This is a genomic window from Paenibacillus sp. P4_A7, assembly GCF_056402455.1.
The window spans coordinates 1-55,595 of the sequence record NZ_JBFUHJ010000012.1; the positions used below are offsets into that span (position 1 = coordinate 1).

General features: G+C 42.1%; 48 protein-coding genes, 3 pseudogenes and 1 other annotated feature. Of the genes and pseudogenes, 7 read left to right on the top strand and 44 right to left on the bottom strand.

What is annotated here, in order from left to right; translation table 11 throughout:
- The first annotated feature begins 104 nt into the window (after positions 1 to 104).
- Entirely contained in the window at positions 105 to 356 is a 252-nt protein-coding gene (locus AC1DWN_RS03410; protein ID WP_477557537.1) for a hypothetical protein, read from the top strand.
- A gap of 572 nt (positions 357 to 928) precedes the next feature.
- On the opposite strand, the gene AC1DWN_RS03415 is transcribed toward AC1DWN_RS03410, so the two are convergent.
- The 16 genes from AC1DWN_RS03415 to lepB all read right to left on the bottom strand — a co-directional run bounded on the left by AC1DWN_RS03415 (position 929) and on the right by lepB (position 16,744).
- A complete protein-coding gene (locus tag AC1DWN_RS03415) occupies positions 929 to 1,180 on the bottom strand; it encodes a YolD-like family protein (RefSeq protein ID WP_477557538.1) in 252 nt (83 codons plus the stop codon).
- Positions 1,181 to 1,226: 46 nt separating this feature from the next.
- Positions 1,227 to 1,805 carry an RNA 2',3'-cyclic phosphodiesterase gene (gene thpR, locus AC1DWN_RS03420; protein WP_477557539.1) on the bottom strand — a complete coding sequence of 193 codons (579 nt, stop codon included), beginning with the start codon at positions 1,803 to 1,805 and terminating at the stop codon, positions 1,227 to 1,229.
- A gap of 207 nt (positions 1,806 to 2,012) precedes the next feature.
- The gene (locus tag AC1DWN_RS03425) at positions 2,013 to 2,240 is read right to left on the bottom strand and encodes a hypothetical protein (RefSeq protein ID WP_477557540.1); all 228 of its coding nucleotides are present in this window, start codon (positions 2,238 to 2,240) and stop codon (positions 2,013 to 2,015) included.
- 353 nt (positions 2,241 to 2,593) lie between these two features.
- Positions 2,594 to 2,803, bottom strand: a complete 210-nt coding sequence (locus AC1DWN_RS03430) for a small, acid-soluble spore protein, alpha/beta type (RefSeq protein WP_477557541.1) — start codon at positions 2,801 to 2,803, stop codon at positions 2,594 to 2,596.
- Between the two features lie 248 nt (positions 2,804 to 3,051).
- A complete protein-coding gene (locus AC1DWN_RS03435) occupies positions 3,052 to 4,926 on the bottom strand; it encodes an arginine--tRNA ligase (protein WP_477557542.1) in 1,875 nt (624 codons plus the stop codon).
- 48 nt (positions 4,927 to 4,974) lie between these two features.
- Positions 4,975 to 5,204 (bottom strand) — a binding site (T-box leader).
- 95 nt (positions 5,205 to 5,299) lie between these two features.
- Entirely contained in the window at positions 5,300 to 5,611 is a 312-nt protein-coding gene (locus AC1DWN_RS03440; RefSeq protein ID WP_477557543.1) for a rhodanese-like domain-containing protein, read from the bottom strand.
- A 177-nt stretch (positions 5,612 to 5,788) separates the two neighbouring features.
- Complete coding sequence (locus tag AC1DWN_RS03445) at positions 5,789 to 6,100, bottom strand: YbjQ family protein (protein WP_477557544.1); 312 nt, start codon at positions 6,098 to 6,100, stop codon at positions 5,789 to 5,791.
- Between the two features lie 84 nt (positions 6,101 to 6,184).
- Positions 6,185 to 6,529: a DUF3889 domain-containing protein gene (locus AC1DWN_RS03450; protein WP_477557545.1), complete on the bottom strand. Its 345-nt coding sequence runs from the start codon at positions 6,527 to 6,529 to the stop codon at positions 6,185 to 6,187.
- A gap of 59 nt (positions 6,530 to 6,588) precedes the next feature.
- Positions 6,589 to 7,032 carry a MarR family winged helix-turn-helix transcriptional regulator gene (locus AC1DWN_RS03455; protein ID WP_477557546.1) on the bottom strand — a complete coding sequence of 148 codons (444 nt, stop codon included), beginning with the start codon at positions 7,030 to 7,032 and terminating at the stop codon, positions 6,589 to 6,591.
- A 34-nt stretch (positions 7,033 to 7,066) separates the two neighbouring features.
- Positions 7,067 to 8,554 carry a DHA2 family efflux MFS transporter permease subunit gene (locus AC1DWN_RS03460; protein ID WP_477557581.1) on the bottom strand — a complete coding sequence of 496 codons (1,488 nt, stop codon included), beginning with the start codon at positions 8,552 to 8,554 and terminating at the stop codon, positions 7,067 to 7,069.
- 300 nt (positions 8,555 to 8,854) lie between these two features.
- Positions 8,855 to 9,748 carry a hypothetical protein gene (locus AC1DWN_RS03465; protein ID WP_477557547.1) on the bottom strand — a complete coding sequence of 298 codons (894 nt, stop codon included), beginning with the start codon at positions 9,746 to 9,748 and terminating at the stop codon, positions 8,855 to 8,857.
- Between the two features lie 204 nt (positions 9,749 to 9,952).
- Positions 9,953 to 12,982: an efflux RND transporter permease subunit gene (locus AC1DWN_RS03470; RefSeq protein WP_477557548.1), complete on the bottom strand. Its 3,030-nt coding sequence runs from the start codon at positions 12,980 to 12,982 to the stop codon at positions 9,953 to 9,955.
- 28 nt (positions 12,983 to 13,010) lie between these two features.
- Positions 13,011 to 13,700 carry a response regulator transcription factor gene (locus tag AC1DWN_RS03475; protein ID WP_477557549.1) on the bottom strand — a complete coding sequence of 230 codons (690 nt, stop codon included), beginning with the start codon at positions 13,698 to 13,700 and terminating at the stop codon, positions 13,011 to 13,013.
- Entirely contained in the window at positions 13,678 to 15,156 is a 1,479-nt protein-coding gene (locus tag AC1DWN_RS03480; protein ID WP_477557550.1) for a sensor histidine kinase, read from the bottom strand. Before AC1DWN_RS03480 ends, AC1DWN_RS03475 begins: the two co-directional genes overlap by 23 nt.
- Positions 15,157 to 15,258: 102 nt before the next feature.
- A complete protein-coding gene (locus AC1DWN_RS03485) occupies positions 15,259 to 16,182 on the bottom strand; it encodes a DUF4184 family protein (RefSeq protein WP_477557551.1) in 924 nt (307 codons plus the stop codon).
- 19 nt (positions 16,183 to 16,201) lie between these two features.
- Positions 16,202 to 16,744, bottom strand: a complete 543-nt coding sequence (gene lepB / locus AC1DWN_RS03490) for a signal peptidase I (RefSeq protein WP_477557552.1) — start codon at positions 16,742 to 16,744, stop codon at positions 16,202 to 16,204.
- 167 nt (positions 16,745 to 16,911) lie between these two features.
- Between lepB and AC1DWN_RS03495 the strand changes: the two genes are divergently transcribed.
- Positions 16,912 to 18,120, top strand: a complete 1,209-nt coding sequence (locus AC1DWN_RS03495) for an MFS transporter (RefSeq protein WP_477557553.1) — start codon at positions 16,912 to 16,914, stop codon at positions 18,118 to 18,120.
- The gene (locus AC1DWN_RS03500; protein ID WP_477557554.1) at positions 18,117 to 18,710 is read left to right on the top strand and encodes an HAD family hydrolase; all 594 of its coding nucleotides are present in this window, start codon (positions 18,117 to 18,119) and stop codon (positions 18,708 to 18,710) included. Before AC1DWN_RS03495 ends, AC1DWN_RS03500 begins: the two co-directional genes overlap by 4 nt.
- Positions 18,711 to 19,437: 727 nt before the next feature.
- Here AC1DWN_RS03500 and AC1DWN_RS03505 read toward each other — a convergent pair.
- The 8 genes from AC1DWN_RS03505 to AC1DWN_RS03540 form a co-directional block, all read right to left on the bottom strand.
- Positions 19,438 to 19,617 carry a hypothetical protein gene (locus AC1DWN_RS03505; RefSeq protein WP_477557555.1) on the bottom strand — a complete coding sequence of 60 codons (180 nt, stop codon included), beginning with the start codon at positions 19,615 to 19,617 and terminating at the stop codon, positions 19,438 to 19,440.
- 191 nt (positions 19,618 to 19,808) lie between these two features.
- Positions 19,809 to 22,046 carry an ABC transporter ATP-binding protein gene (locus AC1DWN_RS03510; protein ID WP_477557556.1) on the bottom strand — a complete coding sequence of 746 codons (2,238 nt, stop codon included), beginning with the start codon at positions 22,044 to 22,046 and terminating at the stop codon, positions 19,809 to 19,811.
- A gap of 52 nt (positions 22,047 to 22,098) precedes the next feature.
- A complete protein-coding gene (locus tag AC1DWN_RS03515) occupies positions 22,099 to 22,653 on the bottom strand; it encodes a DUF1854 domain-containing protein (RefSeq protein ID WP_477557557.1) in 555 nt (184 codons plus the stop codon).
- 1 nt (position 22,654) lies between these two features.
- Complete coding sequence (locus AC1DWN_RS03520; protein WP_477557558.1) at positions 22,655 to 24,955, bottom strand: ABC transporter ATP-binding protein; 2,301 nt, start codon at positions 24,953 to 24,955, stop codon at positions 22,655 to 22,657.
- A gap of 182 nt (positions 24,956 to 25,137) precedes the next feature.
- Positions 25,138 to 25,416 carry a hypothetical protein gene (locus AC1DWN_RS03525; RefSeq protein WP_477557559.1) on the bottom strand — a complete coding sequence of 93 codons (279 nt, stop codon included), beginning with the start codon at positions 25,414 to 25,416 and terminating at the stop codon, positions 25,138 to 25,140.
- A 27-nt stretch (positions 25,417 to 25,443) separates the two neighbouring features.
- On the bottom strand, positions 25,444 to 25,599 hold the full coding sequence (locus AC1DWN_RS03530) for an ATP-binding cassette domain-containing protein (protein ID WP_477557560.1): 156 nt from the start codon (positions 25,597 to 25,599) through the stop codon (positions 25,444 to 25,446).
- 936 nt (positions 25,600 to 26,535) lie between these two features.
- The gene (locus AC1DWN_RS03535) at positions 26,536 to 28,437 is read right to left on the bottom strand and encodes an ATP-binding cassette domain-containing protein (protein ID WP_477557561.1); all 1,902 of its coding nucleotides are present in this window, start codon (positions 28,435 to 28,437) and stop codon (positions 26,536 to 26,538) included.
- Entirely contained in the window at positions 28,424 to 29,275 is an 852-nt protein-coding gene (locus tag AC1DWN_RS03540) for an energy-coupling factor ABC transporter ATP-binding protein (protein ID WP_477557562.1), read from the bottom strand. The genes AC1DWN_RS03535 and AC1DWN_RS03540 overlap by 14 nt, the downstream gene beginning before the upstream one ends.
- Before the next feature lie 123 nt (positions 29,276 to 29,398).
- Between AC1DWN_RS03540 and AC1DWN_RS03545 the strand changes: the two genes are divergently transcribed.
- A complete protein-coding gene (locus AC1DWN_RS03545; RefSeq protein ID WP_477557563.1) occupies positions 29,399 to 30,013 on the top strand; it encodes a biotin transporter BioY in 615 nt (204 codons plus the stop codon).
- Between the two features lie 491 nt (positions 30,014 to 30,504).
- On the opposite strand, the pseudogene AC1DWN_RS03550 reads toward AC1DWN_RS03545, so the two are convergent.
- From AC1DWN_RS03550 to miaB, 13 genes and pseudogenes are all read right to left on the bottom strand, one after another.
- Positions 30,505 to 30,612 (bottom strand): annotated as a pseudogene (locus AC1DWN_RS03550) (EamA/RhaT family transporter); the annotation flags it as partial.
- A 177-nt stretch (positions 30,613 to 30,789) separates the two neighbouring features.
- On the bottom strand, positions 30,790 to 33,936 hold the full coding sequence (locus AC1DWN_RS03555) for a hybrid sensor histidine kinase/response regulator (protein ID WP_477557564.1): 3,147 nt from the start codon (positions 33,934 to 33,936) through the stop codon (positions 30,790 to 30,792).
- A 37-nt stretch (positions 33,937 to 33,973) separates the two neighbouring features.
- Positions 33,974 to 34,489, bottom strand: a complete 516-nt coding sequence (locus AC1DWN_RS03560; RefSeq protein ID WP_477557565.1) for a DUF6886 family protein — start codon at positions 34,487 to 34,489, stop codon at positions 33,974 to 33,976.
- A 57-nt stretch (positions 34,490 to 34,546) separates the two neighbouring features.
- Entirely contained in the window at positions 34,547 to 35,059 is a 513-nt protein-coding gene (locus AC1DWN_RS03565) for an NUDIX domain-containing protein (protein ID WP_477557566.1), read from the bottom strand.
- 797 nt (positions 35,060 to 35,856) lie between these two features.
- The gene (locus AC1DWN_RS03570) at positions 35,857 to 38,085 is read right to left on the bottom strand and encodes an ATP-dependent helicase (RefSeq protein ID WP_477557567.1); all 2,229 of its coding nucleotides are present in this window, start codon (positions 38,083 to 38,085) and stop codon (positions 35,857 to 35,859) included.
- A 98-nt stretch (positions 38,086 to 38,183) separates the two neighbouring features.
- Positions 38,184 to 39,497, bottom strand: coding sequence for a D-arabinono-1,4-lactone oxidase (locus AC1DWN_RS03575; RefSeq protein WP_477557568.1), 1,314 nt, complete (start codon positions 39,495 to 39,497; stop codon positions 38,184 to 38,186).
- Entirely contained in the window at positions 39,485 to 40,729 is a 1,245-nt protein-coding gene (locus AC1DWN_RS03580) for an amino acid deaminase/aldolase (RefSeq protein ID WP_477557582.1), read from the bottom strand. The genes AC1DWN_RS03575 and AC1DWN_RS03580 overlap by 13 nt, the downstream gene beginning before the upstream one ends.
- 93 nt (positions 40,730 to 40,822) lie before the next feature.
- Positions 40,823 to 41,272 (bottom strand): hypothetical protein, encoded by a 450-nt coding sequence (locus AC1DWN_RS03585; protein WP_477557569.1) that lies wholly within the window; start codon positions 41,270 to 41,272, stop codon positions 40,823 to 40,825.
- Positions 41,273 to 41,340: 68 nt separating this feature from the next.
- Positions 41,341 to 41,553 carry a MerR family transcriptional regulator gene (locus AC1DWN_RS03590; RefSeq protein WP_477557570.1) on the bottom strand — a complete coding sequence of 71 codons (213 nt, stop codon included), beginning with the start codon at positions 41,551 to 41,553 and terminating at the stop codon, positions 41,341 to 41,343.
- Between the two features lie 268 nt (positions 41,554 to 41,821).
- Positions 41,822 to 43,000 (bottom strand): anti-sigma factor C-terminal domain-containing protein, encoded by a 1,179-nt coding sequence (locus tag AC1DWN_RS03595; RefSeq protein WP_477557571.1) that lies wholly within the window; start codon positions 42,998 to 43,000, stop codon positions 41,822 to 41,824.
- Complete coding sequence (locus AC1DWN_RS03600) at positions 42,997 to 43,623, bottom strand: sigma-70 family RNA polymerase sigma factor (protein WP_477557572.1); 627 nt, start codon at positions 43,621 to 43,623, stop codon at positions 42,997 to 42,999. Before AC1DWN_RS03600 ends, AC1DWN_RS03595 begins: the two co-directional genes overlap by 4 nt.
- Before the next feature lie 85 nt (positions 43,624 to 43,708).
- Entirely contained in the window at positions 43,709 to 44,209 is a 501-nt protein-coding gene (locus tag AC1DWN_RS03605; protein WP_477557573.1) for a YlbF/YmcA family competence regulator, read from the bottom strand.
- 23 nt (positions 44,210 to 44,232) lie between these two features.
- On the bottom strand, positions 44,233 to 45,840 hold the full coding sequence (gene miaB / locus AC1DWN_RS03610) for a tRNA (N6-isopentenyl adenosine(37)-C2)-methylthiotransferase MiaB (RefSeq protein ID WP_477557574.1): 1,608 nt from the start codon (positions 45,838 to 45,840) through the stop codon (positions 44,233 to 44,235).
- Between the two features lie 386 nt (positions 45,841 to 46,226).
- Between miaB and AC1DWN_RS03615 the strand changes: the two are divergent.
- Together AC1DWN_RS03615 and AC1DWN_RS03620 are read left to right on the top strand one after the other, a co-directional pair.
- A pseudogene (locus AC1DWN_RS03615) lies at positions 46,227 to 46,466 on the top strand (Ger(x)C family spore germination C-terminal domain-containing protein); the annotation flags it as partial.
- A 41-nt stretch (positions 46,467 to 46,507) separates the two neighbouring features.
- A pseudogene (locus AC1DWN_RS03620) lies at positions 46,508 to 47,231 on the top strand (GerAB/ArcD/ProY family transporter).
- A 250-nt stretch (positions 47,232 to 47,481) separates the two neighbouring features.
- Here AC1DWN_RS03620 and AC1DWN_RS03625 read toward each other — a convergent pair.
- Positions 47,482 to 48,084 (bottom strand): TetR/AcrR family transcriptional regulator, encoded by a 603-nt coding sequence (locus tag AC1DWN_RS03625; RefSeq protein WP_477557575.1) that lies wholly within the window; start codon positions 48,082 to 48,084, stop codon positions 47,482 to 47,484.
- 197 nt (positions 48,085 to 48,281) lie between these two features.
- Between AC1DWN_RS03625 and AC1DWN_RS03630 the strand changes: the two genes are divergently transcribed.
- Positions 48,282 to 49,775, top strand: coding sequence for an MDR family MFS transporter (locus AC1DWN_RS03630; RefSeq protein WP_477557576.1), 1,494 nt, complete (start codon positions 48,282 to 48,284; stop codon positions 49,773 to 49,775).
- Between the two features lie 89 nt (positions 49,776 to 49,864).
- Here AC1DWN_RS03630 and AC1DWN_RS03635 read toward each other — a convergent pair whose 3' ends face one another.
- The 6 genes from AC1DWN_RS03635 to AC1DWN_RS03660 all read right to left on the bottom strand — a co-directional run bounded on the left by AC1DWN_RS03635 (position 49,865) and on the right by AC1DWN_RS03660 (position 55,574).
- Complete coding sequence (locus AC1DWN_RS03635) at positions 49,865 to 50,437, bottom strand: phosphate propanoyltransferase (RefSeq protein ID WP_477557583.1); 573 nt, start codon at positions 50,435 to 50,437, stop codon at positions 49,865 to 49,867.
- A gap of 100 nt (positions 50,438 to 50,537) precedes the next feature.
- Positions 50,538 to 51,404 (bottom strand): 2-oxoacid:ferredoxin oxidoreductase subunit beta, encoded by an 867-nt coding sequence (locus tag AC1DWN_RS03640; RefSeq protein ID WP_477557577.1) that lies wholly within the window; start codon positions 51,402 to 51,404, stop codon positions 50,538 to 50,540.
- Positions 51,382 to 53,139 carry a 2-oxoacid:acceptor oxidoreductase subunit alpha gene (locus AC1DWN_RS03645; protein WP_477557578.1) on the bottom strand — a complete coding sequence of 586 codons (1,758 nt, stop codon included), beginning with the start codon at positions 53,137 to 53,139 and terminating at the stop codon, positions 51,382 to 51,384. The genes AC1DWN_RS03640 and AC1DWN_RS03645 overlap by 23 nt, the downstream gene beginning before the upstream one ends.
- A 186-nt stretch (positions 53,140 to 53,325) precedes the next feature.
- Complete coding sequence (locus AC1DWN_RS03650; protein ID WP_477557579.1) at positions 53,326 to 54,264, bottom strand: dipeptidase; 939 nt, start codon at positions 54,262 to 54,264, stop codon at positions 53,326 to 53,328.
- A 117-nt stretch (positions 54,265 to 54,381) separates the two neighbouring features.
- Entirely contained in the window at positions 54,382 to 54,642 is a 261-nt protein-coding gene (locus AC1DWN_RS03655; RefSeq protein ID WP_006036664.1) for a stage V sporulation protein S, read from the bottom strand.
- 137 nt (positions 54,643 to 54,779) lie between these two features.
- Complete coding sequence (locus AC1DWN_RS03660) at positions 54,780 to 55,574, bottom strand: TIGR00282 family metallophosphoesterase (protein ID WP_477557580.1); 795 nt, start codon at positions 55,572 to 55,574, stop codon at positions 54,780 to 54,782.
- Positions 55,575 to 55,595: the final 21 nt, after the last annotated feature.

The following is a 55,595-nucleotide window of genomic DNA, read 5'->3' on the forward strand; positions in this document are numbered from 1 at the left end:
TCGCTAGACTGTTGGGTTATTCTATTAACTTAAATGCCACCCCATCCAAAGCTGCTATCAAGAGTTTCACTGTTTTACTTCACAAAATATAAGGAGGTTGCTAAATGAGTGAGAAACCTCAATTTTCAGCTGGACAAGAGTTAAAAACTGATAGCGATATTCGTGATGCTATGTTAGTAAAAGAGCCTATTATGGTATATCAAGATCTTATGCGATTAAGACCTCCACTACCGATTATGGCATACAATGATGATATTATTAAAATTGCAGATGGAACTACCTTTCTTCGGAGGGTAACAAAATTCTACACTTTAAGTGATGAAGAAGCAGCAGTCTATAATTCAAGTTTAAAATAGAAGGAGGTGCGTTTTGCCTCTTTCTTTTTTTGTGAAAGACGGTTTTATCTACTATAGCCCCAATACTACCCTCATTTCATCTTTCATGACCGACTTATCCTTTTTGTACCCATCATCAAGTTGTTCAGCTATTTTATGTACATTAACTCGATGCTGCTTTTGAGATTTAAAGTTCAATTAATAAACTTGAGCTGGAATATAAAATAAAAAAGCCAATGTCTCGTGAACATTGACTTTTAGGGAAAGAATGATATGACTATACCCTATATAGGTTATGTTCCTTCACTGGATCTGGTGAAGGTTTTTTGTTATACAAAACGATACTCAAAAGCCTTTCTTGTATTGCAATTATGATCATTTTCTATATCTTTTTATTTGTTCATTATATTTATAGTCAARCATCTCTAATTTTTCATCTGTCGAATGATTCAAAGTTATGTCTTTAATTTTATGAAGCATGTCATCATGTCTTTGTTTCATTGTGAGATATAGAGTAGTAATCAATTCTTTATAAACCCATTCCACAATTCAAGAATCGCAAGTTTCTTAATTCCTAGTATATTTTGTAGCGATTAATCTCTTGGATAATCAATTTTCATGATATCCATAAATGAGATTTTTTCTGTCTCATCATTTTTTTGAACATGAACCTTTCCTGTTCTGGAATCTAAGAGCACAATCTGTCCACGAAGTGGCTCTTCCCTTCCCCAAACAGTCAAAAGTATAACCGACTTCTCCTGGAATGCTTCAGTTATTTGGTTGCCTATTTCCTCTAACACAAATTCATCTCGTGTTGGTCTTTTAGGTATTTTTGCTTTTGCCATCTTTATGCCTCCTGCTGTGTAATATAAAAATATGTAGATAGACTAATCATAAGTTTATACCAAATTTATATGAGATGATAGGTTCGTACATTGGTATTTTTTGAAGATGACTTTGATAAAGTTTAATCTCATTAACTGAACAATTAATATTTGGCTCTGAAGCAGCTGGTAAATATTCCTCGATTGAGGTTTTCAATGGTTCTTGCCCATTGTAACGACGAGCTACAGTTAAATGAGGATTAAATTCACGATTTTCTTTTGGAAATAACTTAGCTAAACTATCTTCTATTCTTTGGTGTAAGTTTCTAAGTGAATTTAGATCTCCACCCACACCAGCCCAAAGAATACTTGGTGAAGCTTGTGAACCAAATGTTCCCCACCCTTTTCCCTTTATTTCAAACGGATTTGAATTTTCTGCAACTTTTACTAATAATTTTTCTATCTTTTGCAATTGACCTATTGAGGTGTCACCTAAAAATTTCATTGTTATATGATAATCCTCTGGGTGTGTCCATTTTTGAAAAGGAAGGTTTGATTTGAGTAAAGTAGAATGTTCTGTCAATTGTTCACGCCATCTTTGATCGATAGGAATTGCAACGAACAAACGCATTGATTTAGTATTCATTTTATTAACACCCCTAAAAATAGTATCAATTCTAGTTTCCCCTAGAAATGAAGGGATTATTTATTTTCAAGGGTGGATTCTAACATGGGAGATCTGTACGGAGTATTTTCTCATACCTCTTTCTTTCGATAAAAGATCCGTAGTTATAGTATAGTTGTATATATAATATTTTAAACTAAATTTAATTTTTCACTTAATTGGAAAACTCTATTCCATCACCCCAGAAGACAACTTAAAGATCATCTCCATAACCTCCGTGTCCTCTTGAGTCTTAGCATAAAAACAATGTCTTCTCCAATTAAGTAATTCAATTGCACCGCTAATATCACCATTCAATGCCTTCTCATGAGCTTCATATACTTGCTCTACTGATGGAACTCGTTGATTCCTTCGATGAAATTGAACGTTTTTTGACACCTCTACTATCTTAAACATATAATCCACCTCTAACACCATAATACCAGTTAGAAAATGGATTTGAAACCTAAAAAAAATAAAATTGTAACTGCTCTTGATCAACTAAGGGAAAAGCTCTAAGGTTATCTCCCCATAGCTGTTTTGAAACTATAATCCCATGTCCTGAACACGTTCTCAAGGCTGCGTTTCTTCTTAATTAAAAATTCAAACTCGACACATCTAATATTTTATTTATTAATTTCATTGATTAGACATTATTATTTGTACCCCCATTTCGGTTACCAGTTCGCAGAGTCTGTTTATCTCCTAACGAAAAATAGCCCCTATTCCATCCTTATTATTGGATGATTTAGGGACTATTTGTTTCTCATTTATCTTCTTGATCCTAATGACTGTTCAGCAATTTGAATCAAACGTTTAGTGATATTGCCACCAATTGTACCTGCTTCACGAGTTGTCAGATTGCCATTATAACCTTCTGATAATTGAATCCCATGCTCTTGTGCAATCTCATATTTAAGTTGGTCTAGAGCCATTTGTGCTTGCGGAACAACCAATTGATTCGAACGACTTCTTCCCATTATACAATCACTCCTAAGCAAGATATGATTGTATTTTGTGGAGTTTATTGAATATTTATACATACATTTCCGACAATTTTTAGATCGATTTTTATCCGACTCAATAATAGTCACAATACTGGTCACAGACATCACAATCGAAGTCACAAAAACCAGTCACTTTAGAGTTTCACCGTATAATACAGTAGAACAAAGGACTATGAAAAATTGTAGAGTGCTTGAAACAACCTTGATAATGGTACATGCGGCTACATTTTTTTTGGCGTTGGCAGACCTAGTAATTCTAGCGCTTCATGCATCGTTTGCTTATACCGCTCAGTGATCCACAAGCGCAAGCTTCTCTTCGCACCGACCGATTTAAGTATAGGACAAGTCGCATAAAAGTGATTAAAAGTTGTCGATAGCTCATGCACATAAGTACATAGCTGATTCGGCGCCAATTCATTGACTGCTGCTTGAAGCGTCTCCGGCCAGTATGCGAGCTGTCTAATCAGGCTCTGCTCCTGGGCTTCAAGTTCATTAAAATCGATATCCTGTACAGGCAAAGATACTTCCTGCGCCTTCTCCAAAATACTGTGCGAACGAGCGTAGGAATAAAGTAAGTACACTCCCGTATTGCCTGACACTTCTGTTGCTTGCTCGAGATCAAATACGACTTCTGTCTGCAAATGGAAACGCAATAGATAGTACCGAATTGACGCTGCTGCTATTGCACGGCTTGAAATCCCTGCTTTGCGAGAACGCTTGGTATCGATGATAAGCGCCATTTTCTCTAAAAAATCTGCAATCTTTATTCCGATTCCCTGTCTCCCCGACATTGCGTATGCATGCTTCCCATCGGACGTATCGATGTTTAGCCCTTTCGCTGTTTGTGGACTGAGTGAGACGACACCATAACTAACATGTCTAAGCTGATTCGCTTGCTGCTCAAAGCCTAATGCTTGCAGAGCTTGCTTCACCATCGCTTGAGGATATTCCTGTCTTTGATCGATAACGTTTATGACTATATCAGCATGACCTATTGGTTTCTTTACGCCTTCCGCATGCGTCGACCAAAGACGATCAGCAAACTTTTTGTAACGAAAATCTTGCTCCAATAGCCCGAATTTCCAAAGATGATACGCAATATCTTTAGCCGTGTACGTTAAAATGCCATTCGAACGCACCAGTACCTTATCCGCGTGAAACTCCGATTGCTCCAAAGTGTCATTGTCAGCCTCACCTTCTGATTGCTTGAGTACCCAGCAGCCCTGAAGCTTTCMTTCCGTCTCTTGACGAAATATATCGGTTTTCTTCAGCAGCTCAAAGGCGCGTGACCAAAATCCTTCACGAACGATGCTGCTTTCCCATACCAAAACATCATAGCTGATGCCGAATTGCTGCATCTCCTCCACATGTTCACGTACGATTCTTTCTGCAATTAGCAGCCCCATCCATGAAAGATTTGAAAGCCCCTCCTCTAACTCAGCGAGTACGTTTGAACGCTCTTTAAGCAGTTGTGGCTGCTCCTTATACGCTTTGTTTATTTTCGAATAAGTCTCCCAGCAGAAATCGCCGAAACGTGAGTATGCTTGTTCAGTCGACGTGTGAAGAATACCGACTACCGTGTCCGCAAGCTGATTCCCTAGATCATCAATATAATTATGAACTTCGACCTGATGACCACTCTTTCTCAGCATTCTAGCCAAAGTATCGCCGATACAGGAATTACGTAAATGGCCAATATGAGCAGACTTATTTGGGTTAATTGACGTGTGCTCAATGAGCACCTTTTGTTTGACTTGCTTAGAAGCATACCTATTATTCTCTGAATATACAGCCCACTTTTGCCAATCGATATAAAGGTTAATAAACCCTGGCGGAGCTACTTCAATTTTGTAAAATAAAGCAACAATTTGTGAATGTACTTGCAGCTTCTCTTTGAACACATTAGCAAAAACAATTGGCGGTCTCTTTAAAATTTTCGCGAGCTGCATGGCGATGTTGCTGCTATAATCACCATGATCAGCATTAGCAGGATGCTCGACAGTAATCTTTAAATTATCAGGTCTTTGAACCCCCATTTCTTTCAGCAAGCTTTGTGTAATCTCTTCAATTACTTTTGTAATTTGTTCGTTAATCATAGAATGTCCCTCCTGTTTAGTGAAATAAAAAAAGGYCCTCGTCTCTAAATAAGAGACGAGAGCCGTGAAGATCCCGTGGTACCACTCTAAGTGTCAAGCCAATAAAATAAGCCTAACCCCTCGTTTTCGTAACGGTCATTGACCGGATTTGTCTACCTCTACCACTTCGACAAACCATTTCCTGGACCCGCTTCATTCCTGACATCCGTACCGGCTTACACTGACCCGGCTCGCTGTAACTATTCGTCATGAACTACTGTTCCATTCCTTAATGTTGTTGTATGAATATTCTGATATTTACCTTAAAAATATTTATACAGCAATTTGTGTTGGGTGTCAAGATTTGTAGGATAAAAGAAAAAATTCATATGACCTATTCCCCGTATGCTACCTCACCGGGCCATGCAAGCATACCGCCAGCTACATTAATTACTTTATAGCCATGGGAATGTAGAAAATCACATGCTTTTGTGCTGCGACCGCCGCTGCGGCAAATGACCACAATTTCTTGATCTCCCTGCTTAAGCTCATCTATCCGTTCCTGTAATTCTGATAATGGAATGTTACGAGCCTCGTTGATATGACCGGCTTGCCATTCATCTACTTCACGAACATCTACAAGATTAAGCTTTTGACCTTCTTTAAGCTGGTTTTCCAATTCATCTGTTGTTATTTCTGGATACATGTTATCATCCCTTCAAGCTTAGCGCGTTAATTTTATTGTTCGAATGCATTGTATCGCGTTGCCAAAGCATTGTCCATCTCGAGCATTTAACTTATAAGCAACAAAAAAATGAGTTAGCCTCACCCGCATGAAATCTTACTCATGGCGAGCGAAGCTTCCTCACTTTTCAAATATGAGTTAGAACCGAACAGCAGTGCCGCTCACAGCAACCATTAGCATACCTTCACGAACAACCTCATAATCAATATCAATCGCGACAATAGCATTTGCCCCTAGTTTCGCAGCTTGGTTTTTCATCTCATCAATCGCAACATCTCTTGCTTCCTTAAGCTTACTTTCGTATGCACCGGAACGTCCGCCGACGATATCTGTAATGGATGCAAAAAAGTCTCGAACAACGTTTGCACCCATGATCGCTTCACCTGTAACGACTCCAATATAGTCCTGAATAGGACGACCTTCAATTGTTGGTGTTGTAGTAATAAGCATAATTAAACTCCTCCCGCTTCAATAAAAGAAGCATCTAATTTCGTATTTCTTCTATATACGAGGGCGCAAACATAGATGTTTCAATTATTTTCTATCCAATTCATTGAGCTTTACGTTGATCAGTGTATCTGAATCGTCTTTGATTCGAATACTAACACGCACCCCAAATTCATGGGAATCCTGGCGCAATCTTAATTTAAACCTTTCCTCTGCTTGCCCGTCGCCTAACTTCTGTCTGCCTTCGTATTTATAATCGACAATGGAAGCATTTTGATATGCCTTTACTGTTTCCTCCATCGCAACCYTCCCCCACTTTGCATAGTTGGGTTCAGCGTGCTGGGCTACAGCTACAGCTTCCGATGCAACTACACCGGAATTGGTTAGGCTAAGGATGACAAAAGCAGCTTTTACGAAAAGATGACCTAGCATGTGATCACTCCTATTTACCTTCTAGATATAGCAAATAGGGTCACCCAATATGATCATTCCTATGCGTCTACGACGGGAGAGAACGATTCATTGATTTTTTTATAGATCGCAAGTAACTGATTCTGTTCTTCAAGCGACAACACTTTCATAATTTCCAACTGCATTTTAATTCCTTTTTCTTTCGCTTCTTTCAAAACCTCTTGTCCAGCGGGCACTATGGAATAGAGTATGGAACGACGGCTGTTTGGATCTATATCTCTTGAAATGTAATTGTTCGCGGTTAATTTATTTGTAATATTGGTAATGGCACCGGGAGTTAGTTCTAGTTTCTTTGCCAAATCTACGCCTCGCAGAGGTCCACACTTACTTAATTGGGACAGAACAATGATGGGCGTTATTCCCAAATCTATGCTAAAAGTACTATTCCATCGTTTCATTGAATGCCCATTAAATACTTCCATTGTGTGCACAAAATCAAACAAATCGATATCTTTTCCGCTCATTTTAAACCCCTTTTACAGGCTGCGTCATCTGATATTAAAAAACACCTTCATGTGACAATGCTGTTTTCAATTTCTTCTTCTCTTTCTTATCCAGCGCTAATGCTAACACGATCACACTAACAAGTCCAATTACAGCGAATATAGTAGCTGCGATAAATGAACTATTTATTCCGTGTAATAAACCATCTGATGCTATTTCACTTATCTGATTCGATGTCAGGTTTTCTTGACCCGTTTGCGCTATCTCCTTCGTAACAAATAGATCCGTTTGAGTTGTCATTATTGTAGTCATAATCACCGTTCCTATTGCGCCAGCAATGGCTTGAAGTGTGTTTTGCATCGCTGTACCATGCCCGTGCAATTCAGGCTGTAATGCATTCAATCCAGTTGTCATGAGTGGCATCGTTAGAAATGTAACACCAAATGAGCGCACCATATATATGATAACCATCAGTAAAATCCCTGTACCAAAAGTCAAATTCGTATAGAATACTGTCGATACTGTGAGGATGATTGCGCCCATAACGCCAATCCATTTCATGCCGTACCGATCATACATTCTACCAGCAATCGGCGACATAATAGCCATTACTATGCTGCCTGGTAAAAGGAATAGTCCTGATTCTAGTGCTGACATTCCTCTAATGTTTTGCAAATAGATAGGCAACAAAATCATTGAGGCATAAATAACTMCATTCACGAAGAAGCTAATAATAATAGATAATGTGTATTCGAATGATTTAAATATTTTCAAGTCGATCAAAGGCTTGTCGGTCGTAAGTTGGCGTATAACAAACCATACTAGTGAAATTACACCAATTATTAAAGATGCTAATACGGGCACACTCCCCCAGCCTTGTTTACCGGCTATGCTGAAGCCATATAAAACACCACCAAAACCTAATGAGGAGGAAATAACGCCGATAACATCGAGCTTCACTTTTTTTGGTTCAGAGACATTTTTTAATAAAAAGAAAGATGCAATCAATGCAATAATTGAAAATGGAAGAATAGCGTAAAAAATATAACGCCACGATAATTGAGTAACCAATAATCCAGAAAGAGTCGGGCCTACTGCAGGTGCAAACATAATCGCCACACCAACAATCCCCATCGCTGCCCCCCGCTTCTCCATTGGGAACAAGCGAAATACGACACTAATCAACAGCGGCATTACAATTCCCGCTCCAATTGCCTGCACTACACGACCTGCTAGCAGAATAGCAAAGGTAGGTGCTACACCACATAACAGGGTTCCTATTGTAAAAATAATCATTGCTGCAAAAAAGAGCTGACGTGTGGAGAACCGCGCCATTAGAAAGGCAGTCACCGGAATGAAGACACCATTAACGAGCATATAAAGCGTTATTAACCATTGCGCAGTAGACGTTTCCACACCAAATTCCTTGGATAAAATCGGCAACGCCACATTTAGTACCGTTTGATTTAAGATAGCAGCAATTGCCCCTATTAAAAGTACGGTTAAAATCGGACCAGTCCTTACATTTTCTTGTTTGTTCATCGACACTTGCTTCAAATCCCCTAACATCCATTTATTACGATTGTTTAGCGTTCAACCGTTTAGTGTTGAACAGTCTAACGTTGTACGTTTGGCTTGTCTACAACCTTTCTCTTTTTTTATTACTCTTGGAAAAGGTGCAGACCTCTACATCGCATTTTTACATGAGATTTGATTATTGAAAATGAAAAAAGAGCATCGTAAATAGGCGCGATGCTCTTTTTTTGAATTTTAGTGATCGAGTGTGTGGTGGCAATTCTATTACAGTATAGTGAAGTCTTGATTTGTCTTTATACGTCTTGATCACTTAACCTTCTGCAACAAATCAGTTAATATTTTTATACGATTACTATATAGAAGTTTTTTATTTATATCCCTTAATTCCTCTATATAAAGTTCTGTCTTAAGTATTATTTCAGTTTTCAATTCTTCTAAAGATATAACTACACCTTTCCAATCAGAATAAGTCATCTGATTAAATGTTGTTGTCACAATGTCACTTAACCACGATTTATTTTCATTGTCTATAAGGCTCACTTCTACATCAGCAGGTTCAACCTTAACGAATTGCAGCCATTTTATATAAGAATTAGTGTCACTAATTGCTACATAGTTATTGGTTCTTAACAATATGTATAGGTTTAGTAATCGTTCAAACCAATTTGTTATTGAATCAAATCCACGTTCATCATCTCCTAATGGTCTGGAATGATAGTATCCATAGGAGTGGCCTTTAAATACCATTTCAAAAAATCCCTGTAAATCACCTTCATCATCAAACTTTTTCACACTCCAAGAAGCTATTTCATCCATATTCATCACTATTCTATAATTTATATTAAACAATCTATATCCTCCATTTACATCCCGATCACCTTCATTTCCGATAAATTCCTCGAGCTCCTCTTCAATTTGTTTGTTTAGCAATTTAGATAGCTCAGATTCATCTTCGGGTTCGATATAACCCTCAAGCTCTTCTTCAATTTCTTCATCCGTACTCATATGATCTTCCTTTTCTTCAACGCCCAACTTTTCTTTTATTAAACTCAGGTCTTTGACAAATTGCTTATTCTTCTGATAAATACTAAATATCATCCCGAACATGATGGCCAATACAACAGGGATACCCAATGGGCCTAATACTAGGCTTAAAATAATGATTAATACTATTCCAATCAACGCACCGACAAGTGTCATTTTCACAACCCCTTTCATCTTTAGTTAATCTATATGCTTCATATACGTCATCATCCTCAACTTCCAATACGTATATCAAAATTAGAAGATACTGGTAAACCCAAAAAAAACTGCCCCTTCGGCCAATGACCGTTGGGACAGCTTCTGCTTCACATGATTTCTGCAGTATCTTGCTTAATCTTAGCTATATCGCTACAGCATCAATTATTTTGCAGTAACCACTTTATTTTTCTTCTTGCGATTAAGAAATTCGTAGACAACCGGTACGATAATCAGCGTGAGCAAGGTTGAGCTCGTCAAGCCGCCGATTACAGTAATCGCCATACCTTTGGAAATCAATCCGCCTGATTCAAATCCGAATGCTAGTGGAAGCAAAGCTCCTACCGTAGCAATTGCAGTCATCAAAATCGGACGAAGACGAGTACCCGCTGCTTCAAGTAGTGCTTCTCGTACGGATAACCCTTCATTTTCCTTATGAATAACTCGGTCTACGAGTACGATTGCATTTGTAACCACTATACCTATAAGCATGAGCGCACCAATCATTGCGGTAACACTAAGCGTTTCTCCAGCAATGAGTAGGCCTAACAGTGCTCCAATAACGGTGAACGGTAAGGAGAACAAGATCGCGAACGGTGTCAGTGCTCCGCCGAACGTAATAACAAGTACAAGATATACAACTGCAATGGCAGCCAGCATTGCAAGTCCTAGCTGTGTGAACGATTCTTGAATATCCTCTGTCACACCGCCCATTTCAACATCTACACCTGCTGGAAGAGTCATTTCGTCAACCATCTTTTGCAGCTCGGTAGATACTTTACCTACATCGGATGTGATAACATCAGCAGACACTTCTGCATAAACGCGATCATCACGTCTCGTAATGGTATTCGGTGATTCGCCTTCTTCAATCGTGACTACATCTTTAAGTGCCACTTCAACACCAGCAGGTGACATAAGCTTCACATTTTCCAGATCTGCTTTTTCCTTGTACGTCTTCGCTTCAACCTTCACGTAAACGTTGAATTGTTCGCCATCCTTCTCAATTGTTGTGATGAGAGGACGGTCACGTACTGGACTAAGCGCCATTGCAACTCGACCCGCTGTCAGACCAGTCATACTAAGCTTCTCTTGATCAACTACAATTCGATATTGATCATAGGTTTCAGCCAAGCTGGAATCAATATTTTTCAGGTTTTTGTTATCCGTAAGATTAGCTGTCAATTCATCCACTACGGGCTGAAGTGACTTCATATCTGAACCGTAAACGAGCATCGAGATGCCAGAACCGCCCATACCTCCGCCACTGAAATCCTGCTGCTTCCATTCCCCTTTGCCACCTAGCTCCTGCAGCAACGGTACGATTTTCTCTTTTTCAGCTGCGAAATCAGGAGAATCCTCCTCGTAGCTTAAATTGAATAACGCTTGTTTCGATGCGCCTGGGCTAAATGGATTACTTCCGCCAACTACATATTGAACAACGCTGATACCTTCACGCTCAAGCAGTTGTTTTTCAGCATCAAGAGCCATTTTCTGAACCTGCTCAAGCGTCTCGCCTGGAGCTGGATTATATGAAACGACCATCATTTTCTGTTCATCAGCAGGCATGAAACTAACACCAATTACAGGTATAAGGAACAAGCTTCCGACTAACATTACAACAGCTAAGCCAAATGCGATAAATTTATGATTTAATGACCAACGTAATACTCCTTTGTACCATTCAGCCATTTTTCCTGGTTTATCGTTATGTGCTTTACCAGGCTTCAAGCCTTTGCGGAACATCATATGCGCCAGCATAGGAACAATTGTAATCGCAACAACTAAAGAGGCTAATAGTGCAAATACAATCGTCAATGCGAACGGTAGGAATATTTCTCCAATCATGCCGGACACGAGACCAAGCGGTAAAAATACTGCTATGGTTACAATAGTTGATGCCAAGATTGGCATAAACATTTCACGTGTTGCATCAAGGATAAGTTCCTTGCCAGTGAGCTTCTCTGTCGAGAGCGCCATCCGCCTATACACGTTCTCAATTACGACAATGGAGTCATCAATTACGCGTCCAATAGCGACCGTCATCGCGCCGAGAGTCATAATATTCAACGTAATATCCATCTGACTTAAAATGAGTAGTGCGATTAAGATAGATAGCGGTATGGATACAACTGCAATAATCGTTGAACGAATATCACGTAAGAAGACCATAATAATCAGGATGGCGAACAATGCGCCAATTACCGCTTTACTTAACATCGTGTGAACGGAATCTTCGATCGGTTTACCTTGATCGAGTGTTGCTATGATAGACAAGCCTTCATTTTTTTGTTCCAGTTCCTTAATTTCATCCTTAGCGAGATTAACGACGTCTACTGTATTCGAATCGGCTGCTTTAACAATGTTCAAGCCAATTGCGTCTTTACCGTTCGTACGGGATATCGATTCTGCTTTACCAACGATGCTAAGATCAGCTACGTCACTTAGTTTAACCGTAGGTATGAGGATGAGGTTCTTCAGATCTTCCTCTGATGAAATATTACCATCTACAACGATCGCTTTCTCCGCTTCACCGAATTCGAAAATGCCAAGCGGCGCGTTGATCGCAGAAGCTTGAATCATTCCCTTCACCATGTCCTGCGTTAAACCGTATTGCTTCAGCTTATCTTCTTTGAAAACAAGCTCGCCTTCTCTCACATTTTGACCTGACATTTGAACGCTGGCTACACCCTCAAGCCCTTTCAAACGAGGTAAAACGCTTGATTCAACTAATTTTGTCAACTGCTCCAAATCCATATTATCGTTCGAAACGCTTAACGATAATACTGGAAAAGCATTCAGACTAATACGTGAAACGGCAGGGTCCTGAACTCCAACTGGAAACTTAAGCTCCGACAGAGCCTCTTTCACTTCAGTTGTAGCTTTTTCCATGTCCGTCTCGTAGTCATACTCAATTACAACCGATGATGCATTTTCATAAGATGTCGAGCTAACTACTTTAACTCCCATCAAGTTACGTGTACGCTGCTCAATGGGTTTAGTGATTTTTTCCATTATTTCTTCAGGAGCTGCTCCTGGATAGACGGTAGTTACACTAACAATTGGTATTGTAACATCCGGCAAGGTTTCCATCTTCATATTCATTCCTGAATAAAGTCCGGCAAATAATACGATCAAGGTTAAAATCCATAAAGCAAACTTATTATTTAGCGAAAACCGTATAATGCTTTTCAAAAATATCCACTCCCACTCATTTTTCTATCTATACTTTAAAACGATATCCCACGCCCCAAATCGTCTCAATATATTGAGGATTCGATGGGTCATGTTCAACCTTTTCACGCAGTCTACGAATGTGCACCGTTACCGTAGCTGCGTCGCCATTAGATTCAACCCCCCATATACGTTCAAATAATTCTTCCTTCTCGAACACACGGTTCGGATTAGAAGCAAGCAGCAAAAGTAGCTCGTATTCTTTCGCGGTAAGCATAGCTTCCTCTTCATGTATCATCACTCTGCGCGATGGCTTATCAATAAACAATCCGCGAATGCGAATTTGCTCACGCTGTTCTGTCTTGTCCCCCRTCAAACGTTCGTATCTTGCTAAATGTGCTTTCACTCTAGCTACTAGCTCACTCGGACTAAATGGCTTAGTCATATAATCATCTGCTCCAAGGCCGAGCCCCCTAATTTTATCGATGTCTTCCTTCTTAGCTGTTACCATAAGTACTGGAACGTTCATTTTCTGTCTAATCTGCCGGCAAATCTCAAAACCATCTACCTTAGGCAGCATCACATCTAAAATAATAAGATCAAACTGCCCTTCCAATGCTTTCTGTAAGCCGATGTCTCCTCGTCCTTCAATTTGAACCATAAAGCCGTAACTTTCCAAATAGTCACGCTCAAGCTCGGCAATTGATTTCTCATCTTCAATGATTAGAATGTTCTTCATGCTGATCCACCGTCTTGACTGGAGTCGATTTTGGTAGCTTCAAACAGAACCTTGCTCCGCCCTGCTCTCTATTTTCCGCCCAAACGACACCGCCGTGCCCTTCTATAATTTGTTTGACTATAGCTAGACCAAGACCGCTTCCACCTGTTTCCGAATTACGTGATTGCTCTGCGCGATAAAAACGCTCAAAAATATATGGCAGATCCTCTTCTTCAATACCAGGCCCTGTATCTTCAATTTCGATTCGTACATGTCCCTCTAGGTCAACTACTTTTACTAAAATCTCCTTAGTGCTCCTATCTGACTCCTGCCCCATATACTTCAAGCAATTGTTCAAAATATTCGATAGTACACGGCTGAGCTTATCCGGATCAGCAGCAATCATAAGGGATTTACCTTCTAAGTCGTTATAATACAGCTTTATATTAGACTTCTCTAAATCAAACCGCTGCTCGTCCAAGAAATGCTCCATGTATCGACTGATATCAATCACTTTAAAATCGAAAGCGACTGTCTGGAGATCCAGCTTGGAAAATAAAAACAATTCGTCAATTAACTGATCCATATCTGTTGCTTTACGATAGATCGTTTGCATATAGCGGTCTCGCTTCTCATCGGTATTAGCAATACCGTCCATAATTCCTTCAACATAGCCTTTAATAGCTGAAATTGGTGTTTTCAAATCATGTGAAATATGCGACAGCAGCATTTTTCGATTTTCTTCATACTGCAAGCTTTGATCGATTGAATACTTCAGCCTCACTCTCATTTCCTCGAAAGCCGTACTCAATTGACCGATTTCACCTTTGGACATTGTCACCACTTTATGGGATAGATTGCCGTCTTTAATTTGCAGCGCAGCAGCCTTCAACGTCTCAATGGGTCGAATGATACTGCGAGATACAAAGTAAGTCAGTAATAAGCTTGTTAGTCCGATAAATGCCAGACTAAAGGTTGCACTGATCGGTCTCCAATAAATGGGTACGACATCATTTCTTCTAAGTAATACAGCTCTACCCTCTCCACCATCAGGGTAGGTAAAGTCAATGGTATTCGTCTCGAATTGATACTGATTAAAATTTACTTTAAGTGGCGGCTCATTAAGCAGCTTCTGCCAGTTTTCACTTGGTGAGGTTTGCTGCAAAAATGGGGAAACTGACGTGATTACCCCTTCTCGTGCGATGACTAATCCTGCCCATACATCATCAAGTCTATCCTGCAATTCATTTACATACTCGGGCTTCTCAAGCTCGCCCGAATCGTTGCGAAGCACGTAGGATAGTTCACCGTATACTAATGCTTGAACGAAAGGCTCATTTTTTTCCTCATCAAAATAATGTCGAACATCTTGCTTCCCACCTGCGTAAAAAATGAACATCATAAAGACAGACATCAAAATTAAAGGGACAAAAACCATGGCCAAATAAGACATATACAGCTTCACTCGTATGGACAATTTACATTCACGCCTCACTGAAACATTCTATATAAGTCTAGGTTTTATAATAAAGGCTAATTCTAAACGAAAAGGTATCCAATTCTTACAGAATTATTAAGTTTACTGAAATTGTTGTTTCGGGCTGCAAATTACCGTACTTAAGAGTACAACAGCTGATAAGACCCATGTATAGATTACCCATAGAAGCAGTTCATTTACCATAAAATGCTGCGAAATTTTGTATAATGCTATAACTAGATACAAAACGAAGACAAATAAAATGCCTACCGCTAACCGATTTGATCGATAAGCCATTGTCAGCATAGCTGTTAAAAATATACCGAGGAAAAATGAGGTGATTGGAGCGACAACCCATATGCTGATTGAAAAATAATTCCCGCTTAATATTAGCTTGCTAAGAAGAAGAATCGAAGTGAAGCAAAGGATGAGCCAGCTCTGCCATTGATTATGACGAATAGACGAGGCAGCCCTTGACTTAACGTCAATTGTGCTTCGCCATTTTTTCCAATGGTACATAAAATATAGCCCAGGGATGAGTGCTCCAAGCACGGATAAGGATAACTGCAGGATATGATATACTTGGTCGCCCGCAATGTAGCTTTGCAGAATTGGCAGCCTTTGTACGAACCATCCACTGCCATGCGTCCAATTATCCATAAACAAATGAGATAAAAAACCAATCCATATCGATAAAACAAAAAAAGTCCACTCCAAGCCCGTAGACAACCGCCATGGTTGAATACGATGAGCAGTGAATTGATCAATATTTAGAACTGAAGGCAAAATACTTGGGAGTAATGGCTTTATGATCCGATGAAAAGCAAAGGCAAACGCGATACATGTTGGTAGACCAAGTAAAAAAAAGCCTGTTATATCATGACCAATCGAGCGATATGGCTGCATGGCAAAAAAATACTCAATATCTGGCGCCATGCTTCCGAGGACAAGTCCGGTTACACTCAAAGATGGAATTATTTTTTTGAGCGGTGCAGCAAATAAAGGATGTGAAAGTGTAAAGGGCATACGTTTATTACAGCTCCTTCTAGTTGTTCAAATCCCCGAATTTGGGGAGCGGCCATATCCGATATACGGCTTTTCCTTCAATACTCGATCTAGCGATCGGACCAAGTGCTCTGCTGTCCATGCTATGCTCACGATTGTCTCCCATAACAAATAGCTGGTCAGCTTGAACAGTAAACGGAATTTCGATATTGCCCGATAATGTTTGGCCTTTGACATATTGTTCATCTATCGCCTTACCATTTAAGTAAACAGCGCCATTTCTAATGTCGACTACATCACCAGGCAAAGCAATAACACGTTTAACGAGGCGTAAATCACTCTCCGGACCATTAATAATTACAATATCCCCATGCTTTGGCTCATGAAAACGATAGGACCACTTATCCTCAATTAAGCGTTGACCTTCGACAAGCGTATTTTGCATCGAAACATTATGTACCTCTGACTGCGCATAGACATACGTTTGAAATAACATCGCCACAATTACGGCAATTCCGAGTGAAACAACCCATTCCCGCACTTCACGAATCCACTTTTTCCCTGGCGGTCTCTCTGTTTTCAACGCAGTCACCTCTTCAACTATTTTTTAGAAGCTTTGTTAGACATTTAAAGGTCCATAACTTTATACGCGATTTAGTCGATAAAAGTTGCCACGAGGCTGCTAAATTTACAAGTGACAACTAACGCTGCTATACGATAAAGTGAGGATGAGAGGAGTTTTTGACAGTCATGAATCAAATATCGTCTTCACAACGGTTGTTATTTACCGTTGTCACTCTTTTATATTGGACTTCTATGTATGTGTATGTCCCTACTCTTTCCCCTTTTCTAAGCTCCAAAGGACTATCTTTGCAATTAATTGGTATCATTTTAGGTAGTTATGGCTTTATGCAAATGTTTGTCCGATTCCCGCTCGGTATACTATCGGATCGATGGGGTAAGCGTAAACCGTTTATTTTATTCGGTATGCTAACTGCCGCCATTAGCTGCTTATTATTTCTTATTCCAGGTTTGTGGGTTTGGCCGCTCGCAGGTAGACTGATGGCAGGTGTGTGTGCTTCAACCTGGGTCGCTTTTACTGTCATGTATGCAAGCTATTTTGGAGCAGACCAGACTGGCCGCGCCATGGGTAACATAAGCATGATGACGGTCTCAGGCCAAATGATTGGCATGCTGCTCAGCGGATGGCTTACGGATGGTTTTGGAGATACGGCTCCTTTCGCAACCGGTGCACTGATTGCAGGTATTGGACTGCTGCTCGCCATATTTTTGAAGGAGCCACGTTCCGAACAGCGGGCCCAGCCCGGCATGTCATTTGCTATGATTAAAAATGTCGTAAGAACAAAAACGCTGCTGCGAGTTTCTTTGCTCTCTATACTTGCACATGGTGTGCTATTTATTACGATGTTCGGCTTCACACCTCTTAAAGCTGAGGAAATGGGTTTTGGAGGAATCGGTTTGACGGTCCTTGTTTTTGCATTTATGCTGCCTCATGCTTTTGCATCTCTCGTCACCGCTAGGTGGTTCACGCCGCGCTACGGCAACTGGGGAACGATCGGGACTGGATTTGTACTTAGCGCTCTATGTACTATTTCGATGATCTATACACAATCGTTCAGTATGCTTATCGTAACGCAAGCGATTAACGGATTCGCTCAAGGTCTTCACTTGCCGCTGCTGCTCGGACTAGCTATTCGTGATGTAGAATTGCCTGGTCGTGCTACGGGTATGGGCTTGTATCAAGCGCTATATGCCATTGGCATGTTCTCTGGGCCTTTCCTCGCTGGATGGTTAAACGAGAGCTGGGGGTTAAATGGAGGGTTTTTATTCGGTTCCCTATTAGGTGCTGCTGCAGCTCTGTTGGTTTGGTACTTTGCTAGGCAAGATCATGCAACAACTAAAATTCGTTCGATGACCAGCAAGGAGGTTGGCAGATGAATCGACCTCAACTTATTCTTGATATTGGCGGCGTGCTCGCAACCAATTTATCGCCACACTTCTGGCAGCAACTTGCGTTTGAAGCAAGTGTATGTGAAGAAGAGATATATGCGGCTTACAAATCACAAAAAAGTCAGTTTCTATGGACTGGCGAGCTTTCAGAGGATCAGTTCTGGAGCTGGCTCAATGAACAAACGCCTTCCGTTTCTATAGAGCGTGTAAAAGTTATTCTTTCGTCGTGCTTGCAGCCGCTGCCTGCGCTCTCGAAGATTGCTGACTGGGGTTTAATTGCGGATACTCATTTATTAAGCAATCATCTTCCAACTTGGGTTGAACCTATAATTAACCCTATTAAAGATGTAGTAAAGAGTATAACTATTTCTAGTTCAGTTGGGTTACGCAAGCCGAATCCTGCGATTTATGAGCTCGTATCGCAACATTTACCAGAAGACGGATTTGTATTATTCATAGACGATCAAGATAAAAACTTACGGCAAGCAGCATTACACGGTTGGCGAACACTGCTTGCCGATGAGGATGGCCATTGGATTTCGAAAGTCGAGACTCTTTTACAACAGTATCTTGATTGAAAATAATAAGAAAAAGCTTACTAGAGCAATTCCGATCATTATGGCATCCGAAGCGCTGAAGTGAAGACGAAAGCCGTAAATAGGCTTTCGCTTCGCATTACCAAAGCCTCGCGGTGGTGTTTGTTTAACATTGCGGATTGCGGAGACATCAGAGTTTAAGCGGACTGAGAATACCTTATTTGCTCTAAAAGTCACAAGATGACTCGATTATTTGGAAATAACGTCCGTACAGTCCGCTCAACTACACAAATCGTCAAATTCGTAAAAATAAGGGCTCTACAGTCCGCTTAATTCGACCAACCCATAGAATTAGCGGAACCAAAGCATTTTGGGGGCCGGATAATGGTATGAGGTAAGCTGTAACGGTTGCCACAGCGGTTAATCGTAAAGAATAGTGTGTTGAAAACTCTAACGATTGCCATCGTCGCTATTTAAGTAAAATCACCAGAAGTTACGTCACAATAGCGAAATAGGCTCTACTGCAACCGTTAAAAATGAAAACTACACAAAATTAATGATATAAGCTCCATAGCAACCGTTAGAATTCTAGGGGCAGCCCACTAAGCAGACCGCTGAGATAGACTCCGACGCCGATAGCATGGATGGGGGTTGAGTATTGGTTCCAGTCGCTGTTTAAATCGTGTTATTGGATTAGATTTTGCGGTAATAACACGATTTAAAATGCTCCACATAAACTCTCCGCTCAATACTCACTCCCACTTCTATTCTACTTCGTTGTTGCCTGCCACAGATTTCTTTCATAACCGATCTTCAATACGGTATTCATTTCCATGAACATCATCCAACTAACCGTTTCTTGCTGAGCGAACGGTGATATCGACAAATAGCCCGTTAGACATTCCAAATTATCGAATATTACTTTATCTTTATCGCATCGATATGCCATATCTTGCTCAATGATCTATCTACATTTGGGTCATTTTATGGAATTTTGTGCTGTTGTTATGGCATAAAAATGTCATAACAACAGCAACGAGTCCTCCAATAGGGTAACCCCACAAAATCTATACTTTCTGATTAGTAAAAATAAAGCCACTGGCGAACGCCAGTGGCTCCTTCAATTCACTATTCATCTCACTATGTGGCGGTTGTGACCGCTTCCGGCTCAACTTCTTCTCCGGTTTTGGGCTTCGCCATATTGCGCTGGGCCATTATTAATTTATAATAAATACCTTGCTTATCCATCAATTCAGTATGTGTGCCTGTCTCAGCAACACAGCCTTTTTCCAGCACGAACAATCGATCAGCATTCCTGAGTGTAGATAGACGGTGTGCGATCGCGATCGTCGTACGGTTCTTCGTAACCCGCTGCAGTGCTTCTTGAATCGCCGTTTCGGTATCGATATCGAGCGACGCTGTTGCTTCATCCAGAATGAGTATGCGCGGATTGTTCAGCACGGCTCTCGCGATGGCAAGTCTTTGACGCTCACCACCAGATAGATTGTTGCCGTTTTCCTCCAGCTTCGTATCGTAGCCGTCCGGTAAATTGATGATAAAGTTATGACAGTTGGCAACTTTCGAGGACATAATGATTTCCTCCAACGTTGCTTCTGGCTTGGAATAACGAATGTTCTCCATAATTGTTCCACTGAATAGGAACGTCTCTTGCAAAACGACCCCGATCTGTGAACGCAATTCCTCCTGCTTTATCGTGCGGATATCGACGCCGTCAATCAGAATGGAGCCTTCGTTCACATCATAGAAACGAGAAACAAGATTGATCAATGTGGATTTACCTGAGCCTGAGTGACCTACCAAACCAATCATTTCCCCTTGCTTGATTTCAAAATTGATTTCCTTCAAGACGGGTTCATAGGATTTGTATCCAAAGGTGACATTCTCAAACTCAATCTTTCCAACAATTTGATGCTTCACTGAAACGTTGGTGTCCATAATCTCTGGCTGTTCATCGATGATCGAGAACACACGGTCAATGGAGATAACAGCGTTAGCGATCGTTCTTGGTAAATACATAAGCCACATGATCGGGCCATATATCATCGTCGCATAGCCGGTAAATTGGATGAGATCGCCCAACGTCATCATGTTCCCCATGATCATATTGCAGCCGACGAGCAATACTATATACTGTCCGATCTGAATCAAGTAGTTGGATATCGGCCAAAGAATACTGAACACTTTCTCGCTCTGATACGTTGCCGTTGCAAACTGGCTATTGTAATCATTGAACCTTGCAATTTCACGTGGTTCCTTACCGAACGATTTAACGACTCGAATGCCGCTCAATACGTCATGGAGAAAGGAACTGGCTTTATCATGAATACGCCACTGCCGGTGGAACACCTTCCTCAATACAAATCTCCATATGAATACTTGCAAATAGGCAACCAGTGGTGCGGGTACAATCACGATCAATGCGAGCTTCCAATCTGCACTAAACAACAAGATGCCGACCGAAATGAGCAAGACGAACTGGTAAATAGCGGTAGTCGTCAACTCTTGAATGAGCCCCCGGATGCGATCCGTATCCGAAGTGACTCGATTCATAACATCCCCCGCACGCTGAGAGTTCAGGAATCCGAGCGAAAGATTCTGGATTTTATCATATACCATCTTGCGCAAATCTGCGGCAATTCTAGAACTGGCACTTGCCATCAAACGTCCCCTGAATATACTGAGCACTTCGCCGACAATGAGACTGACCAACAAACCAATAATTGCAATTATGAAAATGTTTACATCAGCACTTTGCCCCTCCGGCGGTTGTAACGCAGAGTCCACAATCAATTTATGCAAGTAGGGCCCTATTAAGGATAAACCTGTTCCAATAAATAGTAGGATGACACCGGTGAGAAGGATTTTCCAGTGAGACTGCGACACAACAAACAGTCTTTTGATCGCAGCTGCCTTGTTCATACATTTCGGGCATAACCTTGTACCAGGAACAAGATGTCCCCCGCACTTGGCGCAGACGGGTTCAACTTCATCATTGTAAATACGTACTTGACTGTTCGTTGTCATGTAATTTAATATTTGCGCAATATATGCAAATCGAGCCACATGCTGCATCGAGATTCGCACAATAATTCGCTTACCACTGTCGGTCGAAGCTTCTAGTACAGCATTACCGATTAGAGGAACAATCTTATACTCTGTACCTTCATCGATCGAGCAGCTTTCTTTCACTTCACCTTGTTCAACGTAAGCCCATTTCTTCTCTCCGATGACGAAATATCCAGGAGTTCTTCGCCCAACCAGCGAAACATCGGCAGGCACACTATATAGGATATTTTCTCCGACAGCAAGCTGCGCTGCTCTTAGATCCTGCTCTGTAAGTTCAAAATTTAAATTCATAAAGCCCTTCCCTCCTCGTTATTCGAGGAATCCCATGTCTACATGCACATTTCTACATGCACATTTCGACCATGCGATATTCTTTATCCGTTAACCGGTCCATGCTGGGGATAATAAACCTATTTCCATCCACATCGTTTATGAGCAGTCTTTTCTCCGACACCAGCTTCACATTCCCGCCGCCGCCTCGTACTGTAAAGCGACAAACGCCAGCGGTTGTTTCCGCATCCCAATACGAATAACCAAACTCTTCGTGAATTTTCACAACCTTCGTAATCTCCGGTGAAAAATACCTTATTTGAATTTGCTCCTCAAGCAATGAGACAATATCCTTTGGAAAATCATCTAGGTTCTGAATGATTCCGATTTCCTTATTCTCAATGTTTCGAACGGATACATAGATACGTTTACTCGTGTGCGGGAATGAGCAATGCAGATACACTACCGGATGCTCCTCATCCTCTACCTTCACCGAGAGCATATTCCCTGCTGTTTTGGTAAACACAGTCGTATCCTGCGTTAAATATCGAATCTTTGCAGCATCGGAGAGGTCGGTTGCATCCTTAACTTCCTGCTCACTGTTCACTTGTTCAGCTGTTAATTCCACTCTACACCACCTCTTTCATCTTCAGCGCCTCATCATGCTTCTTTACTAAGCCGTTGTAGACGCCTTCTTTGGCCATCAGTTCCTCATGTGTTCCGTCTTCGACCACTTTACCGGCATCCATCACAATCAAATAATCGGCATTGCGCAATGTTGACAAACGGTGAGCAATCGCAATGGTCGTTCTGCCTTTAATCAGTGATTCCAGCGCCTCTTGGATTTGCAGTTCTGTTTCCGTATCGAGTGAAGCTGTCGCTTCATCCAATATCAAAATGCGTGGATTATGCAGAATTGCTCGTGCAATCGACAATCTTTGTTTCTCGCCGCCGGATAAATTGTGCCCGCCCGTACCGACGATCGTATCGTAGCCATCAGGCAGCATCTCAATAAAGTCGTGAGCTTTCGCAATTTTGGCAGCATGGATGATGTCACTCACTGTACAATCCGGATTTGCATAAGCAATGTTCTCGGCTATCGTTCCAATGAACACATAGATCTCCTGCGAAACGATCCCGATATTCTTGCGTAACGAATCTGTCGATAAATCCTTGATATTGATGCCGTCAATCTTGATTTCCCCTTCTCCCACATCGTGCAAACGTGAAATGAGGTTAACGAGTGTTGACTTGCCAGCCCCTGAATGTCCGACAACCCCAATCATTTGACCCGGTTTCGCGTGCATGGAGACGTTCTTCAGAACGGCCTTATTTGGCTCATATCCGTAGGTGATGTTTTCTACGTCAATTTGGCCTTGAATCGTAGCTAGCTTGATCGCATCCTGCTTCTCTACGATATCGGGTACAGCATCTTGAATTTCAAAAATCCGTTGCGCCGCTGACATACAATTGGACCACCAATGAATAATGTTGCTCATGAATTGTATAGGTCCGTATAGAAGATACATATAATTGACGAAGGTCATAATTTGACCAAACGTCAAATCGCCATCCATTACCTTCCAGCCACCATAAAGCCAGATCAAGACGCCGCCAATCTGCGTCAGGATTGATAAAATTGGAAATACGGTGCTACTCATTTTGTTAAATTTCTGTTCAGCATCGGAGAAAGCCGAATTGGATTTCTGGAACCGTGCTATCTCTACCTTTTCTTTACCAAAGGCTTTCACCACACGTGTTCCACGTATCGTATCGCTAAGAATGTTGTTCATTGCGCTTGATCTGCGATGTCTTCTCCAGGATAACCGCCATAACCTAGGAAATACGACGCGGACAATGTAGAAAACAATAGGCAGTGGAAGAAAACATATTAATGTAAGCTTCCAATCCATGAACAGCATTATCGTTGTGATCCCAACAATATTCATTGCATTGACAACGAAGAATGATATGCCATCCGTGAAAAAAAACTGTAGATCCATTGCATCATTATTTACACGGGTCATAAGTTGACCGGTTTGCTTCTTCTGGAAAAATTGCAACGATAACCGCTGCATCGATGAAAAAACACTCGATTTCAAGTCGAAAGCAACCTTCGCAGCCAGCTTCGCATTGATTAGTCCATAAAAAATACCAAACAGTAGCGTCACTGTTCTGAATATAACAATAAGCAGAATTACTAGACCAATTTTCCCAGCAAAGTTCCCGGTATTGTTCAATGCCTGGTCAAATAACACAGTTCCTTGTAAATAAGGAATGACCAGTCCTGTTGCCGAGTTCAACAACATGAACAATACGATAAAAAACAATGACCATTTGTATTTCATTGCAAAGCCTAAGAGTCGTGTGAATATCGCATGCTTCTTCATGCACTTCGGGCAAATTGACCTGCCTTCCTCGGGGTAAATCATCCCACATTTCGGGCAAGATGCCTTTTCCTGATGATCCTCCAATTCTTGTTGCTCAATTTCTTCATTCTTCTTCAGCTTGTTAAAAATCATTACAAACTTCGCCGCTCTACTCATATGCCCGTTGGTGAATGCTGCAACGATTCTTTCTTCCTTCTCCTTGATGACCATCATCCCGGAAGCAACCAGATTTACGATGGAAGCGGATTCAATGCTCTCGATGGACAATACTTCAATATTCATCCTGTCCGTGTAAATTCGACTCGGAAGCACATTCACTTTCACTTTCTCAGGCAAAATGAAGCCTTTGAACGTTTTTTCCTTGACATGCTGCTGATCGTCGGTGAGGATGAGAAGCTGATCCCGACTCAGGATCAAATACGAATCCTGGTACGCACCGCTTGGGCTTCGATCGCAGACTACGCTAAAAACCACGTCTTCCTTGCTCATTCCGTGCTTCTCTTGAAGCAACATGAATATTTCATTCGGCAATTTGTTCATCGTCTCTCCAAACATTTTTTTCGTATTTTTGTCTTTCAACGGGTACTATTATATAACAATATTTACCACTGGAGATAGTACTTTCTGAATATATTTCCCAAGTCAAAATTCCTCCTTAAGATTGATACTATTGTGCCTGCATCGCGTACATCTCTGCGTATCGCCCACCGTGTTCCATCAACTCAGCGTGATTTCCTTCCTCGACGATATGTCCTACTTCTAATAGAAGAATGCGATCTGCTAATCGAGCTGACCGATAAATCAATCCCCTTCATATCGATAAATTTGCCGACTATCATGCTGTACTGCTCTTGCAATTCCTGTATGAATGCATGCGCTCCACTATGCTCAGCGGCTTGTTGTATAGCCCCATCATCATTCAAGCTGCTCAACTGACCGAATCCAATATTCTCGCGAATCGTGAACTCATACCTCATGAATTGTTGAAATATAGCGGTCACCTGGGAATGCCACCAACTGAGATGAAGCTACTGAAGATCAATTCCGTTTATCGTTATGCGTCCTTCATTAGGCTTGTATAAACCTAACAACAGTTTGACGAGCGTGCTTTTGCCTGCACCATTTTCACCGACAATGGCAATGCACTCACCTGGTTGAATATGGACATCGATATGGGATAACACTTGTCGGCTCGTTTCTGAATCGCCAGGGTACGCAAAAGAAACATCATCCTATAACTAAAGAAACTACCGTTGCAATTGAGAAAACTGATTGGAAACGAGGTTGCTTTTCATCGCTTTGTGGCATCGTTACAGTAGATTGTAAAAATGAGGATCTTCGAACCGTTCCCAGCTTAAAGATAGTGCCTTCTTATAAAATAGAGCATTAAACCGTTGCTGAATCCGTTCATTTAATTGCGCAGCAACATATCGTTGAAACGTATCCATGAACACAAACCAATGGAGTAGCATAAGTCCCAGAAGGCCAAGTTACATGGGAACATACGGAGTGATTACAACGTAAAACGGCTCTTGTGATGGAGATGCCGTGCTCGTACTGTGCGCAACGAAAGCATCAATCAATGCTGTCGTAACTCGAACCAACATTTGTCGGGCTTCCCTTCCTGACGACTGCCTTTTCTTCTTTACTGGTTTTCTCTTTTTTCGACACCGGTGAGATCTCGAATCATCCTCTCTAATGTGGTTTGAGAGGTTTAACAGGCCGCGTATTTAACCTTTAGCTTTCCTTCTTCCAAGCAGAATTCTTCCTTGGTGTGAAACTTATAATTCCTCATTAAAAAATCCCCCTATGAAAGTAGGAGGAAAGCTGTTTGGTTGATTCAAGGAAACCCTTGTACCATCTGCCTCAGTGAATGCCGAGAGTCTATTAACCCAAAAGGCGCAGACAAATGATTTGACCTCAACTTATTCTTGATATTGGCGTCGTGCTTGCAGCCGAATCCTGCAATTTATGAGCTCGTATCGCAACATTTACCAGAAGATGGAATTGTATTATTCATAGACGATCAAGATAAAAACTTACGGCAAGCAGCATTACACGGTTGGCGAACACTGCTTGCCGATGAGGATGGCCATTGGATTTCGAAAGTCGAGCCTCTGTTACAACAGTATCTTGATTGAAAATAATAAGAAAAAGCTTACAAGAGCGATTCCGATCATTATGGCATCCGAAGCGCTGAAGTGAAGACGAAAGCCGTATGTAGGCTTTCGCTTCACATTGCCAAAGCCTCGCACTTCAAGCGCATCAGCCATTTGCTCTGCTAAACGAAGGATAGAGCGAATATATGGAATAAGGACAGAACGCAACATAGAAAATGGTACCGATCTCAGTGAAGTAACCGCCTTCCCCCTTGCATGAGCTAGCTTCGCAAACCTCTCCCACTCAGCAGTAAGTAATGGAATAAACCTAAAAATAAGCGTAACGAGCAGTGCAAAAGAATGAATCGGTATATGAATTCGGCTCAACCACCCAAACGCTTGCTCTATTGCACGCTGCAGCCTAAAAGGAGTCATCAGCTTTAACATTGGCATGCTTAGCAGCATGACCAATAGCAGCTTACTCAGCCTAAGAGCAGTCGGCAATGCCTTCTCCCATTCAAAAAAAATCGGATTAAACGATATTCCTCCGATCACACAAAGAAGTACAATCAGCATGCCATATGCACGAATGACCCGCAGCCACGGCTTTATCAGAGAAAGGAAAGGCATTAGAAAAACTCCAATGATGAGAGCTGCTAGAGCTAATTGTAGGAAGCTCTGCAAAGCCAGCACCCCTGTTGCTAGCAGCATATAGGCAACTATTAGAGCACGCGGATCGAAGAGATCCGCACGCAGCCATTTTGAGCTAACCGACCCTACAGCGTTCGGCTGCTCTTCAGCTTCGGTGCGCTCCAACCGCTGCGCTGCAGCTTCGGCGCGTTGCAATCGCTGCGCTCGCGCTTGAAGTTCGTCGCCGCTAGGCTTCTTCGCATGCGGCGACAGCTCTGCGAGCGCAGGCATAGCCTCCGCGCTCGCCAAAGCTCCAGCGCCAGCAAGCTGCTCGCGCGCTGGTCGCTCCAGCACTAGCTCCGCTGCCAGCGCCGCCGCGACTTCATGCGGCGCTGGCCACGGCGCCCCGCCGCTTCGCGCGGGTGCCTGCGGCGGCAAAGCCGCCTCCGCGTGCAGCTTCGCAAGCACGCGTAGCGCCTGCGGCGCTGCTGCAGCATGCGTTAGCGCTGCTGCAGGAGCCGCTTCGCGGACAGCGCCGCCGCTGATCACGGCGAGCGCGTCCGCTAGCGGCAGAAGCGCATCGAGGTCGTGCGTGGCAACGACCGCTCCGCGCCCTGCCGCCCTGTGCGCTTGAAGCACCGCGCACAAGCGGCGAATACCCTCGGCGTCCAACCCCGCCGTCGGTTCATCCAGCAGCAGCCAATCCGGCTCGCACGCCAGCAAGCAGGCGAGCGACAGCCGTCGCTGCTGACCACCGCTGAGCGTCCAAGGGTCACGCTCAAGCAGCTCCTTATCGAGCCCCGCTTCATCCAGCGCGCTCTCCATTCGTCGCTGTGCGTCCGAAGCCGATACCTTGTACGGCTTCAACGAGTAAAGAAACTCCTCACGAACAGTCGCAGCAAACCATTGCGACTCCGAATTCTGCATTGCAATACCAAGCTTAAGCGTCACAGAAAGATTAAGCCTATCTCTTTTTACTTTTCTTTTATCTTTTCTATTTTCTTCTCTAATATCTTTTGTCGTTTCATTTGTCCTTTCTTTTCTATTTTCGTTTTTATTATCGTTTCTATTTACCCAAAGCGACTTCTCTCCAAGCTCAATCGTCCCAGCCTGCAGCTTCCTTATACCTGCCATCGATTCCAACAACGTTGACTTTCCCGCTCCATTGCTTCCAAGCAGCAGCGTGATCTGGCCTGCTTTAAACTGCACATTGACCTCTCGAAGCAGCTCCCGCTTCTCTGCACCGTCTGTTATAATCGTAACTCCGTTTAACTTCCAATCAGCGTTTGACATGCTGCACCGCCTTTGCAAGCATGTCAGCCGTATAAGGAAATGGCGTCAAATTCACACCCAACTCTTCAAGCCCCCATGCAACCTGTACCGCATAAGGAGCCTCAAAACCGAGCTGTTCGCATATACTTTGATTATGACCGTTATCAGAACGAACAAACCAATTCTCCGCTTCCCCATCAAATGCAATTGCTCCATCATTCATTGCAACAATCCGGTCGCCTTCTCTTATCTCATCCATCTTTTGTGTAATCCAAATTACTGTTATTCCACTCTTATTCAGTTCTCTAACCTGTTCCATTACAAAAATAGCTGCTTCAGGATCAAGCATTGCAGTCACCTCATCAAGGACGAGTATTGGCGAGTAAATCGCTAAACAGCCTGCTATTGCCACAAGCTGCTTTTGCCCGCCCGATAACGTCTCGATCGATTGGAACATCCTTGATCCCATACCAACCTTGCACAGTGCTTCTTCTGCCCATTCCACTATACGCTCTGCTTCCATCTCATTCTGCTCTAATAACAGAACAACATCCTCCCAGGGCGTTGCTCCAATCATAGCCGCTTCAGGCTGCTGCATGACGATTGGAATCGGCTTGCCAGCAGCGGAAGTACCAATGCTTCTGCTTATTTTCCCTGACACTCCCGCTATTCTAAAGCCCGCTGCTACCTTAGCAAATGTACTTTTCCCGCTGCCATTTCGACCAAGTAAGGTAATAAATTCACCTTTATTTATTTTAAGGCTAATATCTTTTAATATAGTACTAGTCTTCTGCCCCTCCGTCATTATTGGCGGCGTTACAGTTATATGCTTTAATTCAATCAGACAAATTTGATTCAAAAAATTTTCACCCAACCTCTTCCCCAAAACGTTTGGCTATGCTACAATTTCATTTGTTAACCCGTTTTTAATATATAAGGTTAACAATAAAAATGCAACTACATAAAGGAGTCGTAACTATTTATGCAAACTAGCAACATTCGCTCACTCGTATTTACTGCCTTATTTGCTGCACTTTTCATCTACATGAGTTCCTTAAGTATTCGACTAACAGCCACTCTTGTACCCATTACATTACAAACATTAGCCGTTCTATTAGCAGGATTATTCTTAACACCCCGCAACGCCTTTCTAAGTATCGCCGTTGTAATCGTGCTTGCTGCGTTCGGCTTGCCGCTCTTTAACGGAGTTGGCGGCATCGCACATTTGATCGGATACACAGGAGGATTTATTTTCGCTTTCCCATTCTGCGCTCTATTTGTCAGCCTAGCAGTAGGACGCCTGCTCAAAAGTAAGCTATCCAAAGGAAATAAAGTATTATCTTTTATCGCATTTTTCATTATTTTCGAGCTTTTCAGCTCTCTGTTAGCCTATGTATCGGGAATTCCTTGGATGATGCACGTTCTTCATTTCAGCTTCCCCAAAGCAATGGCTGCCGGCTTCTATCCTTTTATTATCGGCGATGCACTTAAATCCTTAGTGGGCACATTATTGGCAGTTTCCTTAACACCTTACATTGTCTATATTCGTACATCAACAGCAGCTAAACAAGTAGACGAAACAACGATTATCGCTTAAATTATATTATTTTCATCTTTCCTTTTAGTGATCTACAAAATTTGTAAATTCACTTCAAAGTCGCATAAGATCAAAACCCACCTTCGGATATTAATCTTTGGGTGGGTTTTTGCTTTTTCTTCTTGTTCGCACCTAAGATTCTATTGTATGTATTCTACCTTTTCCACCACGCCGTATTAGCGCTTTGAAACCCTATGCAAACAGCACAATGCATCCTTTATAATCATTTTATTTCGGTAAGTAAGGGCTCGATAAGTGATTAGAATGGATATTGTACATTCAAACTGCTTATATTTCCATGTTTCTTTGTTTTGAATGGAAAAGATACAATCAAATACGTCATTAGATGTTCTTTATCAGCGTAACAGTCAATTAGCCTGTATGAAATACAGTCTGGGACAAATATAACGTTTTTGAACTGTATTTGATTGTATCAAATACACTCAACTCCGTGAGCAGAAGCGTTCTGTTTGGCACTGAATTGTATGTGTACTTAGACCACGATACCAGATCACAAAGCCGATGAGCATGTTGAACAGGGAAACATAAACAAGGCTCAAGAGTGCTGAACTATTAATACCCTCCCACGAAACCGGTGTAGCCATTCTTTCGATTATGAGTAGAAAAAAACGATTATAAACCAACAACTGTTCAACATACGGGGAATGATAGTTAAACAAAAAGGATTCTACATATTAAGCATGACTAATATGCAGAACCCTTTATGTGATTTGAATTTCTTACGTTTAGGTCTTGATAATTTTCAGACTAACCCTTTATTTTCTTTTGTCACTGACCCGATCTGGAATGACAAACGAAACCGTCGTTCCCACGTCCAGCTCGCTGTGAATCGCCAACCCTTTCCCATACCTTTGCGTCAAGCGCCGATTCGTATTCCACACCCCAATTCCGCCTTCGACCCTTCTTGTGTTATCAAGCAGCAGCTGAACCTTCTCTTCTTCCATCCCTTTTCCGTCATCTATAATTTCAAACAATGTACGCTGTTCCTCACGACTTATCCGGATATGTACCGAACCGCCTTGGATCCTGCTAAGCAGTCCGTGCCTAACTGCATTTTCCACAAGTGGCTGAAGCGTGAGTGGTGGTAGAATTAAATCTAGATTCGGTTCAACCTCCCACACAACTGTTAGTCTCTCCCCAAACCGCGCCGTCTCAATATAGAGATAAGCTTGGACGAGCTCCATCTCATGAGTGAGCGCAACTAGCTGCTCTGAATTCATAAAGTCAAAGCTGATCCGTAAATACGAGGAAAAGGCATCTCCAAGCATTCGCATTTTGTCCGTGTCAACCTCACTTAACGCCATAATAGAATTCAGAGTGTTGAATAAGAAATGAGGGTGAATTTGTGCCTGCAAATAGGCAGCTTCCATACGTAGGCTCTCACTGATTGATTGCTTTAATTTCGTTAACGACCAGACTCTGTATTTTAGCTCCATAGCATCAACCGGCTTGGCGACGTAATCATTTGCTCCTGCCAAAAAACCAGCATAAATATCTTCAGACTGATTGCGGGCAGTCAACAGCAGAATTGGCAGCTCCGAATTCGTGAAGCGCTCCCGTACGATTCGCGTTAATTCATAACCAGACATGTGCGGCATCATAACGTCAGCGATAAGTAAATCCCATTGATTGGTACTTAGGAAACCTAACGCTTCTTGTGCTGACGTCACTGTCCTAATGTTATAAGGCTCCCTAGAAAATATGCTATTCATTACCTTCAGATTAACCGGATCATCATCCACTATGAGTACATTCAATCGCCCTGCGGCGAACGGCTGTAGCACTTCCGCGGGGAGTTCACTTATGACCGTTCTCGCAATTTCGGCAACATCTGGGACAAGAATTCTGCTTTCCGTTGCCTCCTGCTCTTCCTTAGCAACGGCTGCGTAATTCAGAGCTGAAATGCCGCTGCTTGAATAATCAGCTAGAGTGAGCGTAAAACTGAACACAGACCCTTTGCCAAGGTTAGACTCAACAACCAGTTGGCCGCCATGCAGCTCCACAAGCTGCTTGCAAATACTTAGTCCCAATCCAATGCCGCCTCCACTTACGCCTTGTTTTCCTTGTTCATAAGGAAAAAATACGCGCTTCTGCGTCGCTTCATCCATGCCTTGCCCGGTATCGGTCACATGGATGACAGCTTGACTGCCTCTGACTTCAGAAGTAACGGAAACCGTTCCTGAATCGGTGAAATTAATGGCATTATGAAGAAGTATGATTAAGATTTGTATAAGTCTTTTTTCATCAGCCATAATTAAAGGCATAGAATCAGCAATTTCCATCTTCAGACGAATGGGTGTACCTTCTGTCATGAATTCGAGCATGTCAATGACACCAGAAGCGACCGATTGAAAGTGCAGCGGCTCCTCCTTAAGTACAATTCTTTTGTCTTGAAGTCGAACGACATCGAGCAGATCGTTAAGCATATTCGACATTCCGCGGCTAATGGTTATTAGCAGCTCCAAATCCTTAAAGCTTTTTTCACTCATCGCATGTTTTTCGTGAGACACGACGGTCTGAGCGATACTAATAATGCCATGCAAAGGTGTTCTCAGTTCATGCGAAGTATTCGCAAGAAACTCGTCTTTTAGTTTGTCCGCCTCTTTTAACTGTTTATTTAGCTTGGCATTCTCCGCAGCATTCCAAAAATACTGCTTAAACCAGTAAGCAGAGAATCCGACGATAGCAGCGATTTCATCGAACGGATAATACACAATATTACCCATTCCGTTATTATTAATTTCGGTCCAAACGACACTAGATAGTACACTAGTGGCAGTGAACAAGAGAAAAATGACATCTTTATGATTTTTGACAACCATGTTTCCAATCATGTAAAAAAACCATAGGATTGGGAAAATGTAAAGTACAGAAAAAAATTGTGCTGCGGTTGTATAATGAATATAGGTTGCCGAGGCTAGTAGCAGAAATGCCACATAACAGCCTAACACAAATACATACCCATAAAACATCTTGCTTTTTTGGTTACTCCCGTTAAGACTTCTGCCGAGCAACAGCATGAAAAAGGATATCCCTAAGTAAGAGAGCAATTTGATTTTCAAAGCCCAAGTATAATTAATAGGCAGCCAAAGCAGTAGCAAAGAATCCAGGTCAGATACAATTGAAAGGCCTACAGCCATAAGCAGCAGGAAAAAATAGAGGAACTCCTTCTGCCGCCTACTTAACACATGCAGTATGAGAGCATATAAACCATGCAATAATAAAACGAGAAATGTTGCAAGCTGAAATCCAATAGAATACCAACGCTGGGTATCAATGGCCGCCTGTGAGCCAAACCGTATGGATTTAACGATTCCACCATTCAGTGGATGATCGAAGTTGGCTGACCTTATGAGTAATTCGATAACCTTCTGATCACCTGCCGAGTAACTCGCGGTATAAGAAACCACATCCGGCTTGTATGCATTCGCCTGTGTCGCAAGTTGACCTATAAATGAGATGGTTTCCCCGTTTATTTCCACTAGTGATGCGGCTTGAATTTCCTGAATCCAGAATCCGTAAGGCTCATCAAGAGGCTGGTCAATAAGAATACGCAGTCTGTACGTCCCGTAACCAAACGACGGCGAACGTCCACCACTGGAAAAAGCGCCACTCCAATCGCCAGGCACCTGAGTATAACGAATCGTGTCAGTGTTATCGAGCAGCGCGTCATCCTTTGAAATGAACGATTCAGGATAGAATTCCCACTCTCCGTCCAACGGGATAGATTGAGCATTCTCAAAGTTCCATCCACGCATATCAAGTACACCCCGAACTGCCTGCGGGTGTTCCGGTGTACTAAATGTCATGAACCAGACCCAGCGCAGACCAAGAAGGACTGCCAGAAATAAAAAAACGAACATTGCATATTTCAGATTGATATAGACTCGTTTTCGCATCATAATAGTTTCAATCCTAGATGAATCCCCTTTCTACTTCCTATTTGATTTTAGCGTTCACAAATTGATGAATTCCGAAGTCATTTATTGACGATTCAAGTATGGCTTCTCTGAGAAGGTTTAAATTGGGAGTAAGTCTTATCTCAATATTTAACGCCGTCAGTCGATCCACTAAATGATCCATTACTGTTATTCCTGTTGGTTCTACTACCTCTTCAGATATATAATAACCTGCGAATTCATCAAACAATGTAAAGGTTTCTCCCGGCATCTCATATCGAAAAGTAATCGTATTATTGATCCTCTTATACCAATCTGTTTCAACTGTAATGACAATATTGGAATCCGTTAGTCCAAAAAAAGTATCATAGTCTCTTTCACTAATTCCTTCTGATTTTGTATAGACAATTCTCGGACATTTCCTTGGAAAATAAAAAGTAAATTCATGCTGCTCATCTATTGCCCAGACAACTGGGGGCATATTTTGTCTATTAGGTTTGACTCTTGGTTTAAAAATTTTAATATCCGATTCCTCACTAAAATGATATAGCTTCACCGATTTACCTCCCTTACTTCTTGGTATTAAGTCGCTGCCAACTTCAATTGTGCTAGTCTATCTGTTGATATTAACTTCTTTGGCTTTCCATACTTCGTATTGCCTGATTGTTTGCTCTATCGTTTTATTGTCTTTCTCCGACCATACAAAGCTCAACTCAAATGTCCCCGGTTCGAAAAACAAAGGAAATCTCCGCTTAAACCAATCTTGCATCGGCAGCACCATCGCTTTTTCCTTCTCAATCCAGATTAACTCCCCCTCAGGAGGGTTCTCTAATAAATCACCTTCAAATGACGTCGCCAAATAATTAAAAACCATATATCTTAGCCCCTTCTCGGGATCACAAAACTCATCTAAGCCTTTATATATAATCTCTTTAACAATCAAACCTGTCTCTTCCATTACTTCTCGAATCGCACCACTCACTATACTTTCTGGAAAATCAACCTTACCACCAGGTGCTATATAGCCAGGAAAACCCATTTGATCCGGTCTATTGATAAGCAGTACTTTATTTTCTTTCTCAACCATGCACATGGTGTAAATCTTATATGTGATATCCTTTGACATGTTGATCTCAACCCCATGTTCGTCTGAATTATTTACTAATTAATGCTAACTTCTCGCTTATATAATACTAGTGTTGTAAATATCTATCTTGCTCGAATCCTAGGCCTTACAGATTGTCTACATATGTACTGCCATATTCACTTTGCCGCAATAGTTTCAAAATTTGAAATAAAAAGAAGCTGTTAAAGACTTACAGGCGATTTAGTGTCAGGATATGAACTTAATTGCTTGGTTATCTCGATCCCAGGTCTGTTTCTTGTGTTTAGATGCAGATTCTGAAACTAAACCCGCTCCATTTCCCAAATAACTCTCATTAGTTTCAGAATGTGAAACTAATGTAACATTGCCTCCACGAAGCCATACGAATATGTACTTCTAATCTCTTTATTACCTAACATAGAATTTCCGACGTTTCTGCAAGAGCGTCCAATAAAAGAAGCAGGCTACATCAACCTGCTCCTAATTATTATTTTTCTTCTCGTGATTTATTTTTTGTCATTTCAGTATAGCGGTTACATGTAAAATTTGTCTATGGCCTTGTCATCTACACGCTTGCTCAGAATGAACCCTTTCAGGACTACTCCTTACATGAATCCGTGCTCCTTATCTTCTATATGTAATGTTCCGATAACATGACAGGAAACTGTAGCAAGCAGTTTTAACTATATCTTCACTATCTAAAAAAAACCCGACAGCTGTCGGGTTTTCAATCATCTGCCTAAATCAGCTTGACAGACGAATTGTAGTTTGCAATTTTATTAGACTTATCGAGTACGATACTTGATCTGATTTTAATATTACACCTGACCTACCGGCTCCAAAAGCCCTATCTCCAAGCATGCTTTCAGCGACAGCTTCTTTACTCCTTGGCCGAACTCAATCTCGACAAATTCCTTGTCGATGTTTATTACTTCACCCTGCCCAAAAGCTCCATGCTTTACAATCGAGTTCAAACCAAGCTGCCCAGATGATGTAATCGCATTCGGATTAGGAGGCACTGCTGTCCTGCGTTCTTGCATGATGACGCTGACGTTTCGCGAACCCACATTGCTCTTTACCGGCTTCGCGATAATTGCAGTTGGATTCACGATATTCCGCACAGCTGCTAGAAAAGGTGACTCAGCTGCCTTCTCCCCATCCCGCTCCTGATAAGAAATCAGCTCCAAATGTTTCCTTGCGCGCGTCATCCCTACATAGAACAAACGGACAGCCTCTTCGCCAATTACATCCATATTTTTACTGTCCTCACGCGAAGGAATAATGCCATCAATCAAATCGATCATATACACACTGTCAAACTCTAAGCCTTTCGCGCTGTGAAAGGTGGAGAAAGTTACCGCGTTTTGCCCTCTCCTCGCCTTAGAGGATTTCAAAGCAGCTTCCAGCACCTTAAGTCGATTAGCATAGCTCTCCATCGTCGGCAGCCCTTCTGCTATATCCTCAAGCGTGTTCATGATGCCGATCAAATATTCTTTTCGAAAACCCAGCCGCTCACACATTCGCTCAATCGATTTCTCATAGCCTAATCTGCTTCTAATGACCCGAATCGCTTGCAGCGGCGGCATTCCCTTCATTTCCTGAAACGTTTCTTTTGCTTCGACTATAAGCTTCGTCTGATAATCCTTCAGCGGAACGTGCTGAATCAAATTGTCAAAGACTGACTCATTGTTCTCAATCTCCTTAAGTGTGGCCATCTGCCCCTTGCTAATATAGCCATTCAGCTTCAGATGAATTTTTTCCAAAATATCGGAACGCTTATCGGTGAAGGTCATCCTCATAAAGTTCAATATATCCTCAACTACCCAATGCGAGAAAAATCGATTGTCTACATCCTTCATATAGAAAGGGATTCCCGCTCGATCAAATGCATTCATTAAAGCAATGGATGATGAATTGTTTCGATAGAGCACCGCCACCTCGGATAGGTTGTCCAGCTTCTGAATTTCCTTTACCAAATAGGTTGACTGTTCCTTGTAATTAACTAGTGTTTTGAACTGAACGGGATGATCCGATAAATTGTTTGTAAACATATTTTTGTCATAACGATTTTTGTTCCGTTTAATAAATTTATTCGCTGCAAGAACAATATCTTTGGATGAACGATAGTTCTGTTCCATGTAGAGGACGGCTGCGCCCTTGTAGTTGTCCTTGAAATTCAATAAATATGACGGTTCCGCACCGCGCCAGCTATAGATAGATTGATCATCGTCTGCAACAACGCATAAATTGCGATGCCCCTTTACCAACTTTTCAATAATGGCATGCTGAACAAGTGACGTATCCTGACTCTCGTCCGTTAGTACATAATCATATCTCTGGCCGTATTTGCGCAGCAGCTTCGGGTCCTGTTCAAGCACCTCGTTACTAATTGTCAGCATATCGTCAAAGTCGAGCAACAGTTTGCTGTGGCCTGTTCTTTTAAACGACTCATACTCCTGAACTATGCGTACTGTTTCCTTTACACCGACTTTAACCAAATGCCATTCCTGTTCGGGAATCATTTTATTTTTAATGAAGCTGATGTAGGAGGTTAACTCGTCCAATTGATCATCAGTTATATTTTCTCCGATAACCGACCTGTAAATCTTCCGCAAAATAATTCTCTTGTGCATCGGCAATTGGTCCGCATCAAGATCCTCTTGCTCTTCCGTATCCACATCACCTTCAATAATTTGGTATGGCGTGCCCATCTTCCAAAAATGTTCTCTCACAATCTCAAAAGCCAGGCTGTGAATCGTAGAGAAATCTACAGGCGGCAGCTCAGGGAAAAAGCGCTTGAAGCGCCCCTTCATATCGTTAGCAGATGCGCGACTGAACGTAACCGCCTTAATACGGTGAGGTTCTATCGCCTTCTCCTCTATTAAATAGCCAATTCGCATAATCATTGTCGTCGTTTTTCCCGATCCGGGTGACGCCAGCAGGAGGAGCGGTCCTTCCGTATGCAGTACGGCCTTCTGCTGAATCTCATTTAAAGAGACGTTTAATTCATTCTTTTTTCGATTGAAAAATTCGGTATGTCTGCTCATATCTATGATGCCTTTCTTTCTCTCTATTAATGTCTCATCTATCTTATCACATAACCTATCCTCCGTTCTCTATCGTTCCTCAAACTGAATTCTTCTAATCAGACACCTAACAGCTCTCGCAGATAGGGATTTAGAAGCAATCCTTGCGGGTCCATCTGCTCACGAATTTCTGCGAACCTATGCCACATCGGATAACGATCCTTGAGATCCGCGGCTTTGAGCGTATGCATCTTCCCCCAGTGAGGCCGGCCGCCATTGCTAAGAAATATATCCTCCATCACTTTAAAATATCGTTCGTGCGGCATTCCCCGATACATATGGACAGCAATATAAGCTGAATCACGACCATAGGCCGGACTGAGCCATATATCATCTGCTGCTACATATCGGCATTCTACTGGAAAGTGAACATGAAATTTCTCACGTTCCATCGCATCGCGCATTTCATGGATAACTGAAGCCATTGCCTCAGCAGGCAGGTTGTATTCCATTTCATAAAAGCGTACGCTCCTTTCAGTTGAGAACAGGCGATGGCTATAATTGGCTTTTTTTGTAACCGGCACACTTGATGCACTTATACGGCTTACGGCTGTACTCACGGAGGGAAAGGCCCTACAGATCTCTGACATTGCACCGAAAAACGTATTTTCAAGCAGTCGATCATTCACATAATCACGTATAGGGGTTGCCCGAGAAGGAGTAACCGCTTCATTCATCAGCTTTACCTGACAGGTTTCTGCATAAGGAAACCAAAAAAACTCAAAATGCCGATTGTGCTCGGCTAGCTCAGGCAACTGAGTCAAGCAGTCACTCAAAGCCATACGTTTGCTCTCATAAGCCAGCACATAAGCCTTTTTCAATCGCAGCTTCACTTTAACAATAATTCCGAGCGTTCCAAGTGAGACTCCCATAGCATGAAACATTTCCGGATGTGATTCTTTCGTGCACTCCAGCACCTCGCCCAAACCGTTAACCAGAGTAAGTCCTATAACCTGTGTCGCAATTCCACCCAATCGCTTTCCCGTTCCATGAGTTCCCGTACTTATCGCACCAGCAATGGACTGCACATCAATATCACCTAGATTTTCCTGCGCCAGCCCTTCCATATGCAGCAGCTCACCGAGCAGCTTCAGCTTTGTTCCTCCCCAGACGACAGCCGTACCTTCAGCAGCATCCAAGCTCGCGATTCCTTGCATTTCATCCAAAATTACGAGCATCTGATTAGAGGCTGCAACAGGCGTGAAGGAATGTCCCGAACCAACCACCCGCAAATACCGCCCATCTGCAGCGCACTTTCGAACAAGCTCCACAATCTCATCTATTGTTCGTGGATAGACAATATGCTCAGGCGTGGCTGTAACCGAGCCCGACCAATTTCTCCAACTCTTCAATTTCTCGGTCATAAAAAGCATTCTCCTTCTCCGCGGTAGGTTAAGTATTCACCTACTATTTCATTCTCTGCAATTGCGTATAGCTTGGAGAACCGTTCACATAGCTCGCCCGCCTTCGCATGTCGGAAGAACACAGGATCCCCCAGTTCAAGATGTAAGCCCTTTCGCAAGCGAAGAGGCGTCTGCACCTCACCTGCTCCCTCTAATGAAATCAGCTTTAGCCCTTCTGGCAAATAGGGCTGCGGTGCCTTTTCTGGAGCAGCAGCACCCGATGCGATGTAACCGCCTCCTAAACAGGTAACGATATCCGCTCGAGGCTTCCGAACTACCTCGACCGCATAACCTGCCGCGGGYGAATAACGAAAACCAGCATAATGATCGAACAGTGCTGGAGAAAAGAAACCAGAACCAGCCGTTATTTCAGTAACGCATGACTCCAATCTGGAGCTGTCCATGCTGCCGGTACCGCCAGCGTTGACGAAGCGCAGCGTTACACCCATCTTCTCGATGCCTTCCACCACCTCCGCACGCCGCTCGGCAATTTCGCGAATGGACCTCTTTTTTAGCCCTCTTATAAAGTTGTTTTTCAGCCACTGCCCAGATACTTGATCACCTACACCTGCAATCTGCGCCTCATAACCCATAATACCTTCTAATACCAGCGAATTCGACGCCATGATCCTCTCCACAACTGGCTGAGCCTGCGCCCATGATGTTATCGGTGATCGCCATACGCCAAAATGAAGCCCTGGTAAATGAGCAGACATATCTATGTCTAGACATACGAACGCTTTTACGCCAATTTTTGAACCAAGGCGCTCAAGATGCTCCACATGTTCGATAGAATCAACCATAAAAACGACAGTACATCCTTTTTCCACTGACCGTAAGAGTACTGTAATTTCATCTTCATTCCAGACCGGATAACCGATCAGCAAGTCGTCAAATCCTTGCTTTAATAGATATGCAGCCTCGCTAGCCGCATAGCACATCACACCTTGAAACACTTTATTCGCATCAAAAATGCGACGAAGCACTTCGACGCATCTTATCGATTTACTCGCCACACGGATCTTCTTGCCCCCTGCCGCAGCTGCGATTGATTGGATATTCGAATCCAATAAATCAAGATTTACATAGGCGAAAGGCTTTGCTACTCCTGCAAATATCTTCTTGTACTGTTCATATTGAGGAAGTTGAGGGAGATCGATCGCGCATTTCTCCTTTTTCGTTAAGATGAGATAGATTAACATATTATTCAACTATTATCTGAAATATCCTTTAAGTTCTTCAGCTTTAAACCCTTCTTGTGTAATAGTGGCTCAACCCACTCACCACTAATTGTACTAGCCATTTTTTTGTGCATACAAAAATTCTTTCACCCCACTATGTGCCAGCAAAAGAACACTTGCTCCAGCAGAGTAAACCATTTGAACTACAAGAAACCACACAAGTCCCGATGGCATTTCCGATCCATAGCCACTTGCAAATATCGTAAATCCTATGAAAATACTTAACACCGCACCAACTACAAATATATATCGAACCCAAGTCACACCTGCAAACAAGGCAATTACTAATACCAATTGAATAATAAAAGAAATAAAATTAAAAGAGATAAATGCAGACACAATGGTTGAAATCATATGAATCGAAGCTATGGAATAAACAATGATATGACCTATACGATATYGCTGCTGCTGACGAACCTCGAACCGTTCAAATTCACGTTCCCTGTCTTCTTTCGTTTCACTATCAAATCTGCCGAAATTAGGGTTAATATCACGATTAGGCAATTGCAGGCTCGCGGACACATTTTTCAAACTTATAGCGAGCGAGTCTATATTTTTAAATGAAGAAACACTTAACCGTTCCAAGGTTTGAACAATTGTAGCTTTAGCCGTTGCTTCCGTAAATCAGCAATCGTTATTAGTTCAGCAATATCTTGTTCAGAGTAATCATAGTACACCCTTCCATTTTTAAAAGTTGATTTCGGATTGATCAATTTTTCTTCTACATAGAAACGTACCGTTCTCTCCGTCAAATCTGTATGCTTGCAAACTTCTTTGATTTTCATGAAATCCACTCCTTTATGTGGGTAGGATACATTGTTACGTTACGTAAGTGTCAATACATTTAGCTAAATTTACTACAGTTTCAATAAAAAAAGACCGCCAATCAAGGCGATCTCAACTATTATCATTTCTGCCCAACTACAAGCACTAAAGATATCCAGCGACCATTATCATCTAATATAAAGTCCTTTTCAAATGAATGGATCTATTGTAGCAAATATTTCTTTTTATGGATACAACTACGATTACTCTCTTACTATATAATTCGCTTTACTCCGTCCAATTCCACAAACGCACCTCACCAATTCGAATATGCTGCACAAATGACGTCTCACGCAATTTCAGCAACTCTTTTGTCGGGCCGGTGACTACCATTCCGTAAATGGTTACTCCATTCGCTTCCACATACGTTAGCGCATCTTTAATTTCAGACGAATAGATGACCGATCTAGCAACTGATTTATATTTGTTAATTAGTTTAAGCGTGTCGATAAAGTTATCATTTCGTAGCTTTCCGTCACCGTACGTCTCAACCCCAGGATATGATGTAGAGGAAGAACTACTCGATGAGAATAGACCTGTTTTTTTCTTACCATATTTTATGGTTTCGCCGTCTCCATGATGCCATATTGGGTAAGATGGAAATCCTAGCGGTCTTCTTACATACATGCCAACTCCATCATCCTTTGACTCTCCTTTATATACAGCTAACCATACTGGATTCACTTCTTTGTTCTCAAACAACTTAAGTGCTGCGTCAGTCGTATAATAGTGATCAAAGGAAATGAATGCCTCCACAACCGTCCCCTCTGGGAGCTTCTCCAAGCGAGCCCATTCCTGTTTACTCATCGACTTATCTGTTGCTTCTGGTAAATAAAACATCATATTACTGCTGCCTTGGGCCTGACTATAAGTATCTGTCGATCCGATCATTTGGTTAAATCTAACGGTCTGCGTATTTCTCCCTACTGTGACATGTTCGCTTCCAATTACTTTTGTCATATTCCCATAATATTTCATCGCTAATATACCAGTTGGACTACTGCTAAATGCTACATTGATATTCGGTTTGGTCACAGCAATTGCCGACTCCAATACATCGCCATAAATGGATTGCCGCATTGGTTCCCCAGTTGAATAGAATAGGGCCGTCACTAATGAGTTTACTAAGGACAACAGTAAAAGCAGCCCAAAAACCGTTCCAACACTCCAATAACGTGCACGCCGTTTGCCTTGGTTCATTATTTTTCGGGCTCGCTTTGGATTGAACGGAATCGATTGTTCTTGAACAGGTGGCTCCATCTGATTGCTGTCGTCAGATAGCAGCTCATCCATATGCTCCTGATAGACCTCTAGCTTAGCTATCTCCAGTTCCACCTGAGCCCGCTCCTCAGCGGAAAGCTTCCCAGCCGTATAATCCTTTAATTGCTGCTTAAACCGTTCGGTCATATTTCATCTCCCCCTTCGTTAAGCAGACGCAGCGCTTGCCTCGCTCTGAACAACAGCACTTTATAATACGACAAACTGATTTCCATGATATCGGCGGACTCATGATAGGACATGTCGTGCCAGTCATGTAATAATATCGCTTGCTTTTGCTTATCCGGCAGTGAGGAGACCGCTTTGCCTAACTCACTAAGCCACTCCTGCTGCAGCAGCAGTAGTTCCGGTGTATGACGATCCGTTAGCTGATTAAAAAAGCCAGCTTCATAAGGACTGCTTCTACTTTCTTTTCGCTTATAATCGATAAGTGTATGATGAGCAACACGAAACAACCAAGGCTTTACCTTCTCGCCGTTGTAGCTCTCCAAATATAAATAAGCCCGATAAAACGTTTCCTGCACCAAATCCTCCGCCGTGAAATGATCCTGACAGAGGAACAATAAATAACGATATACATCTTTCATATGCATCATATATAATTCGTCTAAATTATTCGGCTCTGTCACCCTCCAACCCGCTCCGGCCTTCATCCACGTTTTACTCTCGCCATATACACGTTTAATTTCCGAAAAAGTTACAATTAATCCATAATTATAAACGTAAACTCCAATATACTTGTATATTTGCATAAAAAAAGCCGTATCCGACTTATACCCCTTTACAGAGTACTAGCAGGACACGGCTTTATTGCTTCTTTAGGCACATTCGAACTTATTAGTCACTACAATCCTCTGGATCCGGCTCAGATGCATTCTCAACATTGATCTTCTCCGAAACCGTATCGCGAACGATAGATACGACTAGCTGCAACAAGTAATTAATATCGGATTGACTTTGTTGAAATTCCGATACGATCGGGATGCCATCCAGCTCATCTTGCAATACGGACATTTCACCTTCAATTTTTTTAACCATATCCGCATTTTTGAAGGTCGTTTCAAAAGCGACAACTTCTTTTTGTTTCTTCTTAACTTTCGCAATCAGATCTTGCACTCGTAAATTGGTGTTAATTTGTTGTTCAGCACGACGATAATGCTGTACTTCCTCTGAAGTGAAAATAAGAGAAGCGAGCTCTTTCGCTTTTGCTGTAATATCTTCACGTACAATTAAATCCCTTGTATTAAAGCTCGGTATGCCGCAGCCGCCACCATTTTCGTGATCATGGTCATGATCATGCTGCTCACATTGACTTGCTGCTGGTTGTTGTTCTGCCATTTGTCATCTCTCCTATTTTGCCGTTAGCTTACGGCTTCTTGTGCATTCTGTTCGACCGTTTCCGCTTTAATGTACCAGGTCTGTGCCTCTGTTACCTTTGCGGTTATAAATTGTCCAATCCACTCTTTTGGTCCTTCGATGTGAACCAATTTATTCGTACGTGTACGTCCAGACAAGACGTTCTCGTTGTTTTTACTTTCGCCTTCTATCAATACTTCAACAACCTGTCCAACCAATTGCTCATTTTTGACACGTGCATTTGCAGACAAAAGCGCATTGAGACGTTGAAGTCGTTCTTTCTTCACTTTTAGCGGCACATTATCTTCCATCCCAGCAGCAGGCGTTCCTTCGCGCGGTGAATAAAGGAACGTATAAGCGGAGTCGAAGCCAACCTCTTTAACAAGAGATATGGTATCCTCGAACTGCTCATCTGTTTCACCTGGGAAGCCTACAATAATATCCGAAGTAAGCATCGCGTCTGGAATCGCTTTTTTAATTTTAGCAACAAGCTCCAAATACATTTCCCGTGAATATTTGCGACTCATCCGTTTCAGTATTTCTGTACTTCCAGATTGCACAGGCAAGTGGATATGCTCAACTAAATTACCGCGCTGCGCCAGAACCTCAATTAAATGGTCATCGAAATCACGCGGATGGCTTGTCATAAAACGAACGCGTGGAATATCAATTTTGTTCATATCGTTCATCAAATCGCCGAAGCGATAGTTAATGTCATCGAAATCCTTACCGTATGCATTCACGTTCTGGCCAAGCAGCGTAATTTCCTTAAAGCCTTGACGAGCTAGCTCACGAACTTCGGCAATGACATCCTCCGGACGGCGACTCCGCTCTTTGCCACGTGTATAAGGCACAATACAATAGGTGCAAAACTTATCGCAACCGTACATGATGTTAACCCATGCCCGCATACCTTCACGTTTCTTAGGCATGTTCTCGATAATGTCGCCTTCCTTGGACCATACTTCAACAACCAATTCTTTGCTGAAATACGCGTTTTGAAGTAAATGAGGAAGTCTATGAATATTATGTGTTCCGAAGATCATATCGACAAAAGCATGCTTTTGCAAAATACGCCCAACAACTGACTCTTCTTGCGACATACAGCCGCAGACTCCTAACAGTAGATTAGGTTTTTCCGTCTTCAGTGTCTTCAAATGTCCAAGCTCACCAAACACTTTATCCTCTGCATTTTCACGAATGGCACATGTATTAAGTAAAATAACGTCCGCTTGATTTCGATCCTCTGTGGACATATAACCCATTTGTTCGAACATACCCTTCATCACTTCGGTATCATGCTCGTTCATTTGACAGCCATACGTTTGGATTAAATAATATAGCTGTTTTTGTTCATTCATTTCTTTAAACATATGCATGATTTGTTCCGTATTCGTATCTTCAAAGGTCAATACCTGAATCTCTTCTTTTCCGCGTTTTTTCTCATCCCGATGGTTAGGTGTCGAGTTGATTTGAACGTTGCGACCCTTGATGCGGTATGTTGTTTTTCCTTCTTCCTCGGAAATGACCTTCGCATCCGAAAAGTCGAAATACTTACTGTAATCCTTCACACTCTTGGTGGATTTTAAGTCCACTGAGTTCCCCTGAGTCATTCGGTTGTCACATCCTTATAGCCATATGTTCTAAAACAAGTATTTTTATTCATTTTAATAGCATAGCAATAATAAATTATACCACAATGCCCTCGCCTAATCCATCAATGCCCAATGTAAAACCCCAGTATTTGCATATTAGTCAGAGCGGTTGGAGAACATATCTCTGAAAGAGATGAACCCAATGCCGCAATCCAGCAACATTTTACAAGAAATTCATAGCAAGCTGGGCGAACAGCCCGATTTGAAATATCATCAATTCCGCATCGATTCAACCATCCCTACTTTATGTATATACTTCGATACGTTAATTGATAAGAATCAATTGCAGAAATATATCATTACCCCTTTGTTAAAGATGAAACTAAAAAGTATTAGACGAGCTTACTTCAAAGTACGACTATCAAATTGAACACAAAGGAAATCAGTTAGTAAAACGATGCATACAAGAGAATTTGGATATACTCGGAATACAAGAAGCCATCAGAGGAAAATCGGGCGCTCAATGGCAACAACTGAAACAGAATGATCAGGCATGGAAAGAAGTGGAGGGTCATATTACCGTAAAATCTACGATTGATAGGTTTGGTGCATCCTCTTTTAAAAAGAAAGCAGAGGATAAATAGTGGTGAAAACTTCGATTACAAACTGGCATTTTTTTCATATTGTGTATCAAGTAACGCTTGGTACAGCGTTCTTCTTATTAACAACTGGGATCATTAATGCCGCTCAGCAATATGGCTTTGTAGTGCCTTTTTTAACTGGTCTTATTGGAATATGCCTATCTCTCATCTGGTTCAATATATCAAAGAAGCATCCGGAGCTAAACTTAATCCAAATCTGTCAGTATCAATTCGGCAAATTTGTTGGAGGGGTTATATCGTTTCTATATGTCTTCTTCTTCATCTCCATTACAGCTTGGACAGGAAATAACTTAGCTGATTTTATGAAAACCACACTAGCTCCAAAATCACCAAGTTGGATGCTCGTAATTGTTTTTTTAGCAGTAGCAGCTTATGGAGTTAATAAGGGGTTTCAAAATATAGCGAGAACAGGGGAGTTCTTCATCCCTCTTGTACAGCTCGCTACTTTTATTACGTTATGGCAAACCCTTTCGAGCTGGGACTGGTCACAGTTTCTACCTCTCAATCGGTTTAATCTTCTAACCATCTTGTCAACCAGCAAAATAATGCTTGTATTTCTCTATTTTCATCGTAATCGGTGTTGTTGGGGTATCAAGGGGCTCCCGCTTAATTTATCCGATATTCACATTAGCGCAGGAGCTTGAAATCACAGAATTTCTAGAGCATATGGAAACCTTCATTGCTATAGCATGGTTGGTATCTCTTTTCTTTCAAAATGACAGTCTTCCTTTATTGTGCGGTAGTTAGTCTCGCTACCCTAATCAACACCAATAATCGAAAAATAATTTCAATGCCATTAATCTTTATAATTACAGGCCTGTCCCTAAGTATGCATACAAATATCATTGATAATATTGAATGGTCAATAACGTAAAGAGCTTGTTTTATTTGGTTGTCTGTCCACTCTCGGCGTTCTCCAATGGATCATGATAACGATAGATAAGCCATTCAGAATACCTAGACTTATTGGATGGTGTATTCAATTATTTGGTATTCATTAAAGAAACAATGGATCTATAGTCGTTTGACAGCAACGATCCTGTATTTCTTCACAAGTGTAACCAACCACATCACGAAGCTGCATATACATATGCGGTGACTGTACAGCAATAATGGAATGTGCTGTATATTCAGGATCAATTGGATGAACGAGTCCTTTATCAATAGCCTCAATCAATAAGCCGCTTAGTACGTTATGCAAAAAATGATATGGCGGCGTTTGGAAAAAGTCGAACTTCGATTGCTGTTGATGGTTGCTGGATTGCACAACGCCCAACCAACTTGATTCTTTGTCGACAAATATAACAATTTTCCTCATGATGTCTCGTAAACGTTGTTGAACGGATAAATGTTCTGCCTCTAGCAAATAAAGCTCAATTTCTTTGCTGAATTGATTGAAATTCCCCTTCATCATATCCATGCACAGATCACTTTTGTTCGAATAGCGACGGTATAATGTACCTTGTCCAATTCCAGCCGATTTTGCGATTTGATGCATACTGACCGATTCAACACCATGCTCCTTAAACAAGTGATTTGCGGTGTGCAATATCGCCTTGCTCAACTCCTGCTTGGATCTGTTGTTGTCGGGAACCGTCATATCGTGATTCTCCTCATTATGAATTTTTGATTAAATGATTGACATTTATATCGAACATATTTATGATTCAGTATGCGGACAATTGTCCGTATATAGATATGGTCTTCTTTATTGTATCCTGACCTATTCAACAGGTCAACAACGGTACGTTATGAAGAAGCCTTATAGAGCCTTACAGTAGGATAGGAGGAAATACAATGTCTTCAGCTTCAAAGAAAGCTATACCCGCTGGCGACGCTATGTCGATCAAAGCTATTCTTGCTCCTTTGATCGCTATAATCGTTGGTATGTTTATGGTTATTCTGGATGGTACAGCAATGAATGTCGCAATGCCAGGATTAATCAAAGATTTCAATAGCTCCATGTCTCTCGTTCAATGGACAATTACAGGCTATGCGCTTGCACAAGCTGCAGTTATCCCATTAGCGGGTTGGATGTCGGATCGTTTCGGCGCCAAACAAGTCTTTTTATTTTCCATCATCATGTTCACCATCGGTTCTGGTCTTTGTGCTTTTGCCACGACAGCAGAACAGCTTATTATTTTCCGTGTCATCCAAGGTCTGGGTGGCGGTATGGTTGCTCCTATTGCTATGGCTTTCACATTCCGTCTAAGCCCTCCTGGCAAGCAAGGTGCAGTAATGGGTATGATCGGCATTCCGATGCTGCTCGCTCCAGCTCTAGGCCCAGTCGTAGCCGGCTGGTTGATCGACTATGCAACTTGGCACTGGATTTTCATTATTAATCTGCCAATCGGAATTATTGCCGTTATAATCGGAATCCGTACACTGCCTAACATTGAACGCAAGCATGTGCCCGCTCTAGATTTTCTCGGGATGCTATTCGCACCGTTAGCATTCGCAATGCTCGCTTACGGCGTAAGCTCAGCTGGCGGCGGTGAAGGTGGTTCCGGTAGCGGCTGGACATCACCGGCTGCACTAATCGGTATGATTGTCGGCGGTATTGCCCTCATTATTTTCATCATCGTAGAACTGAATCGTAAAGAGCCTTTGCTTGAGCTGCGTGTATTCAAATCAAGCGACTTTACCCGTGGCGTTATATTGCAATGGGTAGTACAGATTGCACTATTCGGAACATTATTTCTTATCCCGGTTTTTATGCAACTTGCAAAAGGCTATACAGCTTTCAATACTGGTCTAATTCTGCTCCCACAAGCACTTGCGGCCGGTATTTTCATGCCAATTGGAGGAAAACTGTTTGATAGATTTGGCGCGCGTCCAATAGTCATTGTTGGACTCTCGATTGTTGCTATCGCAGGCTTCTTGCTTAGTCAGATGACGGCTGATACAGCCCTATTAACACTCATGATCCCAATTGCTATGCTTGGCGCGGGTATGGGTTTGTCCATGATGCCGCTTAATACTCACATTATGCAGTCTGCACCAAGAGAGCTAGTAACTCGTGTTACATCACTCACAGCAGCTGCACAACAAGTTATGACTTCCTTTGCAATTGCCGGCTTGTCTACTATATTAACTAGTAAAGCCAAGCACTATGGTGAAGTGAGTCCAGGTCCTAATGTTATTTACTCCGCATATGGAGATACCTTCTTCATCTTAGCTTGTATTTCAATTTTCGGCGCTATTGTTGCCTTGCTGCTCCGCAGGCCAAAGCAAGCGGCTACCAGCAGCACCGATGAGAAGCCTGAAATGACCATGATGATGGGTCATTAATCATACTTAGCTTTTCTCTTTCTAAACAAAAAGACTGCTTCACACTCGTCATGTACGAATGTAAAGCAGTCTTTTTTACCTATGCTCAATTATTCTATTATTTCCGCCAGATCTCCGTTCTTCACACCAGCAGCATTCGCTTCATCCGTATCGATATGCATGTCAAGAGCGAAATCCTTTGATACACGAGCGACTACCTGCTCGAATACGACACCACGCTGACCGCCAAAACGAACACGCAGCATCTGCTTATCTGCAATGCCAAAGCGCTCTGCATCACTAGTATGAAAATGGATATGCCGCGCTGCTACGATTACGCCCTCTTCTATCGTTACTTCACCGACAGGGCCCTTCAGCGTTACTCCTGCGGATCCAGCAATATTACCTGACTCACGCAAAGGAGCATTCACTCCAAGAGCAAAGGCGTCTGTACGAGATACTTCGAGTTGTGTTTGATTGCGAGCCGGCCCAAGAATTCTAACCTTTGCAAAAGCTCCCTTTGGACCATTAACCGCAACTGTTTCATTTGCCGCATATTGTCCTGGTTGTGATAAAGGCTTCATCTCTGTTAAAGCATAGCCTTTGCCGAATAAAACTTCTACATGCTCCTGAGACAAATGAATATGTCTTGCCGATACACCAATTGGAACTTCTTTATGTATCATGTTGTCACTCTCCTGCCATGAAATAATGGTTACGATTTTCACGTTGCACAAAAAAATAAGCAAGCGGCCAATTACGACCGCATGCTTATCATAACATTTATTTGAATTCCGCTACAAGTTTGTCGAATTGATCCGGCGTAATCATCATGTCTTGTTTTGCCAAACCTTCTTTTTGGAAGCCCGTAACCAAATCCTCATACGCTTTACGTGTTTTGTTCTGATAGATGAGACCTGTTACCAGACCATTTGTTTCCATAACTTTGTTCATAGCTGCCACACGGTCAGACGGATCATAATCAGGGAATTGCTCTAGGTTTACAATATGCTCCTTGAACCAGTCGTACGTATTTATTTTGTTAAATGTAACACAAGGGCTAAATACGTTGATAAGAGAGAAGCCTTCATGATTAATGCCCTCTTCAATTAATTTCGTTAGCTGCTTCAAATCACTTGAGAATGATTGTGCAACAAATGTCGCGCCAGCAGACAAAGCAATTTCAAGCGGTGATAAGGTCGTTTCAATGGAGCCCTCAGGCGTCGATTTTGTTTTGAACCCTTCTGCACTTCGCGGAGACGTCTGCCCTTTCGTCAAACCATAAATCTGGTTGTCCATAACAATATAAGTGACGTTAACATTACGTCTAATCGCATGTACCGTATGACCCATACCAATTGCAAACCCATCACCGTCACCGCCAGATGCGATAACCGTTAGTTCACGGTTAGCAAGCTTTACACCTTGAGCGATTGGAAGCACGCGGCCATGAATGCCGTGAAATCCATAGGCGTTAATGTAACCCGATATCCGTCCAGAACAGCCAATACCTGATATAACTGCTAGATTTTCAGGCTCAAGTCCAACATTAGCAGCTGCGCGTTGGATAGCTGCTTGAATGGAGAAATCTCCACAGCCAGGGCACCAGTTAGGTTTCACATTATTTCTAAACTCTTTGAACGTTGCCATCTAAACTCAACTCCTTACAAGCTTTGTGAACGTCAGAAGGCAAGAATGGATTGCCGTCATACTTTAGCAAGCTTTCGATTTTTTCCGCAAATCCGGCATGCATCTTAATTTGAGATGCTAGTTGCGCAGTAGCGTTATTCTCGATGACGATCACTTTTTTTGCACTTTGCAAGTAAGGACGCAACAATTCTGTTGGGAAAGGATGAATTTGACGAATCGTAATATGGTTCGTCTTCATCCCCTCTTGATCAAGCTTTCTTCTAGCTTCATCAATTGTACCACCTGTAGAACCCATAGCAATGATCAATAAATCTGGTGTATCGTGTATTGCGTCCACACGGATCGCCTCACGGATATACATATCGTTAAGCTTATTCAATCGTTTATCCATCATTTTCAGACGGTTTAACGCACTCTCAGATGGACGCCCTATTTCATCATGCTCAACACCCGTTACATGATGAAGACCGCCCTTCTCACCTGGTAGAACACGTGGTGAAACTCCGTCCTCTGTAAATTCGTAACGTTTGAACAATTCATGACCTTCCAGCGCTGGAACATCCTCGCTAAGCTTCCCGCGTTTGATTACGATTTTGTTATAATCAAATTGTTCACAAGACTGTTTGCCTAGCGACAGCTGAAGATCCGTCATCAATATAACAGGAACCTGATACTGCTCCGATAGGTTGAAAGCTTCAATTGTATCATAGAAGCAATCTTCAATAGAGGCAGGTGCAATAACAATTTTCGGGATTTCCCCGTGTGTTCCATATACCATAGCGTTTAAATCGGATTGCTCTTGCTTAGTTGGAAGACCTGTCGAAGGACCTCCACGCTGTGTATTCACGATTACAAGGGGCGTTTCTGTCATACCTGCAAGTCCAATTGCTTCCATCATTAGAGAAAGTCCTGGACCTGCTGATGCTGTCATTGTGCGGACACCCGCATAGTTAGCGCCAATAGCCATCGTTACTGCAGCTATTTCATCCTCTGTTTGAATGACAGTACCGCCGAATTTAGGAAGCTTCTTAATCAAATATTCCATAATCTCTGAAGCTGGTGTAATCGGATAGGCAGACATCAAACGACAGCCTGCAGCTATAGAACCCAGACCAATCGCTTCGTTTCCGATCATAAACAGCTTCTGCACGCCGTCAGCTTCGCCGAGCTTAAACTCGTTAATAGGCCCGCCAGCCAGCTCAAGGACATATTCCGCACCGCTTTTAACCGCTTCAATATTTTTCTCTACGATTGCTGCGCCTTTACGCCCGAATTCCTCTTCTACCGCTTTATTGAATACCTCTAGGGGCAGTCCAAGAAGTGCCCATGATGCGCCTGAAGCAACCATGTTCTTCATCAATGATGTTCCAAGCTCTTCTGCCAGCTTTGTAATAGGTACGGCAAACAATCTTGCGTTTATACCATCAGGTATGGTTGGATTAAATTTCGCATCCGCCACTACGACGCCGCCAAGTCGCAATTCCTTCGCATTCAAATCGATAGTTTCCTGGTCGAATGCAACGAGAATATCTAAATCATCAGAAATCGCTCGAATTGGCTTTGTGCTTATACGAATTTTATTATTAGTATGACCGCCTTTGATCCTCGATGAAAAATGTCGATACCCATATAAATAATAGCCTAAGCGGTTAAGCGCCGTAGAAAATATYCGGTCTGTACTTTCAACGCCCTCGCCTTGTTGTCCCCCGATCTTCCAAGACAATTGACTAATCAAAATGCCCAACTCCTCTTTTTCATCAACATGTACCTATTTCTACAATTAAAAAATCATATATTATAAGTCATAACATTCAAATCAAGTTTAAAGTGGAAACGTTTAAAAATCAAGATGTAAACACACATCCGAAACATAGTTTGATTCGATTGAATCCATACCAGAATAAGATTAAATAAATTTTGTCTATTGAGGTAGATTATACCTTAAGAAACGAAGAGCATTTCCAGACATAAACAGCTCCGTCTGCTTTGGAGAATAGTGTTTTAACAAGCTGTCATAAAGTTTTGAAAGCTCGCCTGGATGCGACAATCCTGTTATGTATTTATCAATCCCATCAAAGTCAGATCCCAGCATAATATGTGACTCCGCTCCGAGCTCACACATATGTTCAATATGACGCATCAAATCATCTACAGTAACAACTTCAGAGTTTGCTACAAACCAAGGAACAAAAGTGATGCCTACTAACCCCTGCTTTGCAATTAAAGCTCTTATTTGTTCATCTCTTAGATTACGAGGATGATCACAAATGGCTTTTGCGTTAGAATGAGAGGCGATTATTGGTTTGCTTGATAACTCTGCTACTTCCCAAAAAGCCTTCTCTGATAAATGGGACACATCCAAAATAATCCCGAGTTTATTGCATTCTTCAACAAATAGTTTCCCCTTGGCCGTCAGTCCTCCGCCCCGGGACTCCATCACGCCATCAGCAGCCCAATTCGAATAATTCCAAGTTAATCCTGCTGCACGAATGCCTAGCTGATGCATGATGCGAACGAGAGACATTTGCCCTTGAAGTCCATCCACGCCCTCAAGCGACAGTAATGCGCCTATTTTCCCTTCATTGATAACCGTTTCCAGGTCTTTGGACGTTCTTACCCAGACCATGTCTTCACAGCTTAATACCATTTGATGAAAACGATCTATGCTCTCTAGAATCGGCTCTAGTCGTCCAGTCATCGTCAGGGGTATGTAAATCGCAAAAGTTTGTAGAACGGTACCAGCTGCCTTCAGACGCTCGTAGGTAACATCCAACACGCTGGCAGCCGTTCCTTGAAACGTCAAACGCTCATCAATCAGCAGCTTACAAAGTACATCGCAATGAAAATCAATCACTTTCATCTACTCACCTCTATTCATTGGATTAGCAAGTTCCATAACAAAAAACCTGTCTACGTCGTAAACAGGCGAACAATTGTGTTATTCAGGATGCCGTTTCGTTACCTTCTCCGAGACTTGCTACCGAGGTTCAACAATCAATTTGATTGCTGTTCGATCCTCCCCGTCTATAACAATGTCAGTAAAAGCTGGTATGCAAATTAAATCCACCCCACTGGGAGCGACAAATCCTCGTGCGATTGCAACTGCTTTAATTGCTTGGTTAAGTGCGCCTGCCCCAATGGCTTGCAACTCTGCACCGCCGCGTTCACGTAGAACGCCTGCGAGCGCGCCTGCAACGGAATTTGGATTGGATTTTGCTGAAACTTTTAATACATCCATATTAAGAACCTCCCCTTGGACTGTTGGATGGATTCCACTTTTAAATAGTATTCGGGAGAGTTTAAATAATTCCTGCTTTTATCAGCCTTTATAAACAAACTATTCTGAATTGTCGGAACTTTCAACCATTTAACAAACTACATCAGAAGCCATTCATCTTCTGTCAGTCTAATTTTTTCTATTTTACGTGCTTGTCCTGTTGCATCATCGATTTGAACGGACACAGCATGAAGATGCCACTTTCCTTCATCTACAACAAACCGTACGGGTAACTGTGTTATAAACTTGTGTAAAACAGCTGTTCGTTCCATTCCTAGAACACCCTCTTTTGGACCAACCATACCTACATCCGTAATGTATGCTGTTCCCCCTGGCAGAATGGTATCATCATTAGTCTGAACATGAGTATGCGTTCCTAGAACGATTGAAGCTCTTCCGTCTAAATGCCAGCCCATCGCAATTTTCTCAGATGTTGCTTCAGCATGGAAATCAACAAGAATGTTTTTCGTATATTCGCTTGCTTCTTCAACCAAATCATCCGCTTTACGGAAAGGACAATCAATCGGTGGTAAAAACGTACGTCCTTGCAGGTTTATTATTGCAAGCTGCTTTCCGTTTGCTTTGATAATAGCCATTCCTTGTCCAGGTGTGCCCTCTGCATAATTCGCTGGACGCACAATTCGCGGTTCATCATCGATCCATTCGAAAATATCTTTATTATCCCACGTATGGTTGCCCATCGTAATGCCATGAGCGCCCCATTCGAAAAATTCCTTCGCTATTGCCGCTGTAATCCCACGTCCTGCAGCAGCATTTTCACCATTCACTATAATGATATGCGGATTATATTTGCTTTTCAGTGCCGGCAACACGCGTTTTAGCGCGCTTCTTCCTACACTCCCTACAATATCGCCTATGAATAACACGTTCACTTCAGTACACTTCCTTTATCG

Coding starts and splice junctions, on each gene's coding strand:
- AC1DWN_RS03410 (WP_477557537.1), top strand. CDS start 105: ATGAGTGAGAAACCTCAATTTTCAGCTGGACAAGAGTTAAAAACTGAT.
- AC1DWN_RS03415 (WP_477557538.1), bottom strand. CDS start 1,180: ATGGCAAAAGCAAAAATACCTAAAAGACCAACACGAGATGAATTTGTG.
- thpR (WP_477557539.1), bottom strand. CDS start 1,805: ATGAATACTAAATCAATGCGTTTGTTCGTTGCAATTCCTATCGATCAA.
- AC1DWN_RS03425 (WP_477557540.1), bottom strand. CDS start 2,240: ATGTTTAAGATAGTAGAGGTGTCAAAAAACGTTCAATTTCATCGAAGG.
- AC1DWN_RS03430 (WP_477557541.1), bottom strand. CDS start 2,803: ATGGGAAGAAGTCGTTCGAATCAATTGGTTGTTCCGCAAGCACAAATG.
- AC1DWN_RS03440 (WP_477557543.1), bottom strand. CDS start 5,611: ATGTATCCAGAAATAACAACAGATGAATTGGAAAACCAGCTTAAAGAA.
- AC1DWN_RS03445 (WP_477557544.1), bottom strand. CDS start 6,100: ATGCTTATTACTACAACACCAACAATTGAAGGTCGTCCTATTCAGGAC.
- AC1DWN_RS03455 (WP_477557546.1), bottom strand. CDS start 7,032: ATGAGCGGAAAAGATATCGATTTGTTTGATTTTGTGCACACAATGGAA.
- AC1DWN_RS03465 (WP_477557547.1), bottom strand. CDS start 9,748: ATGACACTTGTCGGTGCGTTGATTGGAATAGTATTAATCATTATTTTA.
- AC1DWN_RS03485 (WP_477557551.1), bottom strand. CDS start 16,182: ATGCCCTTTACACTTTCACATCCTTTATTTGCTGCACCGCTCAAAAAA.
- AC1DWN_RS03495 (WP_477557553.1), top strand. CDS start 16,912: ATGAATCAAATATCGTCTTCACAACGGTTGTTATTTACCGTTGTCACT.
- AC1DWN_RS03500 (WP_477557554.1), top strand. CDS start 18,117: ATGAATCGACCTCAACTTATTCTTGATATTGGCGGCGTGCTCGCAACC.
- AC1DWN_RS03505 (WP_477557555.1), bottom strand. CDS start 19,617: ATGGCATATCGATGCGATAAAGATAAAGTAATATTCGATAATTTGGAA.
- AC1DWN_RS03510 (WP_477557556.1), bottom strand. CDS start 22,046: ATGAATTTAAATTTTGAACTTACAGAGCAGGATCTAAGAGCAGCGCAG.
- AC1DWN_RS03520 (WP_477557558.1), bottom strand. CDS start 24,955: ATGAACAAATTGCCGAATGAAATATTCATGTTGCTTCAAGAGAAGCAC.
- AC1DWN_RS03535 (WP_477557561.1), bottom strand. CDS start 28,437: ATGTCAAACGCTGATTGGAAGTTAAACGGAGTTACGATTATAACAGAC.
- AC1DWN_RS03545 (WP_477557563.1), top strand. CDS start 29,399: ATGCAAACTAGCAACATTCGCTCACTCGTATTTACTGCCTTATTTGCT.
- AC1DWN_RS03555 (WP_477557564.1), bottom strand. CDS start 33,936: ATGATGCGAAAACGAGTCTATATCAATCTGAAATATGCAATGTTCGTT.
- AC1DWN_RS03565 (WP_477557566.1), bottom strand. CDS start 35,059: ATGTCAAAGGATATCACATATAAGATTTACACCATGTGCATGGTTGAG.
- AC1DWN_RS03570 (WP_477557567.1), bottom strand. CDS start 38,085: ATGAGCAGACATACCGAATTTTTCAATCGAAAAAAGAATGAATTAAAC.
- AC1DWN_RS03575 (WP_477557568.1), bottom strand. CDS start 39,497: ATGCTTTTTATGACCGAGAAATTGAAGAGTTGGAGAAATTGGTCGGGC.
- AC1DWN_RS03590 (WP_477557570.1), bottom strand. CDS start 41,553: ATGAAAATCAAAGAAGTTTGCAAGCATACAGATTTGACGGAGAGAACG.
- AC1DWN_RS03595 (WP_477557571.1), bottom strand. CDS start 43,000: ATGACCGAACGGTTTAAGCAGCAATTAAAGGATTATACGGCTGGGAAG.
- AC1DWN_RS03600 (WP_477557572.1), bottom strand. CDS start 43,623: ATGCAAATATACAAGTATATTGGAGTTTACGTTTATAATTATGGATTA.
- AC1DWN_RS03605 (WP_477557573.1), bottom strand. CDS start 44,209: ATGGCAGAACAACAACCAGCAGCAAGTCAATGTGAGCAGCATGATCAT.
- miaB (WP_477557574.1), bottom strand. CDS start 45,840: ATGACTCAGGGGAACTCAGTGGACTTAAAATCCACCAAGAGTGTGAAG.
- AC1DWN_RS03625 (WP_477557575.1), bottom strand. CDS start 48,084: ATGACGGTTCCCGACAACAACAGATCCAAGCAGGAGTTGAGCAAGGCG.
- AC1DWN_RS03630 (WP_477557576.1), top strand. CDS start 48,282: ATGTCTTCAGCTTCAAAGAAAGCTATACCCGCTGGCGACGCTATGTCG.
- AC1DWN_RS03640 (WP_477557577.1), bottom strand. CDS start 51,404: ATGGCAACGTTCAAAGAGTTTAGAAATAATGTGAAACCTAACTGGTGC.
- AC1DWN_RS03650 (WP_477557579.1), bottom strand. CDS start 54,264: ATGAAAGTGATTGATTTTCATTGCGATGTACTTTGTAAGCTGCTGATT.
- AC1DWN_RS03655 (WP_006036664.1), bottom strand. CDS start 54,642: ATGGATGTATTAAAAGTTTCAGCAAAATCCAATCCAAATTCCGTTGCA.